Genomic DNA, 57671 nt, shown 5'->3' with positions numbered 1-57671 from the left:
TTCTGTTTTTTCAGGCGTTACGTCTTTACGAGGCGTAACTACCGTTTTAGGCGGATTTGCTTTCATTTCCGCTTCGACTTGGGCACGAATTTTTGGTTTCATGATGACATTCGTGATAAACGTTTGGATACAACTGAAGACCCCACCAACTACCCAGTAAAGTGTCACACCAGCTGGTGCACTCATGGACATGAAAACGATCATCAATGGAGAAACGATCAACATGGTTTTCATCGTTTTTTTCTGTTCCTCAGGAATCCCGATGGTTGAGATATATCCTTGTGCCAAGTAGGAAAGACCAGCAATCGCCACAAAGAGGATGCTTGGGTCGCCTAATGATACGCCAAAGAATTCAGAGTTTTGGATTCCTTGTGTGTAACGAGCGGTGAAATAAAGAGCAGAGAAGATCGGCATCTGAATCAGCAAAGGGAGACATCCGATACCACCAAACATACTGACGTTGTTTTCAGAGTAAATTTTTTGCATCTCCGCTTGCGCTTGCATTTGTTCTTCCCGAGTGGTTGCTTTTTTCAAATTGGCTTGTGCAATATCCACTTGAGGTTTCAGAAACTGCATTTTTTCACTTTGAACCATCGTTTTTCGAGACTGATGGATCCCTAATGGTAAGATAATGACACGGACAACGATCGTTACGGCGATGATCGCCCAGCCGTAAGACCAGTTGAAGTTTTCTACGAGCATCGTGATCATATCCCCTAATGGTTTCACCAAAAAGCGATAAATCATTCCTGTTTCTTTCGGCGTACCATCAGCATTGGTACTGACACAGCCTGATAATGCTAATAACAGGCCAAATAATCCTGATGAAAGCAGCCATTTATTCATTTTAGACATTCTATTCTTCCTCTTCACAATAAATTTAGACAAAAATAACTATACTAAAAAAGACCGACTATTTCAATGTACAAAGAGAAATTCATTGAAAAATCAATCTTTCGACTTAGAAAACATTCAATTGTTAATAGTACACTACATCAAAACTCCGACGCTCTTTGATGGCATCGTCTGGTTGGATGTCGATCTGATTTACTTTCCCAGCGGGTGAAGGAGAATCCTTAACCCCAGCAACAAAGGCATCGATGGCTTTGTCATCGCCAATTGCTTCAATCGAAACAGAACCATCCGCTTCGTTTTTTACAGATCCGGTGACGCCCAACTGATCGGCAAGCATTTTTGTGGTATAACGAAAGCCGACGCCTTGGACACGTCCTTGTACATGGATTCGTAGTTTCTTCATGGACAATCCCTCCTCTGCTTTATATGATAGCGTTTTTTCAGTAAAAGAACAAGTTAGATCGATTGACTCATGCTATAATGAATCGAGGTGACAAGATGAAAGAAATTCAATCGAAAAAAAATACCTTTATCAAGGAAATCAAAAAACTAACACAAAAAAAACATCGGACACAAACCAATACCTATTTGATCGATGGCTGGCATTTGGTGCAAGAAGCATTGCATGCACAAGTACCCATCAAAGCATTGTTGGTGACCCCGCGAGGGTTAAGTGAAGCCAACGGGCAACTCGATGATTATCAGGAAGAAAGCTATTTGATCACAGAGGAGATCGCAGCGATGCTTTCTGATTTGCCAACACCACAAGGGATTTTTGCCGTGGTGGAAAAGCAAGAACAAGACTTACAGACACTGACGGGCAATTGGCTGATTTTAGATAATGTGCAAGATCCTGGAAACGTTGGCACCATGATTCGAACAGCGGATGCCGCTGGATTCAGCGGGGTTTTTCTCGGCGAAGGAACAGCCGATCTCTACAGCACCAAAGTCTTGCGCAGCATGCAAGGTAGCAACTATCATCTGCCGATCGTAGAAGGAGCGATCCCGCCATTTCTAAAGCAGCTGCAGGCAGCTGGCGTGGCGATTTATGGCACCGAGTTAAACAAAGAAGCAGTCCCTTATACCGAGCTTCCTAAAGGACAAGCGGCTGCCTTCATTTTAGGCAACGAGGGGCAAGGGGTCAATCAGGAACTGTTGGCATTGACCGATAAAAATCTATATATTCCTATCTATGGTCAGGCAGAATCATTGAACGTCGCCATTGCGGCAGGTATTTTGATGTATTTTGCTGTCAGCTAGATTTTTAAGGAACTGTTAAACTATTTGAATCTATTGCACCTCACCTAGAAACTTGCAGGAATAGGTGCTATACTTTGTCTTGTAACAATCAAGCAGATCAAAAAAGGTGGCAGACAAAAATTTATGACAGAAAAATGGCAAGAAGATAGCGAATATATGTCTTACGTGGCTGACCTGTTAGAAACAGAAGCTGTAAAAAAATTAGCCAATTTTGTGCAGCATATGAACTCCACACGTTTGGAACATTCGATCAGCGTCTCTTATTATAGTTACAAATTGGCCAAGAAATGGGGCGGCGATGCTCGTGCAACAGCTCGTGCAGGACTCCTTCATGATTTATTTTATTACGATTGGCGTACTACAAAGTTTGACGAAGGTACCCATGCGTACATGCATCCACGAATCGCAGTAAAAAATGCCGAAAAAATCACTGAACTTAGTGATCTTGAAAAAGATATCATCTTGAAACATATGTGGGGAGCAACGATTGCACCGCCACGCTATAAAGAAAGCTATATCGTCACGATGGTGGACAAATATTGTGCGATCAAAGAAGCATCAGAACCCCTTACAGACAGCATGAAAGAAAAATGGCAACAACGCTTCTGGAAGAAACATCGCACGATTCAATAAGAAAAAAGTTCTTCGAACCAACTGGTTCAAAGAACTTTTTTTGTTTAGCCAAAAATAAGTTGGAGGATCGCTGCTCCTGCATAGAGAATCAGTAAGGTGATCAATACCGTTAAATGTCGTCTTTTGTGCATAAAAAGGATTGCTACAAATTCTCTTAAAAAGGCATTCGGTAAATAGTAAAAGGCAGTAGGTGCTCCGATACCATCCGCTTTAAGTTGGGCTTGATCTGCATAGAGACCAGCACGAAAAATATGGTAATTGTTTGAGGCAAAGATTGCTTTGTAGCCGTTTGGCTTAAGTGAATCCATGATTTCTTTCGAAAATTTCATGTTTTCATAAGTAGTCGTGGAATTTGTTTCCACTAAAATCTCACCTTCTGGTACGCCTTGGGCAATCGCATATTCTTTCATAGCAACAGCTTCCGGCAGCTGCTCATCGCTTCCTTGTCCGCCTGACATCAGTAATCGAGGCGCGGTTTTTTTCGCTTTAAATTGCGATTCGTAGAACGAGATTGCTGTATTGATGCGTTTTGCCAATAAAGGGGATACCGTGGTGCCATTCAAAAGGCCTGCACCTAAGACGATGATAAAGTCCTGATTATAGCGAGGATGGTTGAACTGATAAATGACGGAAATGGATAAAAAGTTCAAAAAGACTACAAACAGATACAAAAGACTTAGGGGAACAATGCCGAATAAGGTTCGGATCCAATCTGGGAAAAAGTGCAAAAGGGTATCTGAAAATAGTAAAACGGTCAAAACCACTGCTAAAATCAGGGTTAACAAATTGGCGATCGATCGCGATTCTCTTCGTAGTACGATAATGGAATTCCAGTAAAGAAAGACCACGAGTGTTGCCAAACCGAATAATAGTACAGCAACGAAGATTGCCAGTAATACAGCGAGTAAACCACCTACGAGTATGTCTTGGGTTCGGTATAAATTAATGACTAAGTAGCCGCCAAAAGCCAGCACGAACAAATTAAAAAGTAAGCCATTTATGAGTTGGTGCTTGTTGCGCCGATAAGAAAATAAAAAAAGGCCGGCGAAGGCGACGGGTATCAGAATAAAGAAACTACCTGTCCGTAATTCTGAGACAGCTAAATAAATTAGCAGGGCTAGAATCGTCCAACAACATTCAAAAAAGAAAATATCCGGATCATCTTTTTTCTTGCGCCATTTTTGAACGACGATCACGCCCGACACATAGCTGATGGCAAAAATCAGCAATTGCGTAAAATCCATGTTTTTCACTCCTTTAACGATACACTTAGTATACCGAAAAATGGCAGAAATTGCTTGTTGCTAAGGTCAAAGTTGCTGAATTTCTTGCAATTCGCTAAAATGAAGGAAAGAAGGAGGAAGGAACATGCAATTAGGTGAAGTGATTCGCGTCGAACGACCCGCTTTTTATGTGATTGGAAAAGAGGGCAAGGGGTTAGCAGAAGAAGGTGCTTCTTGGGTACCAGCGCTTTGGGAACTTGCAACAAAGGATTTTGAAGAGATCGAATTTCTCGTAAGTGATCAAAAGGCAGAAGAACTGGAATTTTGGGGCTTGATGAGTGATGGCACCAATTGGTTAGAGCCTTGGCAAGAAACCGGTCGCTACTTGGCAGGCGTTCAAGTCCAGACAGAAAATTTTCCTCCTGTCGGTTGGGTCCGTTGGGAAATGCCCGCAATGACCTATCTCGTTGTAAAAACAGATGAAAAAAACTTAACGATGATGACTGAAAAAATGCTGATGGAAGTTTTACCAGAAAACAACGTCCAGTTGTCAGCAGCCATCCAAGAAAGGTATCTTCCTCATTTTAAGGAAGGGGAAGTTGAATTGTTTTTCCCTGTGGAGCCATTGGCAACAGCAACGGTGGAAACAGTAGAATAAAAAAAATCTGTCCGAGAAGCAGTCTTTGCTTCGGACAGATTTTTTCGTTTAGGTTAAAAAAGATTACTGAAAAAGTTGGACACGCCGCGCCAAGCACGAACAAAGATGTTGGCTTTTTCCACAGTTTGTGTTGTGATCAATCCTGCAGTCTCGTCATGATCGGAATCATCAATATAACCAAGCGTATCAGCTGGAATCGAAGCACTTACGGTACCGACTTCTGTGCCCTCAGTCAATGGCGCTTGCAGGGCAGAATCACGATAATGCTCATTAAAGTCAATGGTTGTTTCAAAGGCTGTGGCATCCATATCTCCACGTACCCATAAGGTCAAACCTTGATTTAAGGCAACGGGCACACTCAATTCTTTCCCATCTTTGACTGCAACCGTCTGGGTATCTTCTAGTTGCGCATTTTCTGGTAAAATCTCTACTTGTTCCCAAGCGTCAAACGAGTAATCCATCAAACGGCCTGTTTCAATAAAACGAACACTAGGATTTTCTGCATGACCATTGACATTTAGCACCACGGTGATGATTCGTTGGCCATCTTTAACGGCGGTTCCGACAAAGCAGGCGCCTGCCATATCTGTCGTACCAGTCTTCAGACCGTCGACACCATCTTTCGTATTCGTAAAACCTGGAAGCATCCAGTTCCAATTGACCATCTCGACAGGCGAATAGGAACCTTCACCAAATTGTTTTGTTGAAAGGCTGGTTACTTCCAAAACATCTGGAAAGTCTTGTAACAAATGACGGGCAATCAATGCCACATCTTTTGCGGATAGTTCGTTTTCATCAGTTGAAGTTGATCCTGGGTAAATATTTTCCCCAAGATAAGCATTGTTTAAGCCAGAAGCATTGACGATCTTTGCATCGGTGATGCCCCATGATTGCACTTTTTCTTGCATTAAATCCACAAAGGCACTTTCAGACCCAGCAATCAGCTCCGCGAGCGCGACGATTGCAGCATTTGCAGATTGGATATAACTGGCATCATACAGATCTTTTACAGTATAGGTAACGTCTTGATGCAAAGGGACATTTGATAAGTTAGGGGACACGCTGAGATTTGCGGCATAATCGGAAATCGGCACAGGATCATCCCAAGCGATCGTTCCTTGTTCTACTTGCTCAGCGACAAGGTAGAGGCTGATGATCTTGGTGATGGAGGCAATACCCATGGCTGTCTCGCCATCTTGATCATACAACACTTTCCCTGTGTCAAAATCAATGGAGTAGGCGGCTTTGGCGTCAATCGAAAAATCTTGGATCTCTTCGATGCTCATTGCTGTATCATCAGCATATGAAACGAGGGGGATGCCGACAGCAGCAAAGAGGATTGCCAAAGCAGCAACGAAGGAATACCCGAACTTGGTTATTTTCTGCATATATGTAGTAGCTCCTTTTAAGTTGTATCTAAGCAAAAATTTTAACAAAGAGTATCCGCTGTTGCAATACTCTAAGAGAAAACTTAGCATTTAATTGCGAGAAGACCGCTCAAAAAGGGAATGGGCGTTGGTAAGCCATTACAAACTAGAAGACCTAAGGGCAACAGACAGCAAAAAAAACTTGCCTTCCTATTTAATAAAGAAGACAAGTTTTTCTGAATTGACATCGGGTCAAACGATTTCACTTAGCGACGATTGGAATGGATTCTCGGGTTTTGGTTTTGGGCTCTGACGGGAACTTTCACTGCTCTCGTTTCTTGTTGCATGGCCAATTTTGCTAAAAAGAATGTCCCAGCTAGTAACGCAGCTAAAGCAAAGATGGAAAAGAGTGAAATAAAGGTCGTTAACATAAAAATCCCTTCTTTCTGTTTAAAATAAATGTGGAAGGTAGGAATCGAACCTACACCTTAATCTATGAACGATCAAACATCACTCAACGGAACACCTTGTTCAACCACTTGTTAAGTTAATGATAGCATGGATTGCCAGGAAATGCTGATAAAAAGTCTGAGAATTGACCGAAGAAAATGTGAAGAAAACATGAACTCGATGTTCTCACGTCCCTTAGGTGATTTTTGTCAAAGAATAGTGGCAATCTTCTGCTTCATCATATAAAGTAATAACGGAGCCTTTTTGTTCCAGAACTAAATGATAGCCAAATGTGTCCAGTAACACTAATCGCGTCGGAGTCAGTTCAACAATGGAAACAGGCAACGGTTTGCCTTCGATGGTCAATGAATAATCATTGGCAATTTCTAAAATGATATCTTCTTTTGTCTTTGAAGTAAAACGCCAATTTCCAATGAAATTTTGGCGGCTTTCATTTTTTTGTTTTTCCTTTCGCAACAGTAAGGAGCTGACCACTCCCGTTGCTAGAGATAAACCAATCAATAGAGACCTTTTCTTCATTTATACACGTCCTATCACTTACGATTCATCTAGTTGCACCATGTGAACAAGATGCCCGCTTCTGCACACTAGAAAATAATTGCCATAAGTATACCATGAGAAGGTAAAAAAGCATGGTACTTTAGTTTGAAGTTTAGAAGTTTTTATCAAAATATGCTATGATTCAAAAGAGCAGGTGAGAAAATGAATTATCCGAATACCCTCTTAGCCACGTTTCTCGTTCGAGACAACCGATTCATTGCCCGATGTCTAGTCGATGGGCAAGAAGTGATCGTCCATGTGAAAAATACGGGACGAGGAAAAGAACTATTGCACAAAGGGGCACTCGTGACCCTCCAATATTGGGACAATCCGAAACGTAAAACCAATTACGATTTGATCTCAGTCAAGAAAGAAGACCAATGGATCAATATTGATAGTCAAGTACCCAATCGGTTAGGCTATGAAGGCCTTTTGGATGGCACGATCCAGTTGCCAAATATCAAAGGGAAAATTGCCCTCTTACGGCGTGAAGTCGTCTATGGGATGTCTAAGTTTGATCTTTATTTTGAAACAGACGAACAAGAAAAAGGTTTTATAGAAATTAAAGGGATGACACTTGAAAACAAGCAAATCGGCGCTTTCCCAGATGCGCCAACGATTCGCGGCTTGAAACACGTCAATGAATTGATCCATGCCAAAGAAGCAGGCTATTATGCGGCGGTTTTGTTCATGATCCAATTTGAAGTGGTGCAAATCGCCACGATCCATCGACAGATGCAGCCGGATCTGGCTGATAAGATCGCTGAAGCGCAAAGCAAAGGTGTCGAAGTGTTTGCTTATAATTGCCAAGTAAACCATGGGATGATCGCGGTTAAAGAACCGATCCCTTTTGATTTGAACGTCGAATTTGACGACCCCAATCTATAGGAGAAAGAAGGAAAACACATGATTCATTTAGGGATTATCGGCACAAATTGGATCACCGATCAATTTGTACAAGCAGCCCACGAAACCAAACGGTATCAATTGGTAGCCGTATACTCAAGGAAATTAGCCACAGCGCAACGCTTTGGGGAAAAATACGGGGACATCGAATATGCGACCGATTTGGCCACTTTTTTGGGGTTAGCTCATATGGACACGGTCTACATCGCGTCTCCGAATAGTTTGCACTTTGAACAAGCCAAGCAAGGGATTTTAGCAGGAAAAAATGTCATTGTGGAGAAGCCAGCCTTTTCAACACCTGAGGAAATGGCGGAGATCATTGACCTAGCAAACCAACAACAGGTTTTATTCTTTGAAGCAGCTCGCAACATTCATGAAGCGAGTTTTTCAACCGTAGCCGAATTCTTACCGACACGCGGTGCCATTCTTGGGGCGAACTTTTCTTATATGAAATATTCGTCTCGTTATGACGCTGTACTAGCTGGGGAGGAACCAAATATCTTTTCTCCACATTTTTCTGGCGGAGCTTTAGCCGACTTGGGTGTGTATCCAGTATATGCGGCGGTCGCTTGGTTTGGTAAACCGCAGGACGTTCATTATTTTGCGCTTAAATTACCGACCGGTGTAGATGGTATCGGGACTGCTGTGCTGCGCTATGCTGATTTTGATGTCACGATCCAAACAGGCAAAATCGCTGATTCAGAGTTACGATCAGAAATTTATTTTGAAGACGGGACATTAGATTTGAATGCTGTCAATGCTATTGAAGAAGCAGCATTTTATGAACGCCAAACAAAACAAACACATCCATTAGCAGTCGCTGCTTTAGACAATCCGATGATCGAAGAAGCGCAAGACTTTGCAGACATCATTGAAAACAAAGATGATCCTAAACAAGGACAACGCTATGAGGAATGGGTGGAACTTGCCCGCAGTGTCAATGAAACCGTCTCTTTGATGCGTAAGCAGGCCGACATCATTTTTGATGCAGATAAAAAATAAGGAATGGAACATTTATGACAGTATTTGAATTGACACAATTGCCAGACGTCTGGCAGGAAAAATGGCAAGCGGCCGGGTATCACGCACCGTCCTTGATCCAAGAAAAAACCTTTGGTCCATTAAAAGACGGCGCGTCTGTCATAGGAATCTCACCGACCGGTTCAGGTAAAACTTTGGCGTATCTCTTGCCATTGTTAACGAAGGTTGAAAAAAAGCAAGGCAATCAGCTGTTGATTTTGACTTCTTCACAAGAATTAGCGATGCAAGTCACAGAAGTAGCACGGGAATGGGCCCAAGCCATTGGTTTGACCGTTCTGCCGCTAATTGGCGGCGCAAGTACAAAACGCCAAGTGGAAAAACTAAAAGACAAACCCGAGGTCTTGATCGGTACCCCAGGGCGTGTATTAGAGTTGATCAAAGCCAAAAAAATCAAGACCCAGCAGCTGCAATCGTTGGTATTGGATGAGGTTGACCAATTATTGAAAGAGGGTGCCTTCACCTTGGCAGCCAAGATCAATCAAACATTACCAAAACAAATCCAGCGTAGTTTCTTTTCAGCAACCGCGAACGAAGTGATCGATGAGATTCGACCATTGGTGACAAAAGAGCCGCTGATCATTGATGTTACCCAAGAAGATCAGAGCAAAGGCGTCATCCATCATTACTATTTGAACTATCCGCAACGACGAATCGTGGATGCTTTAAGACGCTTTGCTCATTTACCAAACTTTCAAGCCTTGGTTTTCTTCAATGAATTAAGCACAATGGGGAATGCGGAAGAAAAGCTATTGTTTCATGGCTTGCCGGTGGCCTCTTTGGCATCTGATCAAAACAAACTTGCACGAAAAGGTGCATTAGAGAGCTTTCGTCAAGGAAAACTAGTGGAACTATTGACAACCGATGTCGCCTCTCGCGGCTTAGATGTCGTGGATCTGCCTTACGTCATCAATACAGAAGTCCCTTTAGAAAAAGAATCCTATTTACACCGCGCGGGACGCGTTGGAAGAATGGGCAAAGAAGGAACCGTCGTCACGATCGTTCAAGACCATTCGTTGAAGGATTTGAAAAAAATCGCGAATCAGTTGTCCATAGAACTCAAAGAAGTTTATCTGCATGGGGGACAGTTACACACAGAAGCACCTGTTGTCGAAAAAGAAAGCAAGAAAGAAATGAAAATAGCAAGTGTGCAGAAAATTTCCAAGAAAACGCCTGAAAATTTACACACTCCTGTCAAAAAGAGCAAGAAAAAGACGAAAAAGCAAAAAGACAAAGGAAAAAGACGCCATTGAGCGTCTTTTTGTGTTACCATTAACGTTGTTTATTATTAGTGTGTAAAAAAATGAGGAGGCTATCGAATGAATTCGCGAAAAGAAGAGATTTTTCAAACGATCGAACTGCATAAGCAAGGGTTGACCGCAGTTGATGTCGCTAAAATCTTACAAATCGATCGCAGCAATGCAAGCCGTTATCTCAGTGAGCTTTATAAAGAAAAGAAAATCGGCAAACGTTCCGGCCGTCCGGTTGTTTATGAGCCTTTAGAAGAAACGGTCCATGTGGATGTTTCCTCTGAAGTTAGTTTTGAAAGTCTGGTTGGAGTCCAAGCTTCCTTGAAAGTAAGTATCCAGCAAGCCAAAGCGGCGATCTTATATCCGCCTAGAGGACTCCATACCATTATTTTTGGTGAGACAGGTACCGGTAAATCCTTATTTGCCGAATGTATGTATCACTTTGCGGTTGAATCAAATATGTTAGAAAAAGATGCCCCATTCGTGTCCTTTAACTGTGCGGATTATGCACAAAATCCGCAATTGTTGTTTGGACACATCTTTGGCATCAAAAAAGGCGCCTACACTGGTGCGGCAGAAGATAGTCCGGGGTTGATGGCAAAAGCCGATGGCGGCATCCTGTTCTTAGATGAGATCCATCGACTGCCACCAGAAGGCCAAGAAATGCTCTTTACCTTCATTGATAAAGGGATCTACCGTCCATTAGGGGAAAGTAATCAAGTTCATGAAGCCGCCGTGCAGATCATCGGTGCCACCACTGAATCATCAGAAACCTTTTTGACGACCTTCAATCGGCGAATTCCCATGGCTATTACTTTGCCAAATGTGGAAAGTCGTTCCTTAGATGAACGGTATGAAATCATTTCGTTGTTTATCAAGCAAGAGGCGACCCGACTGAATCAACGAATCGATGTGGAACGAGATGCGATATTGGCCTTTATGCTCTATGATGCAGAAGGCAACATTGGTCAAATCAAGCGCGACCTTAAACTCGTCTGTGCCAAAGCATTTTTGCATTATCGAACCTATGGAAAAAAACACTTGCTGATTCGAAAAGGGGATTGCTCACTACAAGTTCAAAAAGGCTTGTTGAAGATCAAAGAAATGTCGGAACGATTGGATCGGTTTTTGGATGGCAAAGGCGACTTTCTAAGTTTTGAACCCGGCGACCCAGATGTCGTCTGGTCTCGTGATCCACAACGGAATATGCAAGTATATAACGAGATCGAAGAAAAAGTCAGCTCGCTGATTGAAACGGGCGTAGCCAATGTCGATCTAGAAAATTTGATCTCTAAAGATGTCGATGCGTACTTTGAAAAGTATGTCGAAGAATTGATCCAAAATCCCGTTCATAAAGAACTGATTCCAGAAGACATTTGGAAACTGACAAATGTTCTTTATGATCTAGCTGGGCAAAGATTGTCTCGAACCTATAGTGAAAAAGCCCGCTTTGCCTTTGCACTGCATCTACAAAGTACACTGGAACGTGTCAAGGAAGGACATATGATCGTTCACCCAGATTTGAATACAGTCAGAAAAAACTTGAAATCCGAGTTCCAGGTGGCAATGGATCTATCGACCATTATCGAAGAAGAACGCCATGTCGAGATCCCCTTCGATGAGATCGGCTTTATCAGTATGTTTTTAGCGATTCAAGTCAAACAACCCTCGCAACTGCCCCTTGAAAAAGTCGAGATCATTGTCTTGATGCACGGCAAAGCGACTGCCAGCAGTATGTTGGAAACGGCACAAGAGCTGCTAGAAACCGACCACGGCAAAGCGATGAATATGTCTTTGGATATGGAAGTCGGTCAAATGTATGAGCAGCTATTGAACTATGTCACTGACAATAAGGAAAAGATGAGCAACGGCTTATTGCTTTTAACTGATATGGGTTCCCTCAATTCATTTGCGAATTTGATTTCTGAAGAGACCGGGATTCGTACGAAAGCCATCTCGATGGTCAGTACGATGATCGTCTTAGAGGCTTTGCGAATGGCGGAAAGTGGCCGAAGTTTAGAAGACATTTATCAAAACATTCAGCGTTCTTTTGAAACCATCGTGCAAGAACAGTTCCGCACAGTTCGCGAAGCGAAGGGGAATAAAAAGGCAGTCATCGTCACTTGCTTTACTGGAGAAGGTGTCGCTGCCAAACTTTATCAACGAATTTATCCCGTCGTCGATCAATCAAAAGTCGAGATCATTCAAATGCAATTTATTGAAAAAGAAACCTTCAAGAAACATATTGATGGCTTGCTAGAAGAATATGAGATCAAAGCCATTGCGGGCACCGTCGAGATCGATTATCAAAATATCCCGTTCTTTTCCGCCTATGATGTCTTTGATGACAATCGGTTGAATGTACTGAAGCGGATCGTTTCAGATGAAGTGCCGATCGAAAAAATCGTACGTTCATTAGAAAATACTTTAACGCATGTGGGGTCCGTCTATCATCTGATCGAAAGTCTGCAGCGAATCGTTCATCAAATTCAAAATCAATTGCATGTGATTGTTGAACCTACCGTTGACGCGGGCTTAGTGATTCATTTAGCCTTTCTAGTGGAAAGTTTATTGAAGAAGGAACATTCCCGTACTTTTCCCAATTTGGCGGCCTTCCAAAAACGCTATCGTATCGAAACAGATGTGTTGCGAACTCATTTATTGCAGATAGAGAAAAACTATCAAATCAAAATCTCTGAAGATGAGATCGCCTATTTAACACAAATGTTCTTAGAAAATGAAATAAAAAGTTATGATGAATCCGCACACAATATTAGTGTGTAATGAAAAATCCGTGAGTGTGCAAAAGAAAAATTGGTTCAGACCATTGATAGATAAAGGTCTGGACTTATTTTTTTTTGGCACGCTTTTTGCTTTATAGTAAAGTGTAACTTACAACAGAAAGGAGCGGATACGCGATGGCGAAAAAAACGATTATGCTTGTTTGTTCAGCAGGGATGAGTACCAGTCTATTGGTGACGAAAATGCAAAAAGCAGCCGAAGCAAAAGGAATGGAAGCAGATATCTTTGCTGTTTCAGCTTCAGAAGCCGACCAACATTTGGAGTCGAAACCAGTCGATGTTCTTTTATTAGGACCACAAGTACGATTCATGAAATCACAATTTGAACAAAAACTAGCACCAAAAGGCATTCCTTTGGACGTGATCAACATGGCAGACTATGGCATGATGAACGGCGAAAAAGTATTGCAACAAGCAGAAACATTAATGAACTAAGATTTTTAGGATCGAAGTGTAAGGAGGATTTTTAAAGATGGATGAGCAAAATTTGGAAGCCATTATGGGATTGATCATGTATGGTGGTAATGCAAAAAGTGACGCAATGGAAGCAATCGCGGCAGCAAAAGAAGGGGACTTCGAATTAGCTGACCAAAAAATCAAAGATGCTGAAGCATCTCTTGTGGAAGCGCATCATTCGCAAACAGGATTATTGACACAAGAAGCGCAAGGCAATCATATGACCGTGACATTGTTGACAGTGCATTCACAAGATCACCTAATGACGTCAATCGCATTTACCGATTTAGCGAAAGAAATCATTGATGTCTATCGACGTCTAAATAACGAATAATCTTTGAACGGATAGAAGTAGTTATTGTCGATGAATCAAAAAATCTTCTTTGACGAATAGAACTTATAGGAGGAATTAAGAATGGATGGATTAACAAGTTGGATGGAGAAGTACATTCTCCCTGTAGCTGCAAAAATTGGAGCCCAGAAGCACTTAGTTGCATTACGTGATGCCTTTATTGGAACAATGCCCGCTACTATGGCTGGTTCGATCGCAGTAATGATCAACGCGATCATTCGTGACTTACCACCGCAATTTTGGCCGAGTTATGATGCCAGTACCATTCCAGTTATTCGTGAAATTATTAGTATCAATGGCTTCGTATGGAATGGTACATTGGCTGTTGCTGGTTTAGTATTTGCCTTTTCTTGGGGATATAATCTGGCTCGTGCTTATCGAGTGAATGATCTCGCAGGTGGGATCGTTGGGGTAGCGACATTGATTCAAGGGATTGCTTTTTCATACAGCACTTCTGTGGCGACAGCTGTTCCAACAGCTTTGATGGATGAAATCAATGCTGGGTCAGCAACTTCCGGATGGTCTGCAACAGCAGATGCAATTACAGCAGGTGGATGGGGTTGGTTAAAACTCGATCATCTAAACGGAAACGCTTATTTTACCGTAATGATCATGGGGGCTATTTCAGTTATTATTTTCTGTAAATTGATGTTAGCTGATATCACTATCAAAATGCCTGATTCAGTACCGCCAGCAGTATCGAAAGCGTTCGCAGCGATTTTGCCAGCAACAATCGCCTTATATGTCATTGCTATTATTAACTTTATTGTCGGTAAACTAACTGATGGACAATTAATTATTGATCTTGTCCAAAAATATATTGCAGAACCATTCCTGGGCTTGTCTCAAGGACTTGGCGCAGTTTTGATCGTAACTGTTTTTGTTCAAATTTTCTGGTTCTTCGGAATCCATGGTCCAAACGTACTGGCTCCAGTTTTAGAAGGTATCTGGGGACAAGCGCAGTTGATCAATATCGATATCTTCCAAAAAGGATATGAAGGACAAACTGGGACAAACGCGGTCCTTGCCGCAATCGAAGACGGCAAGGCATATATGTGGGTACGCGGATCCTTTGACTCATTTGCTTGGTTTGGCGGTTCAGGTGGTACAATTGTATTGCTGATTGCTATTTTGATCCTATCAAAACGTGCGGATTATCTAACTGTTGCAAAATTGTCAATCGGACCTGGTGTATTCAACATCAATGAACCGGTAATGTTCGGTCTGCCAATCGTATTGAATGCGATCATGTTTATTCCGTTCATTATTGCTCCGCTAGTAGCCACTTCAATCGGCTGGTTAGCAACGTACTTTGGTTTAGTAGCACCTGTTTCACAACAAGTAACGTGGGTCGTTCCACCAATGTTGCTATCATTCTTGGCAACAGGAGCTGACTGGCGTGCCCCAATCGTAACGTTGGTATGTATGGTCGTTACATTCTTCATTTGGGCGCCGTTCGTTATTTCAGCAAATAAAATTGATCCAAAACTAGGCGAATAGACCTGTAGATTGTGAGGAACTGCTATGGCTTCGCTTGAAGTAAAGCAGCTCCTCCTTTTATTATTGATTATTTAGGAGGAAAAGAATATGATTTCAATAGCAAGTGCAATGCAGCAAGATGCCATCAAAGAATTACTTGAAGGATATAACGAAGATGGAATTTCTTTTACATTCAAAGAAAAACAAGGGATTAAACTTATTTTTACTACCACAGCTTCCGATTCAGAAGCGGCGGCAAAAAAAGCAAAAGAATTGATCAAAGCACAGCCTTGGGGTTCTGTTTTATACTTTCAAGCAGTTGGTGTTTGAGTAGGTTCTCTGTGGATCAACGAATAGATAGGATGATTGAAAATGATAAAAAACGGCTTGTTTATATGTAGTATCGGTCTACTCGTAGTCCTATACAGTATGAATCCAAGTAATCAGCAGTTAGATATATTCAGTTTTACAACAGGTATTTTCTTGCTTATTTCTGGCAGTCTTTTGTTCATGAAAGGAAAGAAGAAAGCCGAAGAGTCAGATAGGAGGAAGTCTTAATGAGAATTGAAAAAGATTTATCGATTCCAGCAACTGTCTTTTACGATCAAATTATGGATTCTGTTATCTTTGACGTACGAAAAGCAACTGGAAAAACACTTTCTAGAAAGCAACTGGCAGGATTTCAATATGTAAAGGAATTTTCTACTACGAGTCGTGCGAAGATCGAGATCGAAGAAATCATTGAAAATCAAGTTTATCAATTCAAAACAGAAACGACGAAAAATGAATTTGTCGCTCGCTATGAAGTAGCGCCGCTTGATGAAAAGAGCAGTAAAGTCATTTATACGGAAACCATGAAATCACATGGCTTCATGCAGCAATTGAATGACATGCTCTTAGGCACCATTCTAGGATATTTCAAACGCAAGCAATTTAAAAAAATGTTGAGTATGATGGAAGAAGCATATTAAGGGGTCGACTGACGCCTTTTTTGCGTTTCTTGCGTGTTTTCAAGTAGAGGAGATGAAGGAATGACAGATGTCAAAAAAATGACCGAATTCGGTTCGCAAGAAGTACTGGAATTGGTTTCTTATGCCTTTCAGTGGGAGTTGAATGAAACAAATATCAAGCGCTATCGCAAGCTGGCGGAGAATTCATGGAATTATGGTTCCTACGACGAGGATGGAAAACTAGCGAGCCAAATCATGGCAACTATTTTTGATGTGAATTTTCATGGAACGACTTATCCAATGGCAGGGATCGGTTTTGTGGCTTCTTATCCAGAGTATCGCAGCCAAGGTCGGATCGATCGGATCATGAAACAAATCATTAAAGATTGCTATGAACAAAAAATCGTTCTGTCCTATCTGGCACCTTTCTCCTTTGCGTTTTATCGCAGATATGGGTATGAATATACCTTTGAACGCACCGTTTATGAAGTTGATGCGCATCAATGGCCCGATGGCAAGAAAGTGAACGGAAGGATTCAACGCATGAATTGGGAGGAAGCACAGCCGATCATTCACGAGATTTATCATCAATTGCCTCGCCATCAAAAAGGTGGGCTGATTCGCCAAGCCTGGTGGGAAGAAATCAAGTTTGTTTTGCGCAGACCGTATACGTTTGCGATTTATCGCAATGAAGCGGGCGTTCCTGAAGGGTATTTGATCTACTTTGTTGAAGGAGGACGCTTTGATATTCAAGAGTGGGGCTATTTGACCGCTGACGCGTATCAAGGATTCAATCGGTTTATCGTTTCCCATGCAGATTCAGTAGCGCAGATCCATTATCGACCAGGGGTTGATGGGGAAGTCCTGCAAGTAAATGCAGCCAAACCATTGGCTCACTACCAAGTGCGCCCGGACATGATGGCAAGAGTCGTCGATGTGGAAGGGTTTCTAGCAAGCTATCCATTTACGTTGAAAAAAGCTGGTCGTTTTGCCATAGAAATTCAAGGGGATGAATATGCCCCATGGAATAATGGGTGTTATGAAGTGACGATCGAAAACGCTCAGCATCATGCCACGAAAACGACTGCCACCCAGCTGCCAAAAGCAACCTTGTCGATTCAGCGTTTTGTGCAACTATTCTTGCAGGCACAATCCCTTGATTCCTTGGTCTTTTTCCAGCAAATGGAAACGGAGAAGGAAGCTGCAGTGATGATTCAGGAAAACTTACCAGACGGAAAGCCGATTCTGGAAGATTATTTCTAAGCAAATCGAGGCAGAGGTATTTGCTTTCCAACAAAAAAAGATTCCTTAAAAATAAGGAATCTTTTTCTTCAAAAAACGTTCCCTGCCGGAATCGAACCAGCAACTAATCCTTAGGAGGGACTTGTTATATCCATTTAACTAAGGGAACACAATAGCTATATTTTACCTGTTATTCGTGTTTCTCGCAAGATGAGAAGGAAAAGAAAGGAAGAAAAACATGGTCAAACGATTGATAAGTGCAAACTATAGTGAAATCAAAGAAATGTCGGCGCAAGAATTGAAACAATCCATTAAAGCGAGCGAAGGACGAGTGATCGTCTGTGAAACGGTGGTTCAAACCATGCCGCAAGCTGGCGACATCACCAACGCAGAAGTCGCGGCAGCTTTTGGGGCTGACTTGATTTTGTTGAATGGCTTTGATTGTTATCGTCCAGCTATTTTTGGGATGCCTGGTATCACATTGGAGCAGCTGCTTGATCCTACACAGCCCATTAAAAATCCGATTCCTCAACTAAAACAACTGATTGGACGACCTGTCGGCATCAATCTTGAGCCGATCCCAGCTACGACGGAAATGATGAGTGAAAAGATCAGCATCAGTCAAGGCCGAACAAGTTCGGTTGACACCATCAAAAAAGCGCAAGAACTCGGGGTGGACTTTCTTTGCTTTACAGGCAATCCTGGAACGGGTGTGACCAACCGAGAAATCGCTAAAGCAGTAAAATTGGCAAAAGAACATTTCTCTGGGTTGATCATCGCTGGAAAAATGCACAGTGCCGGCTCAGATGAACCTGTGGTTGATCGAGAAGCCATCATTTCTTACGCTGAAGCTGGGGCAGATATTTTGTTACTGCCTTCCGTGGGCTCGATTCAAGGCTTTCTAGAAAAGGATCTGATCGAAGCTGTTCAAATTGCCAAACAATATGACTTATTGACGATGTCAGCGATCGGAACGAGTCAAGAAAGCGCGCGTCCAGAAACGTTGCGACAATTAGCCATTATCAACAAAACTTGTGGGGTCGATCTGCAGCATATTGGTGATGCTGGCTATGGCGGCATGGCACCGACCGAAAATATTTTCGAAACATCAGTTGCAATTAGAGGTATGCGCCATACGATCAATCGTGTCGGGCGTTCAATCAACCGTTAAATCAGAAAAAATTACTAGCGAAGGAAAACGGAGAATCGTTCTGCTTCGCTTTTTGCGTTTTTTTCGCTAAGTTAGAAAGAAAGGAGGAAACACAAAATGAAACAAGCATTGATCATTTACGGAGGTTGGAAAGGACACGCCCCAAAAGAAACCAGTCAGTTTTACCAAACGTTGCTGGAGTCAGAAGGATATCAGGTGACACTCGCCTCAGATTTTGAACCTCTCTATCATAAAGAAGAATTAAAAAGGCTGGATCTGTTGATCATGAATTGGACGCGAGGAGAATTGCCTGATGAGCCGCTGCAAAATGTCACTCAGGCTGTAGCAGAAGGGTTAGGATTAGCAGGGGTTCATGGCGGCTTTGCCTCGGCTTTTCAAGCCAGTAAAGGCTGGTTGTTTCTGACTGGCAGCTGTTTTTTGGCACATCCTGGTGGATTGGAAACTACCTATAGCATCGATCTTACGACAGATCACTATATTACGGCAAATACTCAATCGATCCCTCAGTTTACGACGGAGCAATACTATTGTCTGGTTGATCCAGCCGTCACTGTGTTAGCTACCTCAAAATTTGCCGCTAAAGATCATCCGAATGCAGCTAACCAAGACGTCATACTGCCAATGATGTGGATCAAAAAATGGGGCAAGGGCAGAGTCTTTTTCCAATCCGTTGGACACAGTCTAAAAGAGCTAGAAGAGCCCACCATTCAGACTTGGACCAAACGAGGCTTTCTATGGGCCACCAGAAATACCTTGGCTGATCCGCTGAAAAATAGCCAGTATAGTGAGTAATCAGAAAAACGAATGAGGAAATAAACGCGTGCAATCGTTTTACTTTATGGAAGAAAATAAGCATGGTACACTTTATTTGTATTTGATTAAGCAGGAGGTAATGTGGAATGGGAAAATTTGGAAAAAGTTTTTTATCGCAGGTAATATCTGACGGAATCAAAGGACCATTTGTCACGATCATGCTCAATACGCATGTCGGCCACCAGAATGTCGAAAAGGATCAAATCAAATTTAAGAACTTTGCCAAAGATGCGAAGCGCCGCTTTGAAAAGAAATACCCAGAACATTCTTGGGATCTTTTTCAAACGAAAATTGATGAACTGCTTGCAGATCAATCATTTTGGCGTAACAGTACAACGAGTGTGGCGGTGATTATCACACCAGAAGATGTACTAGTTCATCGGTTAAGTATTCGTGTGGATGATCAATATTACGTAGGGGAAACCCCGTATGTATTAGCTGTCATCAAAAACGCACAATTTAATTACCCATTTTATCTCTTAGCGTTGAATCGCGATTCAATGCAAGTCTATCAAGTTGAAAACAATCAAGTGCGTGAAGTCGAGTTGCCAGAAGAGGCACCGACGACGATCGAAAAAGCGCTGGGGGAAGAAATCACTGGCGGCGGCAACTTTAATTACAGTGCCCAAGGTGGCCCTAACTCAGGGGGAGAAGGCGTCGCTTATCACGGCTTTAGTGCCAAAGATGAAGAAGTCGAGATCGATCACGTCAACTACTACCAAGCAGTTGATGCATTTTTTAAGAATGATTTTTCAAACGAAGAGCATTTACCAATGTATCTGTTTGCATTACCAGAAAATCAAACGCTGTTTAAAAAAGTGGCAAAAACGAACTTTTTCAAAGCAGAACCAAGCATTTCCTCTTCACCAGCATCGTTATCTTTGAAAGAGATCCAAACGTGTACGCAAAAGCTGATTGCTGAGTTGACACAAAAAGAAGTTGGGGAATACGGCAAGCTGTTGGATCGGAAATTTATTGACCAATTGGTTGATATCGTACCTGCAGCTAAAGAAGGCAGAATCGCCAATCTGTTTGTAGCGACTTCCAATCTCGCCGATGGGTTTGGAGAAGATCCTGACACGGAATACGATCGTCGCCAAGTGTTAAATACGCTGGCAATCGATGTTTTAGAAAACGGCGGCGAGGTATCTATTTTGGAACAAAAAGATGCCCCAGGAGAAAAAAGTTTGACGGCGATTTTGCGCTACTAAACGCAGTTGCGTCTTTCGTAAATAAATCGTTTCCAAAAAAGAAAAGACTGTTGCAGATCTTTAGTGCAGCAGTCTTTTTGCGAATCATAAAAAAATAAAGGCGTTTTCATTTTTTTTGATTTTCTATTAGTCATAAAGAAGATAATGTGCTATAATACAAAGTGTAGTTTTTGTTACGGTAAATTATGGTAGCTTGTTTCATCTTAAACATCTTCCACATTTTCACCTTATACAAGTAATTGCAAAATATGTGTATAAACACAAGGAGGATTTTTATTATGGAAACAGGTACAGTTAAATGGTTTAACTCAGACAAAGGTTTTGGATTCATCACTGCAGAAAACGGTAACGATGTATTCGTTCATTTCTCAGCTATCCAAGGCGAAGGCTTCAAAACTTTAGAAGAAGGTCAAGCAGTGACTTTCGATATCGAAGACGGACAACGTGGCCCTCAAGCGACTAACGTTAACAAAGCGTAATTTGTGAATGCCTTTTAAGAGCAGCTTAGCTGCTCTTTTTTTTGTGCGCGTGATATTTGCTTGCGGAGAAAGTAGTTGTTATACTCTTAGAAAAAAAGGAGGCAAACTGATGGGATTGAATGAATTTATTCTTGGATTGGCTAATTTAGAAAAAATCCAACGAGCACCTGGATTTTTTAAGTTTACCGAGCACAGCGTGGCCGCTCATTCGTTTCGAGTAACCATGATTGCCCAGACCTTAGCCGATATCGAAGAACAAGCGGGAAATCAAGTCGATTGGCAAATTCTTTATGAAAAAGCCTTGAACCATGATTACACGGAACGTTTCATTGGCGACATCAAAACGCCAGTCAAATATGCAAACAAAGAATTGCGGGCGATGTTATCAACCGTTGAAGAAAAAATGACCGATGCCTTCATCGAAGAAGAAATCCCCCAAAGCTTTCAAGCGACGTATCGCAGACGCTTGGCGGATGGCAAAGACAACAGCCTTGAAGGACAGCTTTTGGCAATTGCGGATAAGATCGATCTTTTGTATGAGTCTTTTGAAGAGATCTCAAAAAGCAACCCCGACAAAGTGTTCAAAGAAATGTTTCGTGAAGCGGTTTTGACGGTCAAAGCGTTTCAGCATCGTCCATGTGTGACCTATTTCTTTGAAGCCATTTTTCCCGAGTTATTGAATGCAGATTTTTATGGCAAGACTGCTTTTCTAGAAGAAATCGCAGCTTTGGTGGAAAAATAAACAAAAAGAAAAAACGAAAAATCAAGAAATGATCCATCTCACAGGTTTTACTTGAAACAAGTGAGGGGATCAGGTTTGATTTTTCGTTTTTTTGTTGTATTAAAGCAAAGATTCCGCTCCATCAATATAGACTTCCGTTCCAGAAATATTGCCGGCAGCCTCTGAAGATAGAAAAAGCACAAGGTTGGCGACTTGTTCTGGCACGCCTGTTTCTTGTTTTAATGGTCGAGAACGTTCTGGATATTTGACGGGGATCTCAACGCGAGCAACCTCTTCTTCAATTTCTGTGCTGGCATCGATATTCGTTGCGATCGCCCCAGGGCAGATAGCATTGACCCGAATATTATAACCAGAAAGTTCCAGCGCAGCCATTTTTGTAAAGGCGACTTGACCTGCCTTAGATGTACTGTAAGCAGTCGCACCAAAATTGCTGAAGATGCGGTTTCCATTGACCGAACTCGTAATGACAATGCTGCCGCCGTTTGCTTTCATAAATGGGATCGCCGCTTTGACGGTAATAAAGGTACTGCGTAAATTTGTGTTGATCGTCTGGTCCCATTCTGCCACCGTCAATTCTTCGATCGGTGTCCAAGTACCGTTGATGCCGGCATTGACGTGGAGTACATCGAGACCGCCTAGTTCTTCCACAAGACCACTCATCGCTTCTTGCAGCTTCTCTGCTTCAGTGACGTCAACGGCACGATAGTGGGCTTGTGCGTCATAGTCAGCAAGAAACTCCTGCAGCTCCTCCTCGTTGCGATCAATCAACCCAACAAGAGCACCCTGGGCTAGAAATTGTTCTGCCACCGCTTTTCCAATCCCTGAAGCAGCCCCCGTTACAATCACTCGTTTGTTTTTGAAATCATTCATTTTTTTCGCCTCCTTATAGTAAATTATAAAAAAGATCCCTTTTTTTGTCGAAAAAAGCGATCAGCGACGAGTGACAAATTCCTTTAGCTGATAAATACGGATACTAGATAGTAAGGTTCTTCTTCCTGCGAACCCTCGTATCCGATGGGAAAACAGATGTAATCGCCATTGATTTTGTAGTATAATGCAGACAGTGTGCAAGGAGGAATACAATGAAACCCATATACGCTGTGGTGGATCTTGAAACAACAGGAACCGATTCGACGATTGATCGAATTATTCAATTTGGCTGCGTCTTAGTCCAAGATGGCAAGATCATTAATCGTTTTGCCGCAGATATCAACCCTGATCGCAGAATTTCTAAGCAAATTCAACGATTGACACACATCACAAACCAGCAAGTAAGCAAAGCGCCTTATTTCGAAGACATAGCTGACACGATCTACAACTTACTCAGCAATACGATTTTTGTGGCGCATAACATTTATTTTGACTATCATTTTTTAAGCAATGAATTTGTTCGTTGCGGTCTGCCGCCTTTATCGATTCCAGGGATCGATACGGTGGAATTGGCGCAAGTGTTTTTGCCGACAGAAAGCAGCTTTCGCTTAGGTGATCTGGCAGACAGCATCGGCTTTCGTCATGACAACCCGCATCAAGCCGATAGTGATGCAGAAGTGACCGCAGCATTATTTTTATACATTGAAGCAATCATGCGACAGCTACCACGGACGACTCTTAAACAGATTGCGCTTTTAAGCGGTCAGATGGGGATGCAAACGAGTGAGTATATTCACGGAATTTTGAAAGAAAAAGGACCAGAGTTGGCGGAAGATTTCGAAGTGATCGACGGCGTCGTCCTGCGAAAAAAAACTGTTCCGCTTTTTGAAGCCACGCATTTTCAAGAAACGTATCCGAAAGTAAAAACGGAAAAAGAACAGCGCTTTGGCGAGCACTTGATCTATCGGAAACAACAAGCACGTTTGATGAATGCGGTGTATACGCATTACACCCAACCAGAGAAAAATTTGATTATTGAAGCAGAAACGGGGATGGGAAAAACCATCGGTTACTTGTTTCCAGCCGCTTATTTAGCGACGCCAGAAAATCCATTGATCGTTAGCACCTCATCGATTCTTTTACAAAATCAGATCATTAGCAAAGACATTCCATTGGTGAACCAAGTACTGCAGCAGCCTTTGCAAGCGGTCTTGGTCAAAAGCCATCGTCATTACATTGATTTGCAGCGCTTTAAAGCGACGCTGGATCAACCGGTAGAACAAAAGCAATACGCCCAATATCAGATGGGGATCTTAGTCTGGCTGACCAAAACAGAAACAGGTGACTTTGATGAATTGAATTTAGTTCGTCTTGATCATCCTTTATTTACCGACATTCGCCATCGCGGGGTCGACTTTTTAGCCAAAGATCAACCCTTCTATGAACAAGATTTTGTTCGACATTTATATCGGCGGATGGCGCAAAGCAATGTTTTGATCGTCAATCATGCCTTTTTAATGCAGGAAAACCGACGGGCGCAGCCACTGTTGCCAACGAGTGATTATTTGTTGATCGATGAAGCCCAACAGTTGCCGCAGCAAGCAGAAGGATTTAGTCAACATGTCTTTGACTCTGCTCATTTCAAGCGGCAGTTTTTACAGCTGAATGAAGAAGGACTATTTGAAGAAATTGCCCAGATCATTACCGAGGACGATTTTTTGCAACGGATGTTCTCGTTGTATCGAAATGCATTGTCGGTTTTGGTCGAAACACAAGAACAGTATTTTCGCACCTTATCGATCGATGCCCCAGAATTACAAGTCGTTCAGCATCATGACCTCTATGATGGGACCTTAGGTCAGGACAAGCTACATCAAAAATTGAGCCTCTACTATCAGGAAATCAATGAGATTCAACAGCAGCTGCGTCAGCGATTCGAGTTGACCAATGATCGGTGGTATGCAAGACAACGGATCGTGATTGCCCGTTTATTTGATTTCTTTAGTCAAATGGACGCACAGGAACAAACAGTGACCGCGTGGTTGACTTGGTGGCATCCTCGTTACGTTCATTGGCTGAAAAAGCATCCCCAGTCAGGAAATGCTGTGATTGAGTTAGCTGATCTAGAAGGACATTCGATCGTGGAGAGCACATGGTACCAACGCTATCAGCACATCATTTATCTAGGGGGGACATTGAAGATCCCAGGCAACAAAGAATATTTTGCCCATCAGATCGGCTTGACGGATGTGCCAGTCAAAACGATTCCTGCCTTTTATGATTACAGCAAGCAAACGCGACTGTATGTAATCAAAAAAGGTCTCTCGATCCAACAAGCATCAGCTGCCGAATACGCGGATTATTTAGTCGAAGCGTTGGTCCCGATTTTGTTTGACAATCCGCAACCAGCGCTTGTGTTGTTTACGGCGCACGAAACTTTGAAAAATGTCTATGATCGATTGAATAAAAAAGCCCTACATTATGGCAGAGAAATCGTTGCTCAAGGGACTGGCGGAACCCGTGAGAAAATCTTAAAGAAATTTTTATTAGCGGAAAATGGTATCTTATTAGGGACTAGCAGTTTTTGGGAAGGGGTCGATTTACCAGGACAGGCACTGAAGATCGCTGTGGTGACCCGATTGCCTTTTGAGAACCCTAAACAACTCATGGTCCAAGCACGGCACGCCTTTTTGGAAGCAGAAGGCATTGATTCTTTTAAAGAAGATGCCTTACCTAAAGCGATTTTACGGCTGCGCCAAGCATTGGGGCGCTTGATCCGTTCCGAGGAGGATACCGGCGTGATGGTCGTCCTTGATCGACGCTTGCTATCGACAAAGTATGGCAAACGAATGGTCAAAGGCTTACCCAAAAACTTACCTCTGATTGAAGCAAGTCCAACCGAGATCGCCGAAGACATCCAACATTTTTTTTCGCAAGAGGAAAAAGCAGCAGCCGATTTTGAAAAATGAGTTGAACATCTGATATAATGGATTTTATTTAAGATTGGAGTACGAAGTGTGAAAACAAAAGACAAAGAACATCGGCGTGTGGTTATTTTGCTGAGTGCGATCACAGTCTTACTGGTCGTTATTCTCTTCGCTTCTATTTTCTATCTCCGTTCTTCTCGTCCAATGCGACAAGCAAGAAACGAAGCAATCGAAATAGCAGAAAGATACACCGATTTAGCAGAGGTCGAACAATTTTATTGGTTTACCCGTGAGGAAACCTCCTTTAGCATTGTTGGAAAGGATACGAATAACAATGAGATCGTTGTGATCATCCCAAAAAGCGGTGAGAAGGTTTCTGTTTTTAATCAAGCGGATGGGCTGACGGAAGCACAAGCTAAGGCATTTGTTCGCGACAATCATCAAGGTCAGGAAATCCAAAAGGCCGCATTGGGTATTTTTGAAGGCGAGCCAACTTGGGAAGTCATGACGAAAGATGGCGATGGTCGTTTGAACTATTATTTGATTGGTTTCAAAGATGGCGAAGAAATCAAAGCGATCACTGAACTATAGGAAGACGCTTATGATAGAATGAACTTCGGATCGTAGAAAGGATGATAAACATGGTACTTTCAAAAAGAGCAGAAAAATTGGAACCCTCCGCAACGTTAGCGGCATCTGCTAAGGCAAAAGCGTTAGCGGACCAAGGTGTAGACGTATTAAGTCTAACTGTCGGTGAACCCGACTTTATTACCCCGAAAAACATTCGCCAAGCAGCGATCGCAGCGATTGAGAGCGGCAAGGCTAGTTTTTACACAGCAACTGCGGGGATTCCTGAGTTAAAACAGGCGATTCTTGCTTATATGAAAGAGTTTTATGGTGCTGACTATGATTCAAACCAAGTGATCGTGACAGATGGCGCGAAGTTTGCCCTTTATACGCTGTTTCAAGCGCTCCTTGATGAAGAGGATGAAGTACTCATTCCAGTGCCTTATTGGGTCAGCTATGCGGAACAAGTCCGTTTAGCGCAAGGGACACCTGTGTTTGTTGAAGCCAAGCAAGAAGCCGATTTTAAAGTTTCTGTGGCTCAATTAGAAGCTGCTCGTACAGAGAAAACGAAAGCCATCATTTTAAACTCGCCTGCCAACCCTACAGGGGCGATTTACTCAAAAGAAGCGTTAACGGCAATCGGCAACTGGGCAGTGGAAAATAATATTTGGATCATTGCCGATGATATCTATGGTCGTTTGGTTTATAACGGCAATACCTTTACATCGATCGCAAGCTTATCAGAAGAGATACGCAAACAAACCATCGTGATCAATGGCGTTTCTAAAACCTATTCTATGACTGGGTGGCGGATCGGATTTGCTGTCGGCGATGCAAAAATCATCAAAGCGATGATCGATATCGCTTCCCAAGCTACTAGCAACCCGCCGGCTGCTAGCCAATACGCAGCAGTTGAGGCACTGACTGGGAATCAAGAATCGATCGAAGTGATGCGTCAGGCCTTCGAAGAGCGCTTGAACAAACTATATCCGCTAATTGCCGCTATTCCTGGTTTTCAGGTGACGAAACCCCAAGGCGCGTTTTACTTGTTCCCAAATGTCAAAGAAGCCATGACGATGTGCGGCTATCAAACCATTGATGCCTTCGTGGAGGCCTTGCTGATGGAAGCCCACGTGGCAGTAGTGACTGGTGCTGGTTTTGGTACACCAGATTATTTACGCATCAGCTATGCAACTGATTGGGACACGTTAGCGGAAGCTACCAAACGAATCCATGATTTTGTTGAAAAGAAACGCCAAAAAGCTTAAAATGCTCTATGGTGCCTTTATTAATTAGATAGGAGAGAATCAAGTGGAATCTATTCAAATTTTAGATGCAAAAAAACACGTTGGCGAAACCGTTCAAATCGGAGCATGGGTTGCTAACAAACGTTCTAGCGGCAAGATCGCCTTTTTACAACTTCGTGACGGAACAGCGTATTTTCAAGGAATCGTTGTAAAAAGTGAAGTAGGGGAAGAAGTTTTCCAATTAGCGAAAAATCTAAATCAGGAAACTGCCGTACTGGTCACTGGGGAAATCAGAGAAGACAGCCGCTCAAAATTCGGCTATGAAATTGGTATCTCTGGTTTAGAGGTTGTTGGGGAAAGCCATGATTACCCAATCACACCAAAAGAACACGGAACAGATTTCTTGATGGACCATCGTCATTTATGGTTGCGTTCCTCAAAACAACACGCCATCATGCAAATCCGAAACGAAATCATTCGGGCAACGTATGAATTTTTCAACAAGAATGGCTTCATCAAAATCGATCCACCGATCCTAACCGGATCAGCACCAGAAGGAACGACTGATTTATTCGAAACCAACTATTTCGATCAAAAAGCATATTTGTCTCAGTCTGGTCAATTGTACATGGAAGCTGCCGCTATGGCGTTTGGCAAAGTCTTTTCTTTTGGACCAACTTTCCGTGCCGAAAAATCAAAGACACGTCGTCACTTGATTGAATTTTGGATGATTGAACCAGAAATGGCCTTTATGCACCAAGAAGAAAGCTTGGAAGTCCAAGAGCAGTACGTGGCATTCTTAGTGCAAAATGTGCTCGATAACTGTGACTATGCATTAGACGTCTTAGGCCGTGACCGTGAAGTCTTGAAAAAATACACCAAATTACCATTCCCACGAATCTCTTACGATGATGCAGTGGCATTATTACAAAAGAACGGCTTCGATGATATTCAATGGGGCGATGACTTTGGCTCACCACATGAGACCTTTATTGCCAATTCATTCGATCAGCCCGTCTTTATCTTAAACTATCCAAAAGCCATCAAACCTTTCTATATGAAGCCACATCCAACGAGAGAAGATGTCGTGATCTGTGCCGATATGATCGCACCAGAAGGCTATGGCGAGATCATAGGCGGTTCTGAACGTGCTATCGATCATGAATACCTGCTAGAACAAATCCGCGCCCACGGCTTGGACGAAAATGAATATTCATGGTATTTAGATCTACGCAAGTACGGCTCAGTTCCTCACACCGGCTTTGGCCTTGGATTAGAACGGACCGTTACCTGGTTATCAGGAATCGAGCACGTAAGAGAATCCATTCCGTTTCCACGGTTGTTGAATCGGATTTATCCTTAATTTAAAAAGATTTTGTGCGAAAGCGTAAACGATTCACTCATCACACCATCCCTTGCTAGAAAGTCTCTAGCGGGGCTGGTGTTTTTATCTGCTCTTGATGATGAGGGATTACTTCAGAAAAGAAGCAAGCAGCAATCCAACGGGCGGCTGGGACTGAATAGAAGAAATCGCTTTGCTTGCTCGAGTGTGCTTTTTTTACGCGCGGGGATGTGATATAATAACAAATTGACTAGTATCTCTCATTTTATAACATTAAGGACAATACACTATGGATAATAGAAAAACGAATAAAATAATCATCAGTATTGTGACACATAATAGTCGTGATATATTCAAAACATTGGATCATCTGGAGAAAGAGATAGGAGAGGATCCACGCTTTGAAGTGAAAATATTTGATAATAATTCGAAAGCAGAATACATTGCTAAAATGCAAGATTATCCATTTGTCACTGTCATCTCAGCCAATGAAAATCTTGGATTTGGTCATGGACACAATCAATTATTAATGAATGCAACGCAAGAATACGGATTTATTTGCAATCCTGATATTCTTGTCACGAAAGAATCAATTGAAGGATTATTAAAAAGAATTCAAGAGAATGAAGCAGCTGTCGTAGTTCCTCAGGTTTTGAACGAAGATGGCTCTATTCAGTATTTAGTAAGAAAACGATTAGCTGTATTCGATTATTTCTTGCGATTTATTCCGTTTCATTGGGTAAAAAAAGTATTTAAAAAAAGACTGTCTGCTTATGAGTGCCGTGACCTTCCACAAGATCAAACCAGTTATATCCGAATGGGCTCTGGTTGTTTTATGTTGGTAGAAATCGCTCGCTTTAAAGAAATCGGCGGCTTTGACGAACAGTTCTTTATGTATTTTGAAGACAATGATTTGTGTTTGAGATATGAAAAAGCGGGGTACCGCATTTTGTATACGCCCTTTGAAAAAGTCGTGCACTTATACGGCAAAGGAGCTCATAGAAGTGCAAAACTCTTTTTGGTGTTTATGCATTCGATGATGAAATTTTTTAATAAATGGGGTTGGAGGCTGTTTTGATGAACCGTTTATTTGTGACGATCGTAATGTATGAAAGAAGCTGGCAAGAAGCGTCGGCTTCACCGCTTTTGGAAAAAGCGGTGAAGAACCAGCAAATCCAATTGCTGGTTTATGATAACAGTCCACAAAGTCATGATGAGCCTTTTTTTCAGCATCCATTAGTGACCTATTTCCATGATCCAGACAATCCCGGCCTCTCCAAAGCATACAATAAAGGGTTTAAGTCTGCGTCTAGCGGCGATTTTGATTTGCTGCTTCTCTTGGATCAAGATACGGAGCTGACAAAAGCCTACCTAAACTTTCTTATGACTGAGACGATCGGAACTGAAATAGGTGCTGTTGTGCCGCTGATTTACAGTGGCACAACACAGGTATCACCGGTCTTAGCTGATCGTTACATCAATCGAAATCTGGCATATCCTGCTATCGGTGAGCAAAAACAGCGGATTATGGCAATCAATTCCGGCACCGCAGTCACTCTCGCGGCTATAAAAAAAATCGGCGGATTCAATGATGCTTTTCCGCTGGATTTTTTAGATCATTGGCTTTTTCTTCGCTTACATCAAGAAGGCTTTCGGTTTTTGATCGCAAACCAAAAGCTGAATCATGATCTTTCAGTCATGCATTATAAAACGATGACTAGGGAAAGATATGAGCAGATTCTTACCAGTGAATCGAAATTCTATAGGGATTTCGATAAAGAAAAGAAAAAGGAACATGAAAAACAGCTTTTTTTTCGAACAATAAAACAAGCACTTTCACCCAAAATGTGCCGATTCAGTCGAAGAACATGGAAAGAATACTTGTCATTTAGGAAGGATCATTTATGATATCAGTATGTGTAGCCACTTATAACGGAGAAAAGTATCTTCAAGAACAGCTGGACAGCATTCTAATTCAACTTGCACCAGATGATGAGCTGATTATTTCGGATGACTTCTCTACTGACAAGACAAGAAATATCCTCGATTCTTATCGCGCAGATCCCCGAATCAAACTTTTGGAAGGACCGCAAAAAGGCATTATCAAGAATTTTGAACACGCAATTAAGCAGGCTTCAGGCGATCTGATTTTTTTGGCCGACCAAGACGATGTGTGGCTTCCCGATAAAGTTGCTGATACAAAAGCAAAATTTGATGAAAAAAAAGAGACACAGGTAGTCATTTCTGATTTGAGAATTGTCGATGAGCAGCTTGAAGTGATTGAACCCTCCTATTTTGACTATCGGAATGTAAAAGTCGGATTTTTACGAAATGTGCTTAAAAATAAATACATCGGAGCAGGCATGGCTTTTCGAAGAGAGTTGAAGCCAGCTATTCTTCCGTTTCCGCAAGCAATTCCAATGCATGATATGTGGATCGGTGCAATGGCAGGCAACCGTATCGAACTTATTGATAAGCAGTTAACGTTGTATCGAAGACATGAAAAAAATGCCAGTGAAATCAAAACATCCGCTTCATTTGGCCAGCAATTCGTGTGGCGCTGGGGTTTAATAAGAAGCCTGTTCATGAGAAAGGTATTTGATAAATAAAAGTTACATTTTCATTTCAAAACTTTGAATTGAATGACAAAGCTTTCTAGAAATGAGATAATGCTGTGGTGAGAAATACAAGTAAATTATTTAAGGAGCGTAATGAATGAAAGGGATTATTTTAGCAGGCGGTTCAGGAACACGCCTTTATCCATTAACAAAAGCAACTTCTAAACAATTGATGCCTATTTATGACAAACCAATGATTTTTTACCCAATGTCTACATTGATGTTGGCGGGGATCAAAGAAATTTTAATTATTTCCACTCCTCAAGATACTCCTCGCTTTCAAGAGTTATTTGGCGATGGCAAAGACTTAGGACTGCAAATTGACTATGCAGTACAGCCAAGTCCTGACGGCCTCGCTCAAGCATTCATTATTGGGGAAGAGTTTATCGGCACTGATAGTGTTTGTTTAGTCCTAGGAGACAATATTTATTATGGCGGCGGTCTATCAAAAATGCTTCAACGAGCTGCTGCAAAAGAATCAGGCGCAACTGTTTTTGGCTATCATGTAAATGATCCTGAACGATTTGGTGTAGTGGAGTTTGATGATGACATGCACGCCTTGTCTATTGAAGAAAAACCTGAGAAGCCGAAATCAAATTATGCTGTAACAGGTCTGTATTTTTATGATAACGAAGTAGTCGAAATCGCCAAGAATATCAAACCGTCTGCGCGTGGAGAATTAGAAATTACCGATATCAATAAAGTTTATCTAGAAAAAAATAAACTTTCTGTTGAAGTCATGGGAAGAGGTTTCGCTTGGCTTGATACAGGAACACATGAAACATTGCTTGAGGCATCTACTTTTATTGAAACGATTGAAAAACGGCAAAACTTGAAAGTTTCGTGTTTGGAAGAAATATCATTCCGAATGGGCTATATCACAAGAGAGCAGTTGGTTGCTTTAGCTGAGCCATTGAAAAAAAATCAGTATGGTCAATATTTATTACGACTAGCTGCTGAATAAAGAGGAGACGCTTTGATGAAAGTTATAGAAACAAAATTGACAGATGTAAAACTAATAGAGATGGACGTTTATGGCGATCATCGAGGTTTTTTTACTGAAAGCTATTCAAAAGAAAAATTTTCAGCACAAGGAATTGACTTTGATTTTGTTCAAGATAACCACTCATTATCTGCTGAAGCAGGTGTGTTAAGAGGCCTGCATTTTCAAAAAGGTGAAGCAGCACAGACAAAATTGATTCGTGTGGTGACTGGTGCGGTCCTTGATGTTATCGTAGATATTCGTAAAGGCAGCCCGACCTATGGAGAGTGGGAAGGGTACTTGTTAACCGAACACAATCATCGCCAGCTATTAGTTCCTCGCGGATATGCTCACGGATTTATGACGCTTACCCCAAATGTGAACTTCTTGTATAAGTGTGACAACTATTATAATGCCGAAGCTGACGGCGGCATTGCATTTGATGATCCCGATTTGGCAATTACTTGGCCTATAGATGTGAAAAAAGCGATTCTATCAGAAAAAGATAAAAAACATCCAACACTGAAAGAATTTGAAATAGAAAATACATTTGTCTATGGTGAAGTATAAGGAGTGAAAGTGATGAAAAAAATTATTGTAACCGGTGGAGCAGGATTTATCGGCTCTAACTTTGTTCATTATGTGATCAATAATCATCCTGATGTTTTTGTAACAGTTTTAGATAAGCTGACCTATGCGGGAAATAAGAACAATCTTAATGGTCTTCCAAAGAAACGCTTCGAATTAGTTGTCGGCGACATTGCTGATCAGGAGCTGGTAGATAGATTGGTTCAGGATACAGACGCTGTCGTTCATTATGCTGCAGAATCTCATAATGACAACTCGTTGAAAGATCCTTTTCCGTTTGTTCAAACCAACATTATTGGAACGTATACGCTGATAGAAGCATGCCGAAAGTATAATGTAAGATACCATCATGTTTCAACCGATGAAGTATATGGCGATCTTCCTTTGAGAGAAGATCTTCCGGGACATGGCGAAGGAGCGGGAGAAAAATTCACGGACAAAACGCCGTATAACCCATCAAGTCCTTACTCTTCAACAAAAGCTGGTTCCGATCTTTTGGTAAAAGCTTGGGTACGCTCATTCGGTCTCCAAGCGACGATCTCCAATTGTTCTAATAATTATGGACCTTATCAACACATTGAGAAATTTATTCCTCGACAAATTACCAATATTTTGAGCGGCATCAAGCCGAAATTGTACGGTGACGGTAAAAATGTCCGTGACTGGATTCATACAAATGATCATTCATCAGCTGTGTGGACGATTTTAACAAAGGGACAAATGGGTGAAACGTATCTCATCGGTGCCGATGGTGAAGAGGATAATAAAGCAGTAATTGAACTGATTTTAGAACTAATGGATCAGCCCAAAGACGCGTATGAGCACGTAAATGATCGACCAGGTCATGATTTACGCTATGCAATTGATTCGACAAAATTGAAAGAAGAATTGGGCTGGCAACCGGAATTCACCAATTTCCGAGATGGTTTAGCCGATACGATTGAGTGGTATCGCAACAACGAAGAATGGTGGAAGACAGAAAAAGAAGCGGTAGAGAAAAATTATGCTGCGAATGGACAATAAATAAAAGCAGGGAAACCTGCTTTTTTTGAAGGGATGAGAAATATGATTTTACTGACAGGCGGAAATGGGCAGCTGGGCACGGAGCTGCGACATCTATTAGATGAAAAAGGATTAAAATATGTCTCAACGGATGCCCAGGAAATGGATATTACGGACGAAAAAGCAACTCTTGCGTTTATTCAAGAATTAAAACCGACCGTTATTTATCATTGTGCTGCATACACAGCAGTAGATAAGGCGGAAGATGAAGGCAAGGAACTTGATGAGAAAATCAATGTCAACGGGACGGAAAACGTGGCGAAAGCGGCGAAAGCGGTAGGAGCAAAGTTTGTTTACATCAGTACTGATTATGTGTTCGATGGAACGAAAAAAGAGGGGGTCTACAAAGAAACAGACAAGCCGAATCCTCAAAATGAATACGGTCGTACAAAATTGCTGGGTGAACAAGCAGTGAAAGATCTTTTAGATGAATACTTCATTATCCGAACTTCATGGGTTTTTGGTAAATATGGACATAATTTTGTATATACAATGAAACGTTTAGCGCAAACGCACCCGCGCTTAACCGTCGTTGATGATCAATATGGCCGTCCAACATGGACCCGAACATTAGCTGAATTTATGGTCTATATTATCGAAAACAATGCAGACTATGGGATCTACCATCTATCAAATGACAATAGCTGTTCATGGTACGAATTTGCCAAAGAAATTCTGAAAGAAACGGATGTTGAGGTTGCACCTGTCACTTCAGCAGAATATCCGCAAAAAGCAAAACGACCACAATACTCGGTGTTGGATCTTACAAAAGCAAAGAATACCGGTTTTGTTATTCCTACTTGGGAAGAAGCATTGGCTGATATGACTGCATCTTTAGAGAAAGAAGAAAACTAGAAAAAGAGGGATCATGATGAAAGTTTCCGTTTTTGGTTTAGGTTATGTAGGATTAGCAAACGCTTTGTTATTGGCGCAAAAAGAAGAAGTACTTGCTTATGATATTGTGGATGAAAAAATCGATCAATTGCAAAAGAACATCTCACCTCTTGAAGACAAAGAAATTCACCAGTTTTTGGAGCGTACAGACTTGTCCGTTCGTTTCACCAAAGCTTTTGATGAAGCTGTTGACTTTGGGGATGTATTAATTATTGCGACGCCTACAGATTACGATGAGCATAAAAACTATTTTGATACGTCGACTGTAGAATCGGTGATTGAAAAAGCGCTAGAGTTGCGTCCAGATGCTGTGTTTATTATTAAATCAACAGTTCCTGTAGGGTATACATTAGATCTTAAAGCACGTTTTAACACGGAGAACATTTTATTTTCACCTGAATTTTTGCGTGAGGGAAAAGCTTTATACGACAATTTGCATCCTTCGAGAATTGTAGTTGGAGAATGCAGTGAGCGAGCGAAAGAGATCGCCGAGATGTTCAAGCGAAATGCATGGGAAAATGAAATTCCCGTGCTTTTAACAAATCCGACTGAAGCTGAAGCAATCAAACTGTTTTCTAACACGTATCTGGCGCTGCGCGTGGCATATTTCAACGAATTAGATACCTATGCGGAAGTGAGGGGACTTGATTCACGACAAATCATTGAAGGCGTCGGGCTGGATCCTAGAATCGGCTCCCACTACAACAATCCGTCTTTTGGATACGGTGGCTACTGTCTGCCCAAAGATACCAAGCAGCTCCTAGCTAACTATGATAAGGTTCCGAATAATATCATTCAAGCGATCGTCGAAGCAAATACGACCCGCAAAGATTTCATCGCGGATCAGATTCTTGATCGACAACCGAAAGTTGTGGGCATCTATCGATTGACTATGAAAGCTCATTCTGATAATTTCCGCTATTCTTCCATTCAAGGAATTATGAAGCGGATCAAAGCCAATGGAATCAACGTAGTAGTATACGAGCCTTCTTTAAAAGAGAAATCCTTCTATAACTCTGAAGTGATTGATGACTTTGAGACGTTTAAAAAGATCTCTGATGTTATTGTAGCAAATCGTATGGAAGATGTACTGCATGACGTAGAAGAAAAAGTATACACAAGAGATTTGTTTGAAAGAGACTAAAAACTTTGAGAAAAAGGAGGCCAAATTTCGTTCGTTGAATGCGGCTTTCTTTTTTTCGTTTAATCTGTCAATGAAACATTAATTTTTTTTCTCAATTTTTGAAATGATCTGATAGAGGTTGAGAAAGAGGGGAATGTCGAGTATACTTTTTAAGGATAGCTTTAAAAAGTTTTACCGTAAAAAAGATTAGTGGAACCTTAAAGGAGAAAATGATGTTCGAGCGTAAAAATAGAATTTTATTGAAAGAATTAGTAAAAACCGATTTTAAACTAAGATATCAAGGAAGTATTATGGGCTATGTTTGGTCTGTTTTGAAGCCCTTGATGCTGTTTACTGTCATGTATGTGGTCTTTGTACGTTTTCTTAAATTTGGACAAGATGTTCCTCACTTTGAAGTGGCGTTACTTTTGGGAACCGTTCTATGGAGCTTTTTTAGCGAAACGACAAATTTAGGTATGTCATCAATCGTCACACGAGGCGATCTGCTTAGAAAACTAAGCTTTCCTACACATATCATTGTTATTGCTGTATCGATCAACGCCTTAATCAATCTAGTAATCAGCCTTGTGATCGTTCTTTTATTTGCGATGATCAATGGAGCGGATATTTCAATCTATGCTTTTTTAGCACCGCTGCTTCTGATTGAACTCTATGCCTTTTCATTGGGCGTGTCTTTTATTTTGGCAACAATCTATGTTAGGTTTCGAGACATTGGACCGATCTGGGAGGTTGTCCTTCAAGCGGGTTTTTACCTTACACCGTTAATTTACCCATTGACACTTGTAATGAATATGGACGTGAACATTGCCAAACTTTTGATGATGAATCCAATGGCTCAAATTATTCAAGATATGCGGCATATCTTAACAAGTACAAGCAATATTACGGTATGGCAATTAATAAATACGAATTGGATCGTCGCAATTCCATATGTTTTGCCATGGATCGTATTAGTTGCCGGCTACATGATTTTTAATAAAAATTCGAAAAAATTTGCGGAGATTATTTAATATGAATAATGAAATAGCAGTGAAAGTTGATCATATAGGAAAATCGTTTCGTCTTCCTACAGAAAGTACAACGAGCTTAAAAAGAACGATCGTTAATTATTTTAAAGGAATCAAAGGATACAATGAGCAAAAAGTCCTAAGAGATATTTCTTTTGAAGTGAATAAAGGAGATTTCTTTGGAATTGTCGGAAGAAATGGGAGTGGAAAATCAACCTTATTAAAAATTATCTCCCAAATTTATACACCTGAAAAAGGGTCTGTAGAAGTGAACGGAAAATTGGTTTCTTTCATCGAGTTAGGCGTTGGATTCAATCCAGAATTAACTGGGAGAGAGAATGTCTATTTGAATGGCGCTATGCTTGGTTTTTCCGAAAAAGAAGTGGATGGAATGTATTCCGATATCGTTGAGTTTGCGGAATTAACTGAATTTATGAATCAAAAATTAAAGAATTATTCAAGCGGCATGCAGGTTCGGCTTGCGTTTTCTGTAGCGATTCAAGCGAAAAGCGATATTTTAGTCTTAGATGAAGTATTGGCTGTCGGGGATGAAGCGTTCCAAAGAAAATGCAATGACTATTTCATGAAGGCCAAAGATGAGAACAAGACCATTATCCTCGTGACTCACTCAATGGAATCTGTTCGTAAATACTGTAATAAAGCACTGATGATCGATAAAGGGGAAGTAAAAATCATCGGGACCCCAGATGATGTAGCAAATCAATATTCTTTAGACAATGTTACACAGACGGGGACCTCCACCGTTATTGAAAAAACAGACGATATCGATGTAAAGAAAGAAGAAGAGAACGATTACATTAAAGACTTCAAAGTACGGTTGCTATCAGATGAACTAATAGAGAAAGATCAAAAAAGAATAGCGTTTGAAGTTTCGTATGAAGTTTTAGAGGAAATGAAAACATATATAGCTTTTTCTTTAACGGATATTGATCGAAATATTTGGGTATATAATGACAATTCATTAGATCATATGACCACAGGCTTAGGGAAAAAAACTTTGCGTTATACATGTAATTTGAACGAAATGAATGGTTGCAAACTTCGGTTAGGTGTTTCAGTCAGAAATGAATCAGACCAACCTTTCGCGTTCTCTGATAAGGAGAATTCACCTATTATAATTATTTCTCCAAAAAAAGAAATGTCTAAAAGCGAGAGAATTTCTTCTAGCGGATTAGTTAGACGAAATGGATCTTGGGAAGAAATCGAAATATAGTCTGGTAATGAGGTGGGCAAAACTTTATGGGGTTAGTATCTGTTATTGTGACATGTTACAATCACGAAAAATATATTGAACAATGTTTAAAAAGTGTACTTTCTCAAACGTATCCTGAGATTGAACTGCTTGTTATAAATGATGGTTCAACTGATAAATCAGAAGAAATAATTCTTAAAACTCTTGAACTTTCTAACACAAAATATGAGTATATTTATCAAGAGAACAGTGGTGTTTGCGTAACAAGAAACCGTGGGTTAGATTGGATAAAGGGCAAATATGTTCTTTTTATTGACAGTGATAACTATCTCGATCCTGAGTTTATTGAAAAATTAGTTTCTTTGGCTGAAAGCGAAGAGGTCGATATAGTATATACCGACTTAATCAATGCTTCATCAAAAGAACTTTTCATGAAAGCCAGACCGTTCGAGCTTCAAGCCTATTTAACAAATAATTTTATTGATAATTGTTCACTAATACGAGCATCCATCATTAAAGATGTTCGTTATGACTTGAATTTAAACCGAAAAAAATTAGTTGATTATGATTTTATCATGAATTTGATTTTAGTTAATAAAGCAAAACCAAAAAAATGTGAAGAAGCTAAGCTGAATTATCGAGTACTGGCAAATTCGATTTCTAGGACCGGAGAGCATTCTTCTGATAAATTTTATTATGAAGTTTATTTTTATATATTAAGAAAACATATTGAAGACTATCCCAATGAAATTCTTAATGCAGTTTCACACAATACTATGATATTGGAAAATAGATTAAGCAATCTCACAAAACATTTGACTGAGTTAACAGAACATGTAAAGAATCAAGATCACGAAATTATCGTGAAAAACGATGAAAAAAAACTTTTAGAATTGGATAAGCAAAATCTGCTTGTTGAAAGAAAAGAGTTGGGTGAACATTTCTCTTATGAAATTGAAAAATATGAAAAAGAACAATTTACAATGAAACAAATTATTGCAACTTTGGAAAATGAGAAAAATGAAATTCGAAATTCAAATTCATATAAATTAGGGAATCTTTTCATCAAGCCGATACATTACGGATATCGCTTTATTAAAAATCCAGCTCTTGCTTTAAAAGTGTGGAGTAAATTAAAAGAGAACACAAGAAAATACTCAACAAAAGTTGTAAAACCCTCTACACTCCTGATGAGGATTAAAAGGAGTGTAGAGAGAAAGAATAATAACTATGTTGCTCCATCAAGAATTTTGATTTTTGTTATTTATGAAGACAAAGAGAAATTACAAGAATATAAACTTCTTTTCTTGAAAGCATTTAAAGCTCTATGTACAGATCTCTTAATTATAGTAAATGGTGATTTACCAAGCTCGGATATTGAGCAGTTGGAACAATTAGGCCGTGTAGAAACCAGAGAAAATAAAGGATACGATACGGCAGCATTTAGACATGGAATTTTGCTTTTGGGTAAAGAGAAGCTTTTGGAATATGATGAGTTACTGTTAGTAAATGATACCAACATTGGACCTGTTGGTGAATTATCATCTATTTTTAAAAAAATGGCAGATAAAAAACTGGATTTTTGGGGTTTGACTTATGGAGAAGAATATAACGATTTTACTAATTTAAACAAATACGGCTATATTCCTAAACACTTACAGTCTTACTTCTTAGTAATAGAAAAGACATTGCTTTCTTATTCAGGGTTTTATTCTTATTGGGAAAAAATGAATGATACAAATTCAAGAGATAAAGCAATTGGTATGCACGAAACGGTATTCACAAAGCATTTTTCAGATTTAGGATTTAAGCATGGTGCGTTAACAGAAAAAAACGAGGATAGTGCAATGTATATCCATCCTCTTGAGATGCTTAAAGAGGGTATACCAGTAATCAAATATACTGCATTATCAAACTATACAAATGAGAAATTTATTTGGCAAGGCTTGAATAGGCAAACAGAAATCCCTAGTTTGGTAAAATATATAGAAGAAAAGACAGATTATCCTGTTAAAATCATCAAAGAGATCATAGAGGATATAAAGGAGAAAGATTCACAAAAGTATGTATTGATTATTGATGGTGTTGAAAATGTTATTCCACAACTGACAAAATATCGTGTTGAAAATAAAATTGAACAATTAAAAAATTTGAATTTTAGAGTGAAGTCTGTGGGACTTTCTGAGCTGAAAATTAGCGATGCAGAAAGAGCGAGCCATATTATAATTTATAGAGCGCCATATAATGAGATGCTGGTCAATTTGATTCAAGTGGCCAAAGAATTTAATAAGCCAGTTTTATATGATATTGATGATTTAGTGATTGATACGAAATACACTGACCAGCTTTCGTATGTTAAAGGATTATCTAAAATAGAGAAGCAAAATTATGATGCTGGCGTGACTAACTATGGAAAAATGCTGGTTCTATGTGATATTGCAATAGCTTCCACAGAAGATTTGAAAAAAGAGCTAAAAAAGTATAATACTAAAGTGTTGTTAAACCGTAACTTAGGCAGTGAGGAATTAATAAAGCTAAGCAATAATGCAGAAAAACTTAGTGATGCATCATGTGTTCATATTGGGTATTTTTCTGGATCAATTACTCATAACGAAAATTTTGAATTAATTATGCCGGCAATATTGAAAATTTTAGCTTCCTTTAATAACGTGAAATTACATTTAGCGGGTCATATCGATATTCCGAATGAGTTAAAAGAATATAGTGAACAAATTGTGATCCATCCATTTGTTGACTGGAGATTGCTGCCGCAACTTGTTAAAAATGTAGATATAAATCTTGCGCCGCTTGTCGACACTATATTTAACAGGGCAAAATCTGAAATTAAGTGGTTAGAAGCTGGGTTATTAAAAATTCCAACAATTGCCAGTAACATTGGATCATTCAAGGACATGATAATTGAAGGTGAAACTGGCATTTTAGTTGATTCATCTGAAGATTGGTTTGAAAAACTAGAGCTGCTTGTAACGAATGGAGAGTTGCGCAAAAAAATTGGACGTAACGCGTATAATTATGTTGTTAACAATTGTACGACAATTCAACATAGCGATGAATTGACAGATTTTTTATCTGAAGAGGCAAAAAATAAAATAAACGATTAAATAAAATATTCTTTAGTATAGGTATGTTTTAAATGAAGGAGACAAGATGAAAACAATACTTTTCGTGTCACCAACGGGTACGCTCGATAATGGAGCAGAAATATCTATCGTCAACTTAATGAAGTTTTTAGCTGCAGAAGGATATCATGTAGTTAATGCAGCACCGATATATGGAGTTGCAACAGAAAATGATTATTCTAGATATTGTGAGTCCAATGGCATTGAATGCTGTTTGATCAATAGCCAACGTTGGTGGTGGGAAGATGCTCCCGCACATATATTTGGTTCAGAAGAAGAAAGAGTTGTTTCATATAGAGACACAATTAAGACATTAACCGAGATTATAAAAGAAAAACAAGTGGATGTGGTGATTACAAATACGGTAAATATGTTTCAAGGTGCTCTTGCTTCTTGTCTAGAATCTATTCCTCATATCTGGTTAATTCATGAATATCCAGAAAAAGAGTTTGCTTACTATAAGAATAAACTAGATTTTATTGATCAATTTTCCACGGATATATTTTCGGTCACAGGTGATTTAAACAATCATCTGAATAAATTATTTAATAGTAGAGAAATACTTCCTTTTGCGCCGTATACAGAACTAAAAAGTTCAAATATTCAAATAGGAAAGAAAAAAAGAATCGTTTCAGTTGGAAGAATAACCAAAAGAAAAAATCAATTGGAGCTAATTCGAGCATTCCATGAAATAAATAGAAAAGATATCGAACTAGTTTTTGTTGGCGGTTGGGATGAAGAGTATAAAAGAGAATGCGAACGATATATAAAGGAGCATACTATTGCATCAGTTTCTTTTACCGGGAATGTAGAGAATCCATGGGATATAGTTACAGATAAGGATATTTGTGTGTTTACATCAAGTTTAGAGACATATGGATTAGTTTATGTAGAAGCTTTACTCAATGGTATTCCAGTGATCATTTCGGACAATCCAGGCCATTTATCTGCATATGAGATGTTTCAACATGGGAAAATATATCCATTAGGTAATATTGATTCGCTTGTAGAGGCTATTAATTATTTTATAGACAATTTTGAAGAAGTAAAAAGTAAATCAGAAATGTTCATTAAAACAGCGAAAGAAAAATATCAAATCAAGTCAGTTTATCATGTTTTAATAGAAAAAATAAATCAAGCAAAGACAAATGAACATGCTATAAGACACATAAAAAACTTATTAGTAATCAACGAAAAGAAAAGTAAATTAGCAAATCTAGAAATAAAAATAAGAACCTTTGTGCAGAGAGTGATGTATAAAATTAAAAATAAATAAATACTTAAGGGGTTAAAATAATGGTTCGAAACAAATTACGAGAACCGCAAGGAATTTTTCTCGTACTAGCAACTCTATTTATAGGGATTTCGGTATTTTTAATGCCTATTAATAGAGTGCCCGATGAGATGAACCATGCGAGAATGGCATGGAATTCAATATTTGTAAGAACTGACACGAGTTTTGATTGGATGAATAGTGTTAGTGCAGATACTGAAATTAACAAAAGTGAATATAAACAGTTGTTTACGGAAAAAATTGATTTATCCGAGGAAAAATTTCAACCAAGCTTTGAGTTGAAAAGAATTATGCATATTCCGCAAGTTTTAGGAATGATACTAGGAAGCATTGTTTATCCATCAATAGGTGTGATGGTAACATTGGGACGCTTATTTAACGCTGTATTTTATATAGCCAGTATGTATTTAATTATTACAAAGACTAGATACGGTAAATGGTCGATGGTGCTTTTATCTTTACTCCCTATAATGGTTCAACAAGCAGGATCATTATCTTATGATGCTGCAAACTTCGTAGCGATTCTTGGCTTTTTTGCCTTTTTAAGCTTAATGATTGAAAATCCTCAAATCAATTTAAAAAAGTTGTTTCAAATTTTGCTATTTGCTCTAGCACTATATATTACGAAAAGTAATAACTTTTTATTTCTATTGCTTCTGTTCCCAATCAATTTCATATTAGCAGGAAAACTTTCTCCTTTGGAGAAAGTTAATCAGCATATAAGAAAGTTGATCTTCAAATACAAATATATACTGATCGTCCTTCTGCTTGTTCTTGGGGGATTAGTAGGTATTAAAATGTTTGGTGGTATACAGGGAATTAAAGAATTACTGCTCGTTTTGGTGAGAACTCTATTTAATAATAATCTAAATGGACATTTAAACAGCATTTTAACCGTGGGTATGTTTGGTTATATTGGGTTGTTTTCGGTAGAAATCCCTTTGTGGATTATTTTTATAGATGTAGCTTTATTGGCTTTTATTTCTGCTCTGGATAGTGATTTTGAAATCAAGAAAATATTCGGATTTTCATCGTTAGCAATCATTGTAATTCAAATTTTGGCTATAATCGCTGGAATGTACTATGCTTGGACACCGCTAGTATTAGGAGAGAATGCAATAATTTCGGTAGGTGCACAAGGGAGATACTTTACTCCGTTTCTTATTTTTCTTGTTCCTTTTTTCATCTCATTAAAAGATAGCATAAAAGTCGAGATGAGTGAAAAGCTATTAAGGTTTGCTATAATATTAACTTTAGTATTCAATTTTATTGTTTCTACAGGCTTGGTTTTGGATACTTATTGGTTTTTATGATGGGAGAACTTATGAACAGGGTTGCTTATCTTTAGATTAGTTTTTTTCTTTTCTAATTCATTTTCAGTATAGAAATTTGCTGATTCTGTTTTTTCAATAATAGATGAAATGAGTTGTGTAAAATCAAATCTGGGTCAGAATGAACCACATTCTGGCTCAGATTTTTTGTTATCTTACATTGATTAATTGATTGATCGTAAGCGTGTCATAAAATGGTACCTAAACACAAATAGCCCGATTTGATACACTCAAATCAGGTTATTTGTGACTTATATTATTTACAGATTTCTTGTATCTGCTGATTCCATGGCAAATAAGCGCGTAGCGCTTCAGGTGTCATCGAAGACAGATTGGGAATCTCTGTAAAAAGATGATTTAAATATTTGCGGATGTTTAACCCATTCGCAACAGCTGTCTGGATAATACTCAATATAATTCCATTTGATCTAGCGCCTTTTAAGCTTTTAGAAAATAGCCAGTTTTTTCGACCGATCACTAACTCTTTGATGGCACGCTCTGCTCGGTTATTTGAAAGTTCCAACCGTCCATCAAGCAACACAATCTGAAGTCCGTCTTTATGATTGACTGCGTATTGAACCGCCTTTCCAAGCTGCGATTTTGGCAAATAAGCAAAGCTCTCACACCAATGAAAAAATTCAGTCATCACAGGCTGCAACGTTTCCTTCCTCGCTACAAACCTTTCTTCTGCGCTAAGCTTATTAAAGGTCCGTTCGATTCGAAACATCTTGTCACAGAAGTCTAACCCTATTTTGGCATGACTTTTTGGGGACGGTTGTTTACCCAATGCTTCAAAAAACTTTCTGCGAACATGCGCCCAACAATAAACATTGTTTACCGGCAGCTTTCCATAGGCCGCGTAACCATCAGTATGCAAGAAACCGCTAAATGATTCTAAAAAACTTTTGGGCTCATCAACGGAACGCGAATTTGCGTGCTCGTAGAGCACAACTTGTTTTTCTTCGCTTTTACCTGAAGCATATAACCAGTAAAAGGTCTTTTCTTTATGAGTATTCAATACCCGATAGCTTGTCTCATCCGCGTGTAAGACCTCCTGATTGCTTAATTCTTGATGAAGGCAATTGTAGATTGGCTCTAAAACCATTTCACTTACCTTGATATGCCAATTAGTGATTTTTTTACGATCAAGAGGGAAACCAAGTGCATGCCATTCTTTTTCTTGTCGATATGCCGGCACCTTTTTAACAAATTTTTCCCAAATACTCTGTGTCACAATTGAAGAGGAACCTAGACTATTATTGATCAACGGTTTAGGAACAGGCGCTTTTTTGATTTTTGTTTCTCCTAATGCTTCACATTCTCTGCAATGATAGGCATGTTGGTAGATGACTTGTTTTTCTATATGGGCAGGAACATACAATGGCTCTTCTCTAAGCCTTGTCGCACCGATATCATGTAAAGTATGACCACAGTCTTCACACAAACAATCGGCACCTTTTAATTCATAATGAATAGGAACTTCAGGCAGACCTTCTAATGAAAGTGCTTTGAGTCCCTTGCGTTTTCTGCGTTTAAAAGAAGATACCGTAATGGTTTCCTGGCTTTCTTGTCCAGTGTGCTCTGGTTCATTAAAAGTTGAGTCGTCTAATAAATCGATTTGCCCATCTACGGGTGGTGTTTCTTTTTTTCGTCCAAACAAGCGTCGATTCATTTCAGCAATTTGTTCTCTAAGAAGAGTATTTTCCTGTTGCTGGATTTCAAGCAACTGTGTTAATTGCTTGATTTGTACAAGAAGTTCAGATTCCAATTTTGTCATTTTTACACCACCATTCTAGCGATTTTCTTACATCTATTATACCATTTTATGACAACGAAAAACAGACAAAATCCTTGATTTAACAAGGTTTTCGTCTAATATATCGCACCTTTTTTCGTTTCTTTTAGCGTACATTTTTCTTCGATTGAAAGGCCAGTCAACAATCGCTCCAAAAGGAGCGGATTTAATTGTAAGACTTCTTTTCTGGAACGCGGCCATTGAAGGTACCCATTTTCAAATCTTTTGTACATTAATACAAATCCATTTTGATCCCAGTAAAGAGCCTTGAAGCGATCTTTCTTCGTACCGCAAAATAAGAAAAGCGCTTGATCGTAAACATCAAGGTCATATTCTTCTATAACGAAAGCTGCTAGTCCATCAATTCCTTTTCGAAGATCTGTTTTTCCACAAACGATAAAAATATGTTTCAATGCAGTTGCATCAATGAGCATTGGCATTCAACTCTTTTAACAAGGTATACAAAAGATATTTATCCATTCCATTATAAATAAATATTTCCTTATCTTCCGATTTGATTCTGCAAGCTAGTTTTGGCTTGGTGTCAATTTGCGATTTTTGAGCCGCACTTGAAAATTGAACTGGTACAATATCTTTTTTATTCATTCGTTTTTCTCCTTCTATATTTAATAGTTTAATTATAGAAGAAAGATAACCGGCGTACGAGATACTATCCTATGACACGCTTACGATTGATCAAAAAGATTCGTAAGCGTGTCATAAAATGGTACCTAAACACAAATAGCCCGATTTGATACACTCAAATCAGGTTATTTGTGACTTATATTATTTACAGATTTCTTGTATCTGCTGATTCCATGGCAAATAAGCGCGTAGCGCTTCAGGTGTCATCGAAGACAGATTGGGAATCTCTGTAAAAAGATGATTTAAATATTTGCGGATGTTTAACCCATTCGCAACAGCTGTCTGGATAATACTCAATATAATTCCATTTGATCTAGCGCCTTTTAAGCTTTTAGAAAATAGCCAGTTTTTTCGACCGATCACTAACTCTTTGATGGCACGCTCTGCTCGGTTATTTGAAAGTTCCAACCGTCCATCAAGCAACACAATCTGAAGTCCGTCTTTATGATTGACTGCGTATTGAACCGCCTTTCCAAGCTGCGATTTTGGCAAATAAGCAAAGCTCTCACACCAATGAAAAAATTCAGTCATCACAGGCTGCAACGTTTCCTTCCTCGCTACAAACCTTTCTTCTGCGCTAAGCTTATTAAAGGTCCGTTCGATTCGAAACATCTTGTCACAGAAGTCTAACCCTATTTTGGCATGACTTTTTGGGGACGGTTGTTTACCCAATGCTTCAAAAAACTTTCTGCGAACATGCGCCCAACAATAAACATTGTTTACCGGCAGCTTTCCATAGGCCGCGTAACCATCAGTATGCAAGAAACCGCTAAATGATTCTAAAAAACTTTTGGGCTCATCAACGGAACGCGAATTTGCGTGCTCGTAGAGCACAACTTGTTTTTCTTCGCTTTTACCTGAAGCATATAACCAGTAAAAGGTCTTTTCTTTATGAGTATTCAATACCCGATAGCTTGTCTCATCCGCGTGTAAGACCTCCTGATTGCTTAATTCTTGATGAAGGCAATTGTAGATTGGCTCTAAAACCATTTCACTTACCTTGATATGCCAATTAGTGATTTTTTTACGATCAAGAGGGAAACCAAGTGCATGCCATTCTTTTTCTTGTCGATATGCCGGCACCTTTTTAACAAATTTTTCCCAAATACTCTGTGTCACAATTGAAGAGGAACCTAGACTATTATTGATCAACGGTTTAGGAACAGGCGCTTTTTTGATTTTTGTTTCTCCTAATGCTTCACATTCTCTGCAATGATAGGCATGTTGGTAGATGACTTGTTTTTCTATATGGGCAGGAACATACAATGGCTCTTCTCTAAGCCTTGTCGCACCGATATCATGTAAAGTATGACCACAGTCTTCACACAAACAATCGGCACCTTTTAATTCATAATGAATAGGAACTTCAGGCAGACCTTCTAATGAAAGTGCTTTGAGTCCCTTGCGTTTTCTGCGTTTAAAAGAAGATACCGTAATGGTTTCCTGGCTTTCTTGTCCAGTGTGCTCTGGTTCATTAAAAGTTGAGTCGTCTAATAAATCGATTTGCCCATCTACGGGTGGTGTTTCTTTTTTTCGTCCAAACAAGCGTCGATTCATTTCAGCAATTTGTTCTCTAAGAAGAGTATTTTCCTGTTGCTGGATTTCAAGCAACTGTGTTAATTGCTTGATTTGTACAAGAAGTTCAGATTCCAATTTTGTCATTTTTACACCACCATTCTAGCGATTTTCTTACATCTATTATACCATTTTATGACAACGAAAAACAGACAAAATCCTTGATTTAACAAGGTTTTCGTCTAATATATCGCACCTTTTTTCGTTTCTTTTAGCGTACATTTTTCTTCGATTGAAAGGCCAGTCAACAATCGCTCCAAAAGGAGCGGATTTAATTGTAAGACTTCTTTTCTGGAACGCGGCCATTGAAGGTACCCATTTTCAAATCTTTTGTACATTAATACAAATCCATTTTGATCCCAGTAAAGAGCCTTGAAGCGATCTTTCTTCGTACCGCAAAATAAGAAAAGCGCTTGATCGTAAACATCAAGGTCATATTCTTCTATAACGAAAGCTGCTAGTCCATCAATTCCTTTTCGAAGATCTGTTTTTCCACAAACGATAAAAATATGTTTCAATGCAGTTGCATCAATGAGCATTGGCATTCAACTCTTTTAACAAGGTATACAAAAGATATTTATCCATTCCATTATAAATAAATATTTCCTTATCTTCCGATTTGATTCTGCAAGCTAGTTTTGGCTTGGTGTCAATTTGCGATTTTTGAGCCGCACTTGAAAATTGAACTGGTACAATATCTTTTTTATTCATTCGTTTTTCTCCTTCTATATTTAATAGTTTAATTATAGAAGAAAGATAACCGGCGTACGAGATACTATCCTATGACACGCTTACAAAGATTCTAATTCTCATGTTCTCGAATGATTTAAATCCGTAGGATACTCGTTTCATTGTCTTTATGTGGGTATTCTTCGCTTCAATTTTTCCATTGGAATAAGGATAGATCATTGCGTTGGTGATGCCTTCTTCATAGGTCAGAAGGTTTTGAAGCTTCTCCCGAAAGCCGTCATCTAACGTTTCGGGAAGTTCTGCCAATATGGAGAAAAATAAGTCAGGGTCTTTGTCTCAAAAGGCTTCAACTAATTCATGAAAAAAGGGATACGCCTCCTTCAGGGGCGCAGAAAACTGAAGCAAACGATCAATCATCATTGCTTCAGTAAGAAATGGGTATTTTGGTGCTCGGAAACTTTTCCATGTTTTGTATTCATAATGGTTGATGTTTGCACGATTTTTTAGCAAAAAGCGCCAGTTCTTTTTCAGTTTTTCTGCATGGCTTTTCTGCCCTGCTTTACGAAGTTCATTCATTTCACGGATACGCAACTCATTGAACGCTTGATTCATGTGTTTGACAATATGAAACCGATCAATCACTACTTTCGCATTTGGCAGAACACGTTTGGTGAGCTGGAAGTAGGCAGCGTTCATGTCTGTAACCAAGAATTCTACTTCTTCTGGATTGGTACAACCTAAGAAATAGCTTGTTAATCGGGGTAATTTACGCGTAGGCAAAACATCAAATAATTTTCCTGTTTCGCCATCTGCACAAATAAAGCTCATCTTATCTTCTATGGAAGCGTGCGAACGAAATTCATCAACCATCAATACTCTGGGGAGAATCTTCTTAGATTGCTTTGGCAAATAGCTTTTAAACTCTTTCAACGTACGAATAACGGTGGTCAAAGATACCTGACAGCTTTTCGCAATAAAAGATAAAGATACTTTTTCAGTTAGTAAAGAAGCAATTTTATATCTAACATGATTTGCGATTGAATGTCTGGGTTGGACAAAATAACTTTGAGCCGTCCAATGGGTGCGACAGTTTTTACAGGTATAGCGTTGCTTTTTTAGGCGCATAACCAAAGGCATATGATTGTATTGTTCAAAACGGACAATCGTTTCCTTTTTTCCATTTTTCACTATAATTGCTTTCCCGTTTCCATCTACCACAGTAGAACCACAACTTCTACAAGCACGAGGAGTAGGCGAGAGAACCGCATCGACGACCAACGTCTTTTTCTTCTGAAGGGTCTCGTACGAGACCTCTGTAATCATCAAATCTTTCTCTATTATTCTCAGCATTTTTTGATAGAATCATTCATATAGCATATCGTCCTCTCAGTTGTTTATTTTGTGGTGATTTAATCATACTAGAGAACGATATATTTTTTAATATCTAAAATGAAAATGGGGCTGAAGAATCAATTCTGATTCATCAGTCCCATAAATTATAGAGTCAGATTTTTTGTTATCTCACATTGATTAATTGATTGATCAAAAAGATTCTAATTCTCATGTTCTCGAATGATTTAAATCCGTAGGATACTCGTTTCATTGTCTTTATGTGGGTATTCTTCGCTTCTATTTTTCCATTGGAATAAGGATAGATCATTGCGTTGGTGATGCCTTCTTCATAGGTAAGGAGGTTTTGAAACTTTTCCCGAAAGCTGTCATCTAACGTTTCGGGAAGTTCTGCCAATAAGGAGAAAAATAAGTCAGGGTCTTTGTCTCGAAAGGCTTCAACTAATTCATGAAAAAAGGGATACGCCTCCTTCCGGGGCGTAGAAAAGTCAAGCAATCGATCAATCATCATCGTTTCTGTCCCATAAAAATTATAGAGGCTGATTTTTTGAGGAGAATGATTAGGCGGTTGAGAAATAGAAAGCCTTATTCTCATTACATGATATAAATATCTTTTGGTGTCATGTTGTAACAGGAAACTTGAAATGCTTTTAATTTTCACTTTATAGATAATGGGATTATAAGAAGTCTATTAAAATAAAATTTCGCTTTTTTACCAAAAAAATATTCATACAATTATATTATGATTAAAATAAAAAAAGGTGATAAATCAAGCAGCATTCTTTTTTAATTTACCTCTACTCACAATATAGTTGATTTAATAAATATTAAAGTAATAATCGCTCTTTAAAGAATCGATGTAAAAAAGGTATTTTAAGAAAACTTTTTTATGTACAAAAGTAGTATAAACGAGAGGATATTATGATTGACTTGCAATTCTGTCATGCAGGTCACCTTAGAAAGTGTAATTTGGCTGATACATAAAAAGTGGTTGTGGACAATCAAGAAAAATCTCCCCTCTTCCAGTTGCTACTATATATTTTTTATTTTAAGAGCGGATGTGAAATATTGTTCTTATTTGAAAAAAGAGTTTATAGATTAGACCAGCAAAATATTTTTGGATTTTGAATCGTGTTTAAAAAAAATATTAGATTTCTATCAGAATATATTATTTCAAAAACTACTTAATCATATAGCTAACAAGAAAGTGATCTTTCTGACATGTTGCTTTGAGCAAGCGAAAAAAAAGACAAAAACATCACTTGGATGCTTTTGTCGGGGCGATTTATGAAGTATTCCATGCAGCAGCGATCGATATATTTTTCACTAATTATTACTATTTGTATTTATGGTAAGATCCGAACCTTTCATTATATACTTATTATAAAAACTTGAGTTTTTACTTAATTCAGAGGTAAATGTCTCGTATCCCAAGAATTCCATTAAAGTATTAGTATCAGAATATAAATTAGTACCTAGTCCTATTCGGTCGCCTTCTATTTGTACGCCTAGTGCGGCCAATGTTGTAGGGAAAAGATCGAGTGTGCTAAATTGACGCTCAGTGTTATTTAATGTAGTAATAGGAGAGTTGATGAATAAATTAAAAACCGTTCTCTGGTAAGATTCTTCTATTGAAGCGAAGTAACCTTGGTCCATATTTAAATGGTCTCCAGCAATAACAATAGTTGTATTTTCATAAAATGGCTGTGCTTTTATCCAAGCAATAAAGTCGCCAATCATCTGATCCGAATAATAAATAACATTGCTAAGCTGTTCATCAAAAATCTCAGGTGTATTTTCATTTTTGTATCCATCTGGAAAATGAGTATCTGCCGTTAGCATAGTCAAATTAAATGGCTGGTCTAGTGATGCTTGTTCCAAAAGTGTGTTTTTCGCAAATTCAAAGAGTTTCTCATCCTCATATCCCCACCATACTTTTCTATCTTTTGGTATCCAACCATGGTCATTAGCATAATTATAATCCCGTATCTCGTAGTCTCCATGTTGCTCATAAAATTTCTTCCTACCGCCAAAATCGGCGTCTGACCCCAATAATAAAATTTGGTTATATCCGTTGTCATGCAATATGTCACCTATAGAGGTAATTCCTGGCATGAAATGTTCAGTATTGCCATAGTCGTTTTCACTATATCCGCCGGTCACACGTAAAGGCACGCCTGTGCTTTGTCCAACCATTCCTCCTACCGTAAATCCAACACCAGGAACTTGAATTGCCCCCCCTAACAGCTTTTGGTTGGAGAAATTTAGTCCATCTGAATATGAGAGTTCTGTGATATTAGGCATTAAATTTTCTTGTTGGGCGCCTCCAACAGCTGACGAAAGATAAGTTGTCTCTAAGGACTCAACAAAAATATAAATCAAGTTTCTCTTGTCCTCAGGAAAAGTTATAGAAATCGAATTTGGATCAACATAAAAATCTTCATATATAGTTGATTTTTCAAAAAAGTAAGCTTTCAATTCATTAAAACCAAGTTTATTAAGGCCTAATACTATATTTGCTAACAATAAAATTACTGTAAAAAAAATAGAAAGAAAGCATGATTTTTTTGAAAATTTGACTATTCTAGTGGTTTTCGAAAAACGAATCATAATCATGAAATAGAGTAGAATGATGATAATTTGTGTAATGACTATAGAGTTTAGTAAAGGACCTAAAAGATATGCGTAAATCTGTCCTTGATCAGTTCCAGTTAGCGGTTGAGAAAGTGTATAAAAAATTTCATCTATTCCAACGTTTCCGAAGTAGCTTTTAGTCCAATAGGCGCTATTAGAGGCCAAAAAACCTAAAAATGTCAACAATATCAGTAGTAGTGAAAGTGCAACATATTTTTTATCAATCTTTATAGGTTTCTCAAGCCAATAGTTTGAACCAAATCTAAAAATTGCATAGAAAATTATCGCAAGGACTAATGAGAGTATGGTCCTTACAACCGTACCATTTTCTGAAACCCTTTCTAAAAAAAGTACGACTCGAGTAAAATTGGATGAAATAAAAGTACTAAGGGTGAAATGAAAGCTAGCAATAAAAAAAGCGAAAAAAAGCCGCTTCAAAAAGGTAGAGCGACAGTAAAAAAACAAAATAAAAAAAAGACCCAGGCTTATAAGCATTTAAAAAATCCTCCCAGAAAAAACTGTTTTAGAAATAAGTGTCGTTAGCAAAAAGTTTAATATAAATCTTCGATTAAGTAAATTATTTCATTAAATACAATCTTAAAAAGATGAAGTATGATAAAGTAAGAAAAGGTTATATATTTTATTTGATTATTGAGATTTATTTAGAAGTCGAGTATAATTTTAAAGATTGAGTTTGTAGCGGCAGCTCTAGAATAGGAAAGGGGAAGAGAATGCATACCTTTGTAATTTGTGCATATAAGGAATCGCCATTTTTAATAAAATGTATTGAATCTTGTAAGAATCAGACGAGTGTTTTAAATAATAATTCCAAGATAATAATGTACACAAGCACGCCAAACGAATATATAAAGAAAATTTCTGTACAATATGGGATCCCTTTATTTATAAAAGAGGGAGGCAGTATTGGAAAGGATTGGAACAATGCTTTGTCTGTTGTAGAAACAAGATATGCGACAATTATTCATCAAGACGATCTCTACTTGTCAAACTATGGAGAAAAAATATTGAATTCTTTCGAAGAAAACAATAATCTTAATATAGTATTTTGTGATTATGAAGAAATTGATGAGCAAGACAACATAAGAGAACGGAATGTTAATTTGAAAATAAAGACCTTCGGATTGCATTTACTGAGTTTGTTGCCATACAAGAAATATCAGCGCAGAATATATGCTTTTGGTAATTTTATATGTTGCCCAGCTGTATCATATGATTTAGATCGGTTAAAAGATTTTTCTTTTAATGAATCTTTAAGAATGGCGGTTGATTGGGATGCTTGGGAACGCATAATGAAGCGCCATGGAGAAATATTATACATTCCTGAACGTTTGATGTATCATCGTATCCACTCAGAATCAGAAACAACGGTTAATACAGTTTCAAAGACAAGAGAAGCTGAGGAATACGAATTGTACCAACGTTACTGGGGAAAGACTATTGCGAAGTTATTGATGAAATATTATGTTAATAACCAAAAGAGCAATCAACTATGAAAATAAGGATGAGATAAAATTGAATCCCAAAATATTGTTAATCATTCCAGCCTATAATGAGGCGGACGGTATTGAAGATGTTATCCGCAAAGTAAATGATTATAGAAAAAATTATAAATATATCCTTGATTACATTGTAATAAACGACGGCTCAACTGACAATGAAGAAGAAATCCTTCGAAAAAATGATATCAACCATGTTGAACTTGTTAATAATCTTGGTATTGGTGGAGCAGTTCAGACCGGGTACATTTATGCTTTAGAAAATGATTACGACATCGCTGTTCAGTTTGATGGGGATGGACAGCATGATATTCAAAGTCTACCTAATTTGATAGAGCCTCTCATAAATGACGTAGCTGATTTTACTGTTGGTTCAAGATTTGTTTCTGATAGTAAATCTAGTTTTAAATCCACTGGTGCCAGGCAGGCAGGAATAAAAATTTTATCCAATTTAATTTATATGCTGACTGGTCTAAGAATAAAGGATGTTACAAGCGGTTATCGAGCGGGCAACAGAAAAGTTATAGAACAATTTGTTAGTAGATACCCAAGTCAATATCCAGAACCTGAGAGTTATATGCATTTAATTGCGAAAAACATTAGAGTAAAAGAAGTCGGCGTTAGAATGTTTGAGAGGACTAGTGGGAAATCAAGCATTCATTTGTTGGACTCAGTTGCCTATATGTTTAATGTTTCGATCTCTATATTGATTGCTTCTTTGATTGAGAGGGAGGATAAGTAATATGCCAATACAGCTCCAAATAATTGCTATTTTTTTAGCAATTGGTTTTTTATTGTTAACGATATTTTTAATTCGGAAAGATCATGCAGAAGTCAGACAAATGAATAAGTGGTTATTTTTAAGCGTAATCATGATTTTTGGCGCTTTGTTTCCCAGTTTAGGAACAAAAATTGCTCACTCATTTGGGATCACCACACTGACTTCATTAGCATTGTTTACATTAACTGCTTTTTTGTTATTTATTGCTTTAACAAGCAGTATTGCCTTGATAAATACCCAACGTCAAATTAAAACATTGACACAGCAATTGTCACTTTTAAAACATGAAATGAATAAATTAAAAAAGGAGAAACAATGAGAGGCGTATATCTATCGCAAGATCTATCGCATGCTGGTGGTATAGAGAAAAAAATCTATAGACAAATCGAAGAATTTGAAAAGAACAATTTTACTATATATAAGGCGATTAATCCCAAGAGAAATATATTTCACCTAATTCGCAATGTTATCCCATTTTTTTCTAAACAATATTTTATGTCTGATAATATTAATTGGATTGAATATGACTTTGTTTATATAAGAAAAGGCGCCGTCTTAGACAAAAGTGTTATTGACTTATTAACTAAAATAAAATTACAGAATCCGCAGATTCTTATTATTATGGAAATTCCGACATATCCTTACATAAATGAATTCAAGGGTTTGCTTAAATGGATTATAAAAAGCAAAGAAAAATTATGGGTTCCTAAGTTGAAATTGTATGTTGATTTGTTCGTTACTTATTCCGACGATAAAAAAATCTATGATATTCCATGCTTAAATATTTCAAATGCATACGACTTTCCGGAGCGTCCGCCATTAATTAAATGTTCGAGTGATTCAATACAACTCTTAGGCGTAGCTGCGCTATGCTTTTACCATGGTTATGATAGAGTCATCGAAGGGTTGAATGATTATTATCAATCAAGTAAATCACAACGCCAGATTCAGTTTCAACTAGTTGGTGATGGTCCTGTGCTTAAAGAATATGAACAATTGGTTAAAAAATATCAATTAGAAGACAAGGTTACGTTTCATGGTAGAATAGCATTTTCCGATTTAGATCGATTTTATCAGACAGCAGATATTGGAATTGACTCTTTGGCTCGTCATAGATCGGGTGTTTTTTATAATAGTAGTTTAAAAGGAAAGGAATATTTAGCAAAAGGTTTACCTATTATATCAGGGGTTAAAACAGAGCTGGATTCAGAAAATTTATCTTTTTATTACAAAATTCCCAATGACGATACACCGCTAGATATTGAAAAAGTCGTTGAATGGTATGATTCTTTGAGAAAAAAACATGTCGAAGAAAGAACTGACAAACTTCATATACAAATATGGTAAGTCAAACTATACGTTTGAAAAAACGTTTCAGCCTGTGGTGGATTATTTAAAAGAACGAGAGACTAAAAGAAAATAAATTTTACTTTGTTGGTTTGCTATCCAATGGTTCAATCAGCGAGATATTGAGTAAAGAAAATAAAATTTATTTAGTTGAAAGGATTCTAATGGAAAATAATCAAACAAAAAACTTATTTAAGAACTCATTTATCACTGGAGTTATTTTTGTAATTCAGATGATTATGAGTTTTGTTACAAGAACTCTTTTTATTAAATTCTTAGGTGTTGAAATACTGGGATTCAATGGTGTAATAAGTAATATTTTGATGGTTCTATCTGTTGCTGAGCTAGGGATAGGACCTGCCTTGATTTTTTCGCTTTATAAACCTTTAGCGGAAAATGAAGTCGAACTAGTGAAAATTCTGATGAAATTTTATAAAAAAATATATACTTTGATTGGCTTAATAATTGCAGGACTAGGGCTCGTTCTAATCCCTTTTTTACCCTTTATCGTAGATAGTTCTGCTCAGATTGATCATCTGTATTTGTATTATTTATTGTTTTTATCAAATACAGTAGTGTCATATTTCTTCACTTATAAAAGAAGTATAATTATAGCAGATCAAAAGAACTATATAGTAGCTTCAAATGACTTTTTATATTGGATGATGTTTCAAATCTCAAGTTGTTTTGCTATAATGCTATATAGTAGCTTTACTGCGTATCTAATCTTTCAACTTTTAAGTACGATAGCTGCTAATCTAAGTATTTCTTTTATAGCGGATAAAAAGTTCCCTTATCTTAAGGATAAACCCAGTGATACACAGTTGCCGCAAAATTTAAAATCTGAAATAAAGAAAAACACAATTGGTCAATTTACCAATAAAATAGGAACTATGGTTGTTAACGGAACTGACAACATCCTTATTTCAATTTTTATAGGTTTATCTCAAGTAGGAATGTATGTGAACTACACGTTAATAGTTACTTCCGTTACAAATTTAATCAATCAGATTATTAATTCAATGACCGCTACAATTGGAAACGTCGGAATAACTGGTTCCCGTTCAGATTCAGTGCGTATGTTTGAAAATCATCTTTTTTTTGTTCATTCTATCGGCTACTTTTGTAGTTTCTATTTGATTGTGTTGTTTAACCCATTTATTATTCTTTGGCTTGGCAGTAAATTTACGTTTAGTTTTTTTACAGTAATATTA

Annotated in this window: 55 protein-coding genes, 1 tRNA gene and 2 pseudogenes (2 of these 58 only partly in view); 41 read left to right on the top strand and 17 right to left on the bottom strand. The window is 38.8% G+C overall.

The features are described from left to right. Window positions 1-855 carry the 5' portion of a membrane protein insertase YidC gene (gene yidC / locus IGK14_RS10940; protein ID WP_010749323.1) on the bottom strand. Its footprint begins 75 nt before the window's first position, so only the first 855 of its 930 coding nucleotides appear in the window; its start codon is at window positions 853-855; its stop codon lies off the left edge, out of view. A gap of 124 nt (window positions 856-979) precedes the next feature. Beyond that, window positions 980-1258, bottom strand: coding sequence for an acylphosphatase (locus IGK14_RS10935; RefSeq protein ID WP_010749324.1), 279 nt, complete (start codon window positions 1256-1258; stop codon window positions 980-982). Between the two features lie 95 nt (window positions 1259-1353). Here IGK14_RS10935 and IGK14_RS10930 point away from each other — a divergent pair, with 95 nt between their 5' ends. After that, window positions 1354-2115, top strand: coding sequence for a TrmH family RNA methyltransferase (locus IGK14_RS10930; RefSeq protein ID WP_010749325.1), 762 nt, complete (start codon window positions 1354-1356; stop codon window positions 2113-2115). Window positions 2116-2238: 123 nt separating this feature from the next. After that, window positions 2239-2748: an HD domain-containing protein gene (locus tag IGK14_RS10925; protein ID WP_005229452.1), complete on the top strand. Its 510-nt coding sequence runs from the start codon at window positions 2239-2241 to the stop codon at window positions 2746-2748. 44 nt (window positions 2749-2792) lie between these two features. Here the strand turns inward: IGK14_RS10925 and IGK14_RS10920 are convergent, their stop codons facing one another. Continuing rightward, window positions 2793-3992 carry a YdcF family protein gene (locus IGK14_RS10920; RefSeq protein ID WP_010749326.1) on the bottom strand — a complete coding sequence of 400 codons (1200 nt, stop codon included), beginning with the start codon at window positions 3990-3992 and terminating at the stop codon, window positions 2793-2795. 124 nt (window positions 3993-4116) lie between these two features. Between IGK14_RS10920 and IGK14_RS10915 the strand changes: the two genes are divergently transcribed. Next, the gene (locus IGK14_RS10915; RefSeq protein ID WP_010749327.1) at window positions 4117-4629 is read left to right on the top strand and encodes a GyrI-like domain-containing protein; all 513 of its coding nucleotides are present in this window, start codon (window positions 4117-4119) and stop codon (window positions 4627-4629) included. 53 nt (window positions 4630-4682) lie between these two features. Here the strand turns inward: IGK14_RS10915 and IGK14_RS10910 are convergent, their stop codons facing one another. From IGK14_RS10910 to IGK14_RS10900, 3 genes are all read right to left on the bottom strand, one after another. Further along, window positions 4683-6017 (bottom strand): serine hydrolase, encoded by a 1335-nt coding sequence (locus tag IGK14_RS10910; protein WP_010749328.1) that lies wholly within the window; start codon window positions 6015-6017, stop codon window positions 4683-4685. A gap of 245 nt (window positions 6018-6262) precedes the next feature. Further along, a complete protein-coding gene (locus IGK14_RS10905; RefSeq protein WP_005229460.1) occupies window positions 6263-6427 on the bottom strand; it encodes a hypothetical protein in 165 nt (54 codons plus the stop codon). A gap of 214 nt (window positions 6428-6641) precedes the next feature. Then, the gene (locus IGK14_RS10900; protein WP_010749329.1) at window positions 6642-6986 is read right to left on the bottom strand and encodes a DUF4828 domain-containing protein; all 345 of its coding nucleotides are present in this window, start codon (window positions 6984-6986) and stop codon (window positions 6642-6644) included. Between the two features lie 183 nt (window positions 6987-7169). On the opposite strand from IGK14_RS10900, the gene sfsA reads away from it, so the two are divergent. The 11 genes from sfsA (at window position 7170) to IGK14_RS10845 (ending at window position 17502) form a co-directional block, all read left to right on the top strand. Next, the gene (sfsA, locus tag IGK14_RS10895) at window positions 7170-7895 is read left to right on the top strand and encodes a DNA/RNA nuclease SfsA (protein WP_010749330.1); all 726 of its coding nucleotides are present in this window, start codon (window positions 7170-7172) and stop codon (window positions 7893-7895) included. Between the two features lie 18 nt (window positions 7896-7913). Continuing rightward, a complete protein-coding gene (locus tag IGK14_RS10890; RefSeq protein ID WP_438712228.1) occupies window positions 7914-8915 on the top strand; it encodes a Gfo/Idh/MocA family protein in 1002 nt (333 codons plus the stop codon). A 14-nt stretch (window positions 8916-8929) separates the two neighbouring features. Continuing rightward, window positions 8930-10204 carry a DEAD/DEAH box helicase gene (locus tag IGK14_RS10885; RefSeq protein WP_010749332.1) on the top strand — a complete coding sequence of 425 codons (1275 nt, stop codon included), beginning with the start codon at window positions 8930-8932 and terminating at the stop codon, window positions 10202-10204. 66 nt (window positions 10205-10270) lie between these two features. After that, window positions 10271-12985 (top strand): sigma 54-interacting transcriptional regulator, encoded by a 2715-nt coding sequence (locus tag IGK14_RS10880; protein WP_010749333.1) that lies wholly within the window; start codon window positions 10271-10273, stop codon window positions 12983-12985. 134 nt (window positions 12986-13119) lie between these two features. After that, a complete protein-coding gene (locus IGK14_RS10875; protein WP_005229471.1) occupies window positions 13120-13437 on the top strand; it encodes a PTS sugar transporter subunit IIB in 318 nt (105 codons plus the stop codon). 37 nt (window positions 13438-13474) lie between these two features. Next, entirely contained in the window at window positions 13475-13792 is a 318-nt protein-coding gene (locus IGK14_RS10870; protein ID WP_005229473.1) for a PTS lactose/cellobiose transporter subunit IIA, read from the top strand. A gap of 81 nt (window positions 13793-13873) precedes the next feature. After that, window positions 13874-15310, top strand: coding sequence for a PTS sugar transporter subunit IIC (locus tag IGK14_RS10865; RefSeq protein WP_010749334.1), 1437 nt, complete (start codon window positions 13874-13876; stop codon window positions 15308-15310). A gap of 87 nt (window positions 15311-15397) precedes the next feature. Beyond that, on the top strand, window positions 15398-15619 hold the full coding sequence (locus tag IGK14_RS10860) for a hypothetical protein (protein ID WP_010749335.1): 222 nt from the start codon (window positions 15398-15400) through the stop codon (window positions 15617-15619). 42 nt (window positions 15620-15661) lie between these two features. Then, window positions 15662-15847, top strand: a complete 186-nt coding sequence (locus IGK14_RS10855) for a DUF3188 domain-containing protein (protein WP_010749336.1) — start codon at window positions 15662-15664, stop codon at window positions 15845-15847. Next, window positions 15847-16260 (top strand): DUF3284 domain-containing protein, encoded by a 414-nt coding sequence (locus IGK14_RS10850; protein WP_010749337.1) that lies wholly within the window; start codon window positions 15847-15849, stop codon window positions 16258-16260. The genes IGK14_RS10855 and IGK14_RS10850 overlap by 1 nt, the downstream gene beginning before the upstream one ends. 60 nt (window positions 16261-16320) lie before the next feature. Beyond that, on the top strand, window positions 16321-17502 hold the full coding sequence (locus IGK14_RS10845; RefSeq protein ID WP_010749338.1) for a GNAT family N-acetyltransferase: 1182 nt from the start codon (window positions 16321-16323) through the stop codon (window positions 17500-17502). A 76-nt stretch (window positions 17503-17578) separates the two neighbouring features. On the opposite strand, the gene IGK14_RS10840 is transcribed toward IGK14_RS10845, so the two are convergent. After that, window positions 17579-17650: transfer RNA gene (locus tag IGK14_RS10840), tRNA-Arg, on the bottom strand. A 69-nt stretch (window positions 17651-17719) separates the two neighbouring features. Here IGK14_RS10840 and IGK14_RS10835 point away from each other — a divergent pair. The 5 genes from IGK14_RS10835 (at window position 17720) to IGK14_RS10815 (ending at window position 21897) form a co-directional block, all read left to right on the top strand. Then, window positions 17720-18652 carry a DUF7916 family protein gene (locus IGK14_RS10835; protein WP_010749339.1) on the top strand — a complete coding sequence of 311 codons (933 nt, stop codon included), beginning with the start codon at window positions 17720-17722 and terminating at the stop codon, window positions 18650-18652. A gap of 96 nt (window positions 18653-18748) precedes the next feature. Next, on the top strand, window positions 18749-19444 hold the full coding sequence (locus tag IGK14_RS10830; protein ID WP_010749340.1) for a ThuA domain-containing protein: 696 nt from the start codon (window positions 18749-18751) through the stop codon (window positions 19442-19444). A gap of 107 nt (window positions 19445-19551) precedes the next feature. Next, entirely contained in the window at window positions 19552-20676 is a 1125-nt protein-coding gene (locus IGK14_RS10825; RefSeq protein ID WP_005229492.1) for a baeRF6 domain-containing protein, read from the top strand. A gap of 278 nt (window positions 20677-20954) precedes the next feature. Beyond that, window positions 20955-21155: a cold-shock protein gene (locus IGK14_RS10820; protein WP_003126918.1), complete on the top strand. Its 201-nt coding sequence runs from the start codon at window positions 20955-20957 to the stop codon at window positions 21153-21155. Window positions 21156-21264: 109 nt separating this feature from the next. Next, on the top strand, window positions 21265-21897 hold the full coding sequence (locus IGK14_RS10815; protein WP_010749341.1) for an HD domain-containing protein: 633 nt from the start codon (window positions 21265-21267) through the stop codon (window positions 21895-21897). 99 nt (window positions 21898-21996) lie between these two features. Here the strand turns inward: IGK14_RS10815 and IGK14_RS10810 are convergent, their stop codons facing one another. Continuing rightward, window positions 21997-22767, bottom strand: a complete 771-nt coding sequence (locus IGK14_RS10810; protein ID WP_010749342.1) for an SDR family oxidoreductase — start codon at window positions 22765-22767, stop codon at window positions 21997-21999. Window positions 22768-22979: 212 nt separating this feature from the next. Between IGK14_RS10810 and IGK14_RS10805 the strand changes: the two genes are divergently transcribed. The 17 genes from IGK14_RS10805 (at window position 22980) to IGK14_RS10725 (ending at window position 44105) form a co-directional block, all read left to right on the top strand. Further along, complete coding sequence (locus IGK14_RS10805; protein ID WP_010749343.1) at window positions 22980-25736, top strand: helicase C-terminal domain-containing protein; 2757 nt, start codon at window positions 22980-22982, stop codon at window positions 25734-25736. Window positions 25737-25784: 48 nt separating this feature from the next. Beyond that, window positions 25785-26285 carry a cell wall elongation regulator TseB-like domain-containing protein gene (locus IGK14_RS10800; RefSeq protein WP_010749344.1) on the top strand — a complete coding sequence of 167 codons (501 nt, stop codon included), beginning with the start codon at window positions 25785-25787 and terminating at the stop codon, window positions 26283-26285. 50 nt (window positions 26286-26335) lie between these two features. Further along, entirely contained in the window at window positions 26336-27529 is a 1194-nt protein-coding gene (locus tag IGK14_RS10795) for a pyridoxal phosphate-dependent aminotransferase (protein ID WP_005229502.1), read from the top strand. A gap of 43 nt (window positions 27530-27572) precedes the next feature. Then, window positions 27573-28871, top strand: a complete 1299-nt coding sequence (gene asnS / locus IGK14_RS10790) for an asparagine--tRNA ligase (protein WP_005229504.1) — start codon at window positions 27573-27575, stop codon at window positions 28869-28871. A 268-nt stretch (window positions 28872-29139) separates the two neighbouring features. Beyond that, on the top strand, window positions 29140-29928 hold the full coding sequence (locus IGK14_RS10785) for a glycosyltransferase family 2 protein (RefSeq protein WP_005229506.1): 789 nt from the start codon (window positions 29140-29142) through the stop codon (window positions 29926-29928). Next, complete coding sequence (locus tag IGK14_RS10780) at window positions 29928-30758, top strand: glycosyltransferase (RefSeq protein ID WP_010749345.1); 831 nt, start codon at window positions 29928-29930, stop codon at window positions 30756-30758. Before IGK14_RS10785 ends, IGK14_RS10780 begins: the two co-directional genes overlap by 1 nt. Beyond that, window positions 30755-31459: a glycosyltransferase family 2 protein gene (locus IGK14_RS10775; RefSeq protein ID WP_010749346.1), complete on the top strand. Its 705-nt coding sequence runs from the start codon at window positions 30755-30757 to the stop codon at window positions 31457-31459. The genes IGK14_RS10780 and IGK14_RS10775 overlap by 4 nt, the downstream gene beginning before the upstream one ends. Before the next feature lie 106 nt (window positions 31460-31565). Next, window positions 31566-32432, top strand: a complete 867-nt coding sequence (gene rfbA / locus IGK14_RS10770) for a glucose-1-phosphate thymidylyltransferase RfbA (protein ID WP_010749347.1) — start codon at window positions 31566-31568, stop codon at window positions 32430-32432. 15 nt (window positions 32433-32447) lie between these two features. Then, the gene (gene rfbC / locus IGK14_RS10765; RefSeq protein ID WP_010749348.1) at window positions 32448-33020 is read left to right on the top strand and encodes a dTDP-4-dehydrorhamnose 3,5-epimerase; all 573 of its coding nucleotides are present in this window, start codon (window positions 32448-32450) and stop codon (window positions 33018-33020) included. A 12-nt stretch (window positions 33021-33032) separates the two neighbouring features. Beyond that, a complete protein-coding gene (gene rfbB, locus IGK14_RS10760; protein ID WP_010749349.1) occupies window positions 33033-34061 on the top strand; it encodes a dTDP-glucose 4,6-dehydratase in 1029 nt (342 codons plus the stop codon). A gap of 42 nt (window positions 34062-34103) precedes the next feature. Further along, window positions 34104-34955 (top strand): dTDP-4-dehydrorhamnose reductase, encoded by an 852-nt coding sequence (rfbD, locus tag IGK14_RS10755; RefSeq protein ID WP_010749350.1) that lies wholly within the window; start codon window positions 34104-34106, stop codon window positions 34953-34955. 16 nt (window positions 34956-34971) lie between these two features. Beyond that, entirely contained in the window at window positions 34972-36138 is a 1167-nt protein-coding gene (locus tag IGK14_RS10750) for a nucleotide sugar dehydrogenase (RefSeq protein ID WP_010749351.1), read from the top strand. Between the two features lie 209 nt (window positions 36139-36347). Continuing rightward, window positions 36348-37148 carry an ABC transporter permease gene (locus tag IGK14_RS10745; RefSeq protein WP_005229524.1) on the top strand — a complete coding sequence of 267 codons (801 nt, stop codon included), beginning with the start codon at window positions 36348-36350 and terminating at the stop codon, window positions 37146-37148. 1 nt (window position 37149) lies between these two features. Beyond that, entirely contained in the window at window positions 37150-38379 is a 1230-nt protein-coding gene (locus IGK14_RS10740; protein WP_010749353.1) for an ABC transporter ATP-binding protein, read from the top strand. 26 nt (window positions 38380-38405) lie between these two features. Next, window positions 38406-41480: a rhamnan synthesis F family protein gene (locus IGK14_RS10735; protein WP_010749354.1), complete on the top strand. Its 3075-nt coding sequence runs from the start codon at window positions 38406-38408 to the stop codon at window positions 41478-41480. 46 nt (window positions 41481-41526) lie between these two features. Further along, a complete protein-coding gene (locus IGK14_RS10730; protein WP_010749355.1) occupies window positions 41527-42774 on the top strand; it encodes a glycosyltransferase family 4 protein in 1248 nt (415 codons plus the stop codon). Between the two features lie 20 nt (window positions 42775-42794). Next, window positions 42795-44105 carry a DUF2142 domain-containing protein gene (locus IGK14_RS10725; RefSeq protein WP_010749356.1) on the top strand — a complete coding sequence of 437 codons (1311 nt, stop codon included), beginning with the start codon at window positions 42795-42797 and terminating at the stop codon, window positions 44103-44105. A gap of 274 nt (window positions 44106-44379) precedes the next feature. Here the strand turns inward: IGK14_RS10725 and tnpC (IGK14_RS10720) are convergent, their stop codons facing one another. The 9 genes and pseudogenes from tnpC (IGK14_RS10720) to IGK14_RS10680 all read right to left on the bottom strand — a co-directional run bounded on the left by tnpC (IGK14_RS10720) (window position 44380) and on the right by IGK14_RS10680 (window position 53307). After that, window positions 44380-45900 carry an IS66 family transposase gene (gene tnpC, locus IGK14_RS10720; RefSeq protein WP_010749202.1) on the bottom strand — a complete coding sequence of 507 codons (1521 nt, stop codon included), beginning with the start codon at window positions 45898-45900 and terminating at the stop codon, window positions 44380-44382. Between the two features lie 95 nt (window positions 45901-45995). Beyond that, window positions 45996-46352 (bottom strand): IS66 family insertion sequence element accessory protein TnpB, encoded by a 357-nt coding sequence (gene tnpB, locus IGK14_RS10715; RefSeq protein WP_010749201.1) that lies wholly within the window; start codon window positions 46350-46352, stop codon window positions 45996-45998. Next, window positions 46342-46524: a hypothetical protein gene (locus IGK14_RS10710; RefSeq protein WP_002300846.1), complete on the bottom strand. Its 183-nt coding sequence runs from the start codon at window positions 46522-46524 to the stop codon at window positions 46342-46344. The genes tnpB (IGK14_RS10715) and IGK14_RS10710 overlap by 11 nt, the downstream gene beginning before the upstream one ends. Before the next feature lie 180 nt (window positions 46525-46704). Then, on the bottom strand, window positions 46705-48225 hold the full coding sequence (gene tnpC, locus IGK14_RS10705; RefSeq protein WP_010749202.1) for an IS66 family transposase: 1521 nt from the start codon (window positions 48223-48225) through the stop codon (window positions 46705-46707). Window positions 48226-48320: 95 nt separating this feature from the next. After that, entirely contained in the window at window positions 48321-48677 is a 357-nt protein-coding gene (tnpB, locus tag IGK14_RS10700) for an IS66 family insertion sequence element accessory protein TnpB (RefSeq protein ID WP_010749201.1), read from the bottom strand. Further along, window positions 48667-48849 carry a hypothetical protein gene (locus tag IGK14_RS10695; RefSeq protein ID WP_002300846.1) on the bottom strand — a complete coding sequence of 61 codons (183 nt, stop codon included), beginning with the start codon at window positions 48847-48849 and terminating at the stop codon, window positions 48667-48669. The genes tnpB (IGK14_RS10700) and IGK14_RS10695 overlap by 11 nt, the downstream gene beginning before the upstream one ends. 69 nt (window positions 48850-48918) lie before the next feature. Beyond that, window positions 48919-50198, bottom strand: a pseudogene (locus tag IGK14_RS10690) (ISL3 family transposase). A 146-nt stretch (window positions 50199-50344) separates the two neighbouring features. Further along, window positions 50345-50698, bottom strand: a pseudogene (locus tag IGK14_RS10685) (transposase); the annotation flags it as partial. A gap of 806 nt (window positions 50699-51504) precedes the next feature. Then, complete coding sequence (locus IGK14_RS10680) at window positions 51505-53307, bottom strand: LTA synthase family protein (RefSeq protein ID WP_438712215.1); 1803 nt, start codon at window positions 53305-53307, stop codon at window positions 51505-51507. 236 nt (window positions 53308-53543) lie between these two features. Between IGK14_RS10680 and IGK14_RS10675 the strand changes: the two genes are divergently transcribed. The 5 genes from IGK14_RS10675 to IGK14_RS10655 all read left to right on the top strand — a co-directional run. Next, entirely contained in the window at window positions 53544-54326 is a 783-nt protein-coding gene (locus IGK14_RS10675; protein ID WP_010749360.1) for a glycosyltransferase family 2 protein, read from the top strand. Continuing rightward, the gene (locus IGK14_RS10670) at window positions 54295-55071 is read left to right on the top strand and encodes a glycosyltransferase family 2 protein (protein ID WP_051095375.1); all 777 of its coding nucleotides are present in this window, start codon (window positions 54295-54297) and stop codon (window positions 55069-55071) included. The genes IGK14_RS10675 and IGK14_RS10670 overlap by 32 nt, the downstream gene beginning before the upstream one ends. Window position 55072: 1 nt before the next feature. Then, complete coding sequence (locus IGK14_RS10665; protein ID WP_010749362.1) at window positions 55073-55429, top strand: DUF2304 domain-containing protein; 357 nt, start codon at window positions 55073-55075, stop codon at window positions 55427-55429. Then, window positions 55426-56457, top strand: coding sequence for a glycosyltransferase (locus IGK14_RS10660; RefSeq protein ID WP_438712213.1), 1032 nt, complete (start codon window positions 55426-55428; stop codon window positions 56455-56457). The genes IGK14_RS10665 and IGK14_RS10660 overlap by 4 nt, the downstream gene beginning before the upstream one ends. Window positions 56458-56621: 164 nt before the next feature. Continuing rightward, on the top strand, window positions 56622-57671 hold the 5' portion of the coding sequence (locus IGK14_RS10655) for a lipopolysaccharide biosynthesis protein (RefSeq protein ID WP_010749364.1). The gene runs 483 nt beyond the window's last position; the window shows 1050 of its 1533 coding nt (coding positions 1-1050); it begins with the start codon at window positions 56622-56624; its stop codon lies off the right edge, out of view.

Origin of the sequence: Enterococcus sp. DIV0970a (genome assembly GCF_051711265.1) — a bacterium.
GTDB lineage: Bacteria > Bacillota > Bacilli > Lactobacillales > Enterococcaceae > Enterococcus_D > Enterococcus_D casseliflavus.
The sequence above is the reverse complement of the archived record's forward strand: the minus strand, read 5'-3'. Positions and strand labels throughout refer to the sequence as shown.

Bases quoted from the DNA above. Each gene is read 5' to 3' on its own strand.
- IGK14_RS10935 (WP_010749324.1), bottom strand. From the start codon at position 1,258: ATGAAGAAACTACGAATCCATGTACAAGGACGTGTCCAAGGCGTCGGC.
- IGK14_RS10930 (WP_010749325.1), top strand. From the start codon at position 1,354: ATGAAAGAAATTCAATCGAAAAAAAATACCTTTATCAAGGAAATCAAA.
- IGK14_RS10925 (WP_005229452.1), top strand. From the start codon at position 2,239: ATGACAGAAAAATGGCAAGAAGATAGCGAATATATGTCTTACGTGGCT.
- IGK14_RS10920 (WP_010749326.1), bottom strand. From the start codon at position 3,992: ATGGATTTTACGCAATTGCTGATTTTTGCCATCAGCTATGTGTCGGGC.
- IGK14_RS10915 (WP_010749327.1), top strand. From the start codon at position 4,117: ATGCAATTAGGTGAAGTGATTCGCGTCGAACGACCCGCTTTTTATGTG.
- IGK14_RS10910 (WP_010749328.1), bottom strand. From the start codon at position 6,017: ATGCAGAAAATAACCAAGTTCGGGTATTCCTTCGTTGCTGCTTTGGCA.
- IGK14_RS10905 (WP_005229460.1), bottom strand. From the start codon at position 6,427: ATGTTAACGACCTTTATTTCACTCTTTTCCATCTTTGCTTTAGCTGCG.
- IGK14_RS10900 (WP_010749329.1), bottom strand. From the start codon at position 6,986: ATGAAGAAAAGGTCTCTATTGATTGGTTTATCTCTAGCAACGGGAGTG.
- sfsA (WP_010749330.1), top strand. From the start codon at position 7,170: ATGAATTATCCGAATACCCTCTTAGCCACGTTTCTCGTTCGAGACAAC.
- IGK14_RS10890 (WP_438712228.1), top strand. From the start codon at position 7,914: ATGATTCATTTAGGGATTATCGGCACAAATTGGATCACCGATCAATTT.
- IGK14_RS10885 (WP_010749332.1), top strand. From the start codon at position 8,930: ATGACAGTATTTGAATTGACACAATTGCCAGACGTCTGGCAGGAAAAA.
- IGK14_RS10880 (WP_010749333.1), top strand. From the start codon at position 10,271: ATGAATTCGCGAAAAGAAGAGATTTTTCAAACGATCGAACTGCATAAG.
- IGK14_RS10875 (WP_005229471.1), top strand. From the start codon at position 13,120: ATGGCGAAAAAAACGATTATGCTTGTTTGTTCAGCAGGGATGAGTACC.
- IGK14_RS10870 (WP_005229473.1), top strand. From the start codon at position 13,475: ATGGATGAGCAAAATTTGGAAGCCATTATGGGATTGATCATGTATGGT.
- IGK14_RS10865 (WP_010749334.1), top strand. From the start codon at position 13,874: ATGGATGGATTAACAAGTTGGATGGAGAAGTACATTCTCCCTGTAGCT.
- IGK14_RS10860 (WP_010749335.1), top strand. From the start codon at position 15,398: ATGATTTCAATAGCAAGTGCAATGCAGCAAGATGCCATCAAAGAATTA.
- IGK14_RS10855 (WP_010749336.1), top strand. From the start codon at position 15,662: ATGATAAAAAACGGCTTGTTTATATGTAGTATCGGTCTACTCGTAGTC.
- IGK14_RS10850 (WP_010749337.1), top strand. From the start codon at position 15,847: ATGAGAATTGAAAAAGATTTATCGATTCCAGCAACTGTCTTTTACGAT.
- IGK14_RS10845 (WP_010749338.1), top strand. From the start codon at position 16,321: ATGACAGATGTCAAAAAAATGACCGAATTCGGTTCGCAAGAAGTACTG.
- IGK14_RS10835 (WP_010749339.1), top strand. From the start codon at position 17,720: ATGGTCAAACGATTGATAAGTGCAAACTATAGTGAAATCAAAGAAATG.
- IGK14_RS10830 (WP_010749340.1), top strand. From the start codon at position 18,749: ATGAAACAAGCATTGATCATTTACGGAGGTTGGAAAGGACACGCCCCA.
- IGK14_RS10825 (WP_005229492.1), top strand. From the start codon at position 19,552: ATGGGAAAATTTGGAAAAAGTTTTTTATCGCAGGTAATATCTGACGGA.
- IGK14_RS10820 (WP_003126918.1), top strand. From the start codon at position 20,955: ATGGAAACAGGTACAGTTAAATGGTTTAACTCAGACAAAGGTTTTGGA.
- IGK14_RS10815 (WP_010749341.1), top strand. From the start codon at position 21,265: ATGGGATTGAATGAATTTATTCTTGGATTGGCTAATTTAGAAAAAATC.
- IGK14_RS10810 (WP_010749342.1), bottom strand. From the start codon at position 22,767: ATGAATGATTTCAAAAACAAACGAGTGATTGTAACGGGGGCTGCTTCA.
- IGK14_RS10805 (WP_010749343.1), top strand. From the start codon at position 22,980: ATGAAACCCATATACGCTGTGGTGGATCTTGAAACAACAGGAACCGAT.
- IGK14_RS10795 (WP_005229502.1), top strand. From the start codon at position 26,336: ATGGTACTTTCAAAAAGAGCAGAAAAATTGGAACCCTCCGCAACGTTA.
- IGK14_RS10785 (WP_005229506.1), top strand. From the start codon at position 29,140: ATGGATAATAGAAAAACGAATAAAATAATCATCAGTATTGTGACACAT.
- IGK14_RS10780 (WP_010749345.1), top strand. From the start codon at position 29,928: ATGAACCGTTTATTTGTGACGATCGTAATGTATGAAAGAAGCTGGCAA.
- IGK14_RS10775 (WP_010749346.1), top strand. From the start codon at position 30,755: ATGATATCAGTATGTGTAGCCACTTATAACGGAGAAAAGTATCTTCAA.
- rfbA (WP_010749347.1), top strand. From the start codon at position 31,566: ATGAAAGGGATTATTTTAGCAGGCGGTTCAGGAACACGCCTTTATCCA.
- rfbC (WP_010749348.1), top strand. From the start codon at position 32,448: ATGAAAGTTATAGAAACAAAATTGACAGATGTAAAACTAATAGAGATG.
- rfbB (WP_010749349.1), top strand. From the start codon at position 33,033: ATGAAAAAAATTATTGTAACCGGTGGAGCAGGATTTATCGGCTCTAAC.
- rfbD (WP_010749350.1), top strand. From the start codon at position 34,104: ATGATTTTACTGACAGGCGGAAATGGGCAGCTGGGCACGGAGCTGCGA.
- IGK14_RS10750 (WP_010749351.1), top strand. From the start codon at position 34,972: ATGAAAGTTTCCGTTTTTGGTTTAGGTTATGTAGGATTAGCAAACGCT.
- IGK14_RS10745 (WP_005229524.1), top strand. From the start codon at position 36,348: ATGATGTTCGAGCGTAAAAATAGAATTTTATTGAAAGAATTAGTAAAA.
- IGK14_RS10740 (WP_010749353.1), top strand. From the start codon at position 37,150: ATGAATAATGAAATAGCAGTGAAAGTTGATCATATAGGAAAATCGTTT.
- IGK14_RS10735 (WP_010749354.1), top strand. From the start codon at position 38,406: ATGGGGTTAGTATCTGTTATTGTGACATGTTACAATCACGAAAAATAT.
- IGK14_RS10730 (WP_010749355.1), top strand. From the start codon at position 41,527: ATGAAAACAATACTTTTCGTGTCACCAACGGGTACGCTCGATAATGGA.
- IGK14_RS10725 (WP_010749356.1), top strand. From the start codon at position 42,795: ATGGTTCGAAACAAATTACGAGAACCGCAAGGAATTTTTCTCGTACTA.
- tnpC (WP_010749202.1), bottom strand. From the start codon at position 45,900: ATGACAAAATTGGAATCTGAACTTCTTGTACAAATCAAGCAATTAACA.
- tnpB (WP_010749201.1), bottom strand. From the start codon at position 46,352: ATGCTCATTGATGCAACTGCATTGAAACATATTTTTATCGTTTGTGGA.
- IGK14_RS10710 (WP_002300846.1), bottom strand. From the start codon at position 46,524: ATGAATAAAAAAGATATTGTACCAGTTCAATTTTCAAGTGCGGCTCAA.
- tnpC (WP_010749202.1), bottom strand. From the start codon at position 48,225: ATGACAAAATTGGAATCTGAACTTCTTGTACAAATCAAGCAATTAACA.
- tnpB (WP_010749201.1), bottom strand. From the start codon at position 48,677: ATGCTCATTGATGCAACTGCATTGAAACATATTTTTATCGTTTGTGGA.
- IGK14_RS10695 (WP_002300846.1), bottom strand. From the start codon at position 48,849: ATGAATAAAAAAGATATTGTACCAGTTCAATTTTCAAGTGCGGCTCAA.
- IGK14_RS10680 (WP_438712215.1), bottom strand. From the start codon at position 53,307: ATGCTTATAAGCCTGGGTCTTTTTTTTATTTTGTTTTTTTACTGTCGC.
- IGK14_RS10675 (WP_010749360.1), top strand. From the start codon at position 53,544: ATGCATACCTTTGTAATTTGTGCATATAAGGAATCGCCATTTTTAATA.
- IGK14_RS10670 (WP_051095375.1), top strand. From the start codon at position 54,295: ATGTTAATAACCAAAAGAGCAATCAACTATGAAAATAAGGATGAGATA.
- IGK14_RS10665 (WP_010749362.1), top strand. From the start codon at position 55,073: ATGCCAATACAGCTCCAAATAATTGCTATTTTTTTAGCAATTGGTTTT.
- IGK14_RS10660 (WP_438712213.1), top strand. From the start codon at position 55,426: ATGAGAGGCGTATATCTATCGCAAGATCTATCGCATGCTGGTGGTATA.